Below are 56665 nucleotides of genomic sequence, written 5' to 3' on the forward strand. Positions count from 1 at the left end.
GGGGCGGGCGACTTCATCAAACGCAACATGCGGAAGATATTCCCCGACCACTGGTCGTTCCTGCTCGGCGAGATCGCGCTCTACTCGTTCGTCATCCTGCTGCTCACCGGAACGTTCCTGACGTTCTTCTTCAAACCGAGCATGAGCCATGTGATCTACGACGGTGTCTACGCCCCGCTGCGGGGTGTGGGGATGTCCGAGGCCTACGCCTCGGCACTGGAGATCAGCTTCGAGGTACGCGGCGGCCTGCTCATCAGGCAGGTCCACCACTGGGCGGCCCTGCTGTTCATAGCCGGCATGATGATCCACGCGTTGCGCGTGTTCTTCACCGGCGCCTACCGCAAGCCGCGCGAGCTCAACTGGATCATCGGAGTGCTGCTGCTCACGGTGGCGCTCTTCGAAGGGCTGACCGGCTACTCGCTCCCCGACGACCTGCTGTCCGGCGCGGGCATGCGGGTCACCGAGGGGGCGATCATCTCGCTGCCGGTGATCGGGACGTATCTGAGGTTCTTCCTGTTCGGCGGGGAGTATCCGGGCGATGATGTCATCTCGCGCTTCTACTCCATCCACATCCTGCTGCTTCCGGGCATCATCCTGGCGCTGGTCTCGGCGCACATGGTGCTGATGTGGGTGCAGAAGCACACCCAGATGCCGGGAAGGGGGCGCACCAACCAGAACGTGATGGGTGCGCCGTTCTACCCGGCCTTCATGCTCAAGGCCGGGTCGTACTTCCTGTTCACCTTCGCGGTGCTGGCCGGGCTGGGGACCTTCGCCCAGATCAACCCGATCTGGCTCTTCGGCCCGTACAGCCCGGCGGACATCTCCGCCGGCTCTCAGCCCGACTTCTACATGGCCTTCCTGGAAGGCGCGCTGCGGCTGATGCCCGCGTGGGAGGTCAACCTCTTCGGCACCGACCAGGCGGGCACGCTGCCGCTGAGTGTGATCATCCCGGCGCTGGTGCCGCTGGGCCTCATCATCACCGGGATGATCCTCTACCCGTTCGCCGAACGGTGGATCACCGGCGACAACCGCGAGCACCACATCGTGGACCGCCCTCGTAACAATCCCCACCGCACCTCGATCGGCATGTCGGTCGTGGTGTTCTACGGCGTGCTGTGGCTGCTGGCGTCCAACGACGAGATCGCCTCCACCTTCCATATCAGCCTGAACACCACCACCTACGCCGGCCGCGTCCTGGTGGTCGTCGGGCCGGTACTCGCGTACATCATCACCTACCGTGTCTGTCTGGGACTGCAGCGTTCCGACGCGGCCATCATCGGGCACGGCGTGGCGTCCGGTGTGATCAAGCGTCTGCCGGACGGCAGGTTCATCGAGGTCCACGCGCCGCCGTCGGAGGAGGCCGAGGCGCACCTGCGTGGCAAGGAGGCGGTGCCGACGCTGTCGGCCCACGACGGTGCGGGCATCCCGCCCAAGGGCATGCGCGGCCCCCTGGGCAGGCTGCGAGTCCGCATGTCCACGACGTACGGAGGAGAGAAGGTGCCTCTCGACGAGGGACACAATGGCCACGCCGCCGTCGAGTCCGGGGACGACAGTCCGCTGAGGCACTAGTCCACGGGCTCGGACGGTGCCCGTCCGAGCCCGATCGCGCGGGTGTGCAACTGAAGAAAGCGCTCAGTTGCGCGCCGGGCGGTCGAGGGTGCCCGACGCCGTCCGGCTGTCAGCGGCCGTGTTCGGTCAGCCCGTAGAGGTTGCCGTCGTGACCGGCGATCTGTGCCCATCGGCCGCCCTCCCGCCAGGAGGCGGCCTGCGGCTCCACGACGATCTCGACACCCCGGGTACGCAGGTCCGCGCAGGTGGCGTCGAGATCATCGCAGTCGAACCAGCCGTGCGTCATCCGTCCGGCCTGCGCGCGGAGCGTCTCCAGGACGGCCGGTTCGACGGCGGCGAGCGCCACGCAGGTCTGCGCGCCCGGTGGGCGGACCTCGACCCAGCGCCGATCGTCACCGTAGGGAACGTCGGCCGCCAGTTCGAAGCCGAGCGTCTCGGTGAGGAACTCCAGGGTCCTGCTCTGGTCGCTGACGTACAGCACGGTGAGCCGGGGATTGATGATCATTGGTCTCCCTCTCAGCGGTCGTCGAAGCCGCAGGGAGGATAGTGCGTGAACCGGTGGCGGGAATTCAATCGTGTGCGAGAAGAACGGAGGTGGGTTCGGCGACGGCGAGGTGGAGGCGGCGCAGCCGGGCCGGGTCGCCGACGACGTTGATCGCGGTGATCTGGCCGCCGTCGATCACCACTTCGAGGACGAGCGTCAGCTGCCCGCGTGGTGCGACGACGGCTCCGATGACGCCGTTGACGAGAGCGGGCCGGGCGAAGCGCGCCAGGCCGGAGTTGGTGAGCGTCTCCGTGGCGACGGCGCGGGCGCCGCGCACCTCGGTCTGCCCGTCTCCACGTAGCGCGGTGAGGTCCGCTCGCCTGATGACGTCGGGAGCCAGCACGCCGAGGAGGGCGTCCAGGTCGCCGGCGCGTGATGCGGCGAGGAAGGCGTCCACGACCTTCCACTGCAGGCCGAGGTCGGCGGCCGGAACGGAGGCGGCGCCGTGCACCCGGTGGCGGGCTCGGCTCGCCAGCTTCTTCGTGGTCGACGGCGACCGCTCGACGATCTCGGCGATCTCGTCGAACGGCACGGCGAACAGGTCGTGCAGCACGAAGGCGATGCGCTCGGCCGGCCCGAGCCTGTCGAGGACCACGAGCAGGGCGAGCCCGACGGAGTCGGCCAGCACCGCCTCCCTCTCCGGATCGGTGGCCTCATTGTGGCCGCCCAGCAGCTCCAGCTCGGTTGTTTCGGTGAACTCCTCGTTCCGGCGCCGGCGTGAGCGCAACATGTCGAGACAGACGCGGCCGACGATCGTGGTCAGCCATCCGGTCACGTTGACGACGGCGTCCGCCCCGACGCGATGTGCTCGCAGCCAGGCCTCCTGTACGGCGTCCTCCGCCTCGTCCACCGATCCGAGCATGCGGTACGCCACGGATCGCAGATGGTCGCGAGACCGGCTGAAGTGCTCCACCAAAACGGCCTGATCGTTCATCGGTCACCTTTCGTCGTCGCATTTCGTCATATGAAAGTGACGAGACGGACGGCGCGAGATCGATTGGATCGCTCACCCTCGCACCGCTCACTTTACCGGTCCTGGATGAACATCCGTCGGCCGTCAGGGGGTCTCGTTGTCCGGACCGAGAGGCTTCGAGGTGATGGTCGTGAGCCCTGCGACGGGGTGTTCGTGGGAAGAGGCCGAGTGGTTGTGCGGCGACATGAGGTCGGACACGCCGCTGGGACGGCGTCGCGACGAGCGGATCGCCACCGGCGCCGTCGCCATCGAGGTCCGGTGGGTTCACGACCGCGTCAAGCTGTTCGAGGCCGCGGTGGAGGGGCGTCCCGCAGAGCTCCCGCCGGCAGGACCCGGTCGCTCGACCGCCACCGGCCGGCCAAGACGTGACACCGGCCACCAACTCGTATAGCACCTTGCCCGACCCGTCCCGATGTTCATCGTCAACTTCATAGATCCGCGAAAGCGCTGGTCGCCACACCTGTCACCGATCCGCTGAGCCTCAATGGAGAGGCCTGCCGTCCGGCCGGGTGCGCCGTTGCGTGGGCCCGCTTTCGTTCGTTTGTTCCTGTCCCAAAAGGACCGCTTTTCTCTGAAATTAAGGTGTTGACAACCAGGTTGGTGCCTAGGTGTGCTTCTTGCGAAGAATTCACCTTACCGTCACTCCTTCATGAAGGAAGGTATCACCGTGACACTTCACGTCGCAGCCGACACCGATCGGAATGACAAGAAGCATCTTCCCGAGGTATCGGATCTGCTCCGGGATCTGCCGAAAGGGGTCGTCTCCATAGGCGATCTCATGCCCTCGCTTTTGCCCCGCAAACAAGCGGAAGACCCTGCGCATATTCGCCGTCTCGCGGAGACCGAAAACAGTACGGACCCGATCTTTGTGCACCGCCCGACCATGCGCGTGATCGATGGCGCGCACCGGTTGCGCGTCGCCGCAATGAGAGGTGTGACGGAAATCACAGTTCATTTCTTTGACGGAAGCGAGGCGGATGCGTTCGTTCTTTCCGTACAGCTCAATGTCAGGCACGGCCTGCCGCTGACGTTGGATGAGCGCAAGGCCGCCGCCCAGCGCATCATCGGCTCCCACCCGCGCTGGTCGGATCGTGCCATCGCGGAACGTACGGGACTGAGCCCCAAGACCGTGGGCAAGGTCCGCAGCCGGGCGGGTGAGGCGGCTTCGCATCTGGACAGCCGCCTCGGGCAGGACGGAAGGGCCCGGCCGGTCAGCAGCGTCGAGGGACGCTACAACGCCGCGGCCCTGATGGCGACCAATCCCGAGATCTCGCTGCGCGAGCTGTCGAGGAAGACCGGCCTTTCGGTGGGAACGGTTCGGGACGTTCGCCAACGCCTCCACCACGGCCAGAACCCGATCCCGGAGCGGCTGCGCGGTCCGGAGGAGGGCGCGGCCGCCGTCGCCCCACCCCGGAACGGGACGAGGTCGCCGAGGGGGGAGATGAAAGCCACCGCGGTCGAGACCGTGTCGGTGGTGCAGAAGCTCGTCCGGGACCCGTCCCTGCGGTCGACGGAGTCCGGGCGGACGCTGCTGCGGATGCTCCTGCTCACCGAGATGGAGCAATCCCAGTGGGAGGAGATCGCCGAGGCGGTCCCCATCCATTGCGTGCCGCTCATCCACGCCGTGGTGCTCAAGCGCTGTGAGGATTGGAAAAAGCTGGCCAGCGTGGTGTCGCGGAAGTCCGAGAAAGCCGGCTGACCGCTAATTGTTCAGGCGATGACAGTACACCCCTTCCGTTTGCCGGAGGGCTGGAATACCGTCTGCGAAGACGGCAATCATCGGAGGGTTTGTCATGTCGGACAGTTCTCATTTCCCGGGAAACAGCGCGGAAGCAGAGCTTCGGAAGATCAACCGAGCAACGGTTGAAATTTATATGAACACCAGGGGTCAGGACCGTCTTCGGCGGCACCTGCTTTTTACCGAGGACGGCGTCGGCGGCCTGTGGACCAATGACACCGGACAGCCGATCGCCATTCACGGCCGCGACCGGCTCGGGGAGCACGCGGTATGGTCACTGAAGTGTTTTCCCGACTGGGTCTGGTTCAACGTCGAGATCTTCGAAACTCAGGACCCGAACTTCTTCTGGGTCGAGTGCGACGGTGCCGGGGCAATTCGTTTCCCCGGTTATCCCGAGGGCCGATACGAGAACCACTTCCTGCACTCGTTTCTGCTGGAGAACGGAAAGATCAGGCAGCAGCGGGAGTTCATGAACCCGTTCGAGCAGTTGCGCGCGCTGGGCATCCCCGTCCCCGAGGTCAAGCGTGAGGGAATCCCCACCTAGCGGCGACCGCTCCCTTCACCGGCTTCGATGACTCACGGTCGTCGGCGGTTGCCGTGTCAGGGCGGCGGCCGGAAAGCCGATCAGGATCCATGGTCAGCCCACCAGCCAGGCGACCATCTCTGGACATCCCCCACCGAGTCAAGGACGATCCCGGCGCGCAGGGCGCCTTCAACCGATGGAGATTGGTGACCTCGTCATGCCCGATATCAGGCTGAGCACGGCGTTACAACAGCCCGAGTGGAGCGATGTCTCGCAGGTACAGCGCGTCGGTGAGGCGCTGGCGTCCCGCCCCTCGCTCGTCAGGGCGGAGGACGTGCGCGGCCTGCGCGCTCTTCTCGCCGATGTCGCGGCGGGCGGGGCCCTGGTCCTGCAGGCGGGGGACTGCGCCGAGGATCCGGAGGAGTGCACGCGAGAGCACGTCACCCGCAAGTGCGCCACGCTGGACGTGCTGGCCGGCGCGCTCAAGATGGTCACGCACAAGCCGGTGCTCCGGGTCGGGCGTATCGGCGGCCAGTTCGCCAAGCCGCGGTCCAACCCCACGGAACAGGTCGGCGATGTCACCCTCCCGGTGTTCCGGGGGCACCTGGTGAACGGCCCGGAGCCGACGCCCGAGAGCAGACGCCCCGATCCGCTCCGCATCCTCACGGGGTACATGGCGGCGAGCGACATCATGGAACACCTGGGCTGGCGTGGTTCGTATCGCCGTCCCGAGATCGACCCGCCCGTGTGGACCAGCCACGAGGTGCTGCTCCTGGACTATGAGGTCCCGATGCTCCGCCGGGACGCGGCGGGGACGCTGATCCTCGGTTCCACGCACTGGCCGTGGATCGGGGAGCGGACCCGGCAGGTGGACGGCTCGCACGTCGCCATGCTCGCGGAGGTGGCCAACCCGGTGTCCTGCAAGGTGGGCCCGAAGATGACGCAGGACGAGCTGCTCGCCCTGTGCGAGCGGCTCGATCCAGAACGCGAGCCCGGCCGGTTGACCCTGATCGCCAGGATGGGCGCGGAGCTGGTCGCCCACCGGCTGCCATCGCTCGTCGAGGCCGTTCGCGCCGCGGGGCATCCGGTCATCTGGCTGTGCGACCCCATGCACGCCAACACGGTCGTCACCCCGGACGGGCGCAAGACCCGCGTGGTGGGGACGCTCATGCGGGAGGTCCGCGACTTCGTGGGCGCGGTCGAGGCCGCCGGCGCCGTCGCAGGCGGCCTGCACCTGGAGACCACCCCCGACGACGTCACCGAGTGCGTCACCGACGAGGCCGACTTCGGCCGGGTGGGGGAGCGGTACACGAGCTTCTGCGATCCAAGGCTCACCCTCTGGCAGGCGGTCTCGGTGATCTCGGCCTGGGGCGACTGACGTGAACGATCCGATGAGAAAGGACGATCATGCCTGGTATACCCCCTATTGAGCCCTATCTGATTCCCACGGCAGGCGATCTGCCTCCCAGCACCGCCCAGTGGGTTCCCGACCCCGCCCGCGCGGTCCTTCTCATCCACGACATGCAGCGCTACTTCGTCAAACCCTTCCCCGGCTCGGTGCGGGACGGACTCATTCGCAACATCGCGCTGCTGCGCGATCGCAGCGTCGCGCTCGGCGTTCCGGTGGGCTACACGGCCCAGCCCGGTGACATGAGCGAGGAGCAACGAGGGCTGCTCAAGGACTTCTGGGGGCCGGGCATGCGCAGAGCCCCCGCCGACCAGCTGGTGGTCGACGAACTGGCCCCCTCACCCGGCGACTGGATGTTCAACAAGCTGCGATACAGCGCGTTCTTCCGGTCCGACCTACTGGACCGCATCCGGGAGGGCGGTCGCGACCAGTTGATCGTTTGCGGGGTGTACGCGCACGTCGGAGTGCTGATGACGGCGATCGACGCGTTCACCAACGATCTCCAGACCTTCCTGGTCGCCGATGCCGTCGCCGATTTCACCGCCGACCATCACCGGATGACCCTCGAGTACGCGGCCGAACGCTGCGCGGTCGTCATCACCGCGAAGGAGGTGTTCTCGTGACCGGACCGGGCGTGATCGGCGACGACCTGCTCGACCTGGTGCTGGCGCCCCGGCCGCCGGCCTTCGCGCTGCTCCACCGCCCCGAGGCGCACGGTCCGGCACTGCTGGACGTCCTGGTCGGAGAGGTCGCCCAGGTCGCCAAGCTGGCCGACATCCTCCTGCCCGGCGCGGGGCAGGCCGGAGGCGCCGCCGGCCACGATGTGCTGGCGATCATCCCGTACCGGCAGATCCGCGAACGCGGCTTCGTGTGCGTCGACGACGACGCCCCGTTGTTCACGATGACCGTGACCGGGCAGCGGACGGTGCCCGTCGCCAAGGCGCTGGCCCAGATCCCCGACGTCCCCGTCACCGTTTCCGGCGGGCACTTCGACGTGGCCGACGACGACTACGCCGAGACCGTCCGCAGGGTGGTCAAGGAGGCGATCGGCGAGGGCGAGGGCGCGAACTTCGTCATCAAGCGGTCCTTTGTCGCCGACATCGGCGACTACACGCCGCACAGTGCCCTGGCCTTCTTCCGGAGACTGCTCGAAGTCGAGTCGGGCGCGTACTGGACCTTCATCGTCCACACCGGGGAGCGGACGTTCGTGGGCGCCACCCCGGAACGGCACGTCACCCTGTACGGCGGTGTCGCCACGATGAACCCCATCAGCGGCACCTACTGCTACCCGAGGTCCGGCCCCACGCTGCCCGAGGTCATGAACTTCCTCGCCGACCGGAAGGAGTCCGACGAGCTCTACATGGTCGTGGACGAGGAGCTCAAGATGATGACGCGGATCTGCCGGCCCGGTGTACGGGTGGTGGGCCCACGGCTCAAGGAGATGGCGCGGCTCGCGCACACCGAGTACTTCATCGAGGGCGACAGCGACTGGGACGTCCGCGACATCCTCCGCGAGACGATGTTCGCCCCGACCGTCACCGGAAGCCCGCTGGAGAACGCCTGCCGGGTCATCGACAGGCACGAGCCGCAGGGCCGCGGCTACTACAGCGGGATCGTCGCCCTCATCGGACGTGACGCGTCCGGCGGCCGGACCCTCGACTCCTCCATTCTCATCCGCACCGCCGACATCGACGGCGCGGGCAGGGTGCACATCGGTGTCGGCGCCACGCTCGTCCGCCACTCCGATCCGGTGTCGGAGGTCGCGGAGACCCGAGCCAAGGCGGCCGGGCTGCTCGCGGCGCTGGAGACCCCCGACCCCGCCAGGCTCGGGACGCACCCCGACGTGCGTGACGCGCTGGAACGGCGCAACGCGACCATCGCCGGCTTCTGGCTGGGCACCGGCGCCGAACGGGCGGCGTCGTTCCCGGAGCTGGCAGGGTGCCGGACACTGATCGTCGACGCCGAGGACACCTTCACCTCGATGCTCGATCACCAGCTACGCGCCATGGACATGTCGGTGACGGTACGCCGCCACGACGAGATCCCTCCCTTCGACGGGTACGACCTCGTCGTGCTGGGACCGGGCCCCGGCGACCCCCGCCAGTCCCAGCATCCCAAGATCGCCTACCTGCGGTCGGCCGTGGACGCCCTGCTGGCCGAACGCCGCCCGTTCCTGGCCGTCTGCCTGAGCCACCAGATCCTCAGCACCCGGCTCGGGTTCGACCTACGCCGCCGGAACGCTCCCAACCAGGGCGTACAGCGGGAGATCGACCTTTTCGGCGATCGGCAGCGGGTGGGGTTCTACAACACCTTCGCGGCCCGGTCGGACCGGGACAGGAGTGAGATCGACGGCGTCGGCGCGGTGGACGTCTGCCGGGATCCGGAGACGGGCGAGGTGCACGCGCTGCGCGGCCCGCGTTTCTCCTCGCTCCAGTTCCACGCCGAGTCCGTGCTCACCCAGAACGGCCCGCGCATCCTCGGCTCCTTCATCGGAAGGGTGCTGAGCGGATGACGGCACACCAGGTAGCACCAGACGAGACGCACTCGTACGTGGTCATCGACTCGTTCACCGACACGCCGCTCCGGGGTAATCCCGTCGCCGTCTTCTTCGACGCAGAAGACCTCCACGCCGACCGCATGCAGAGCATCGCCAGGGAGATGAACCTCTCGGAGGTCACGTTCGTCCTCCCGCCGAAACAGGGCGGCGACGCGCACATCCGCATCTTCACTCCGGTCAACGAACTCCCCTTCGCCGGTCATCCGCTCCTCGGAACGGCCATCGCGCTCGGCGAGTCGTTCACGGAGGACAGGCTCCTGCTGGAGACGGCGATGGGAGTCATCACATTCGACCTGGAGCGCGTCGGCGGGAGGACCGTCGCCGCTCAGATGGAGCAGCCGATCCCGACCTGGGAGGAGTTCGACCGCGCCGACGAACTGCTGGCCGCGCTCGGCGTGCCCACCCCGGAGCTTCCCGTGGAGATCTACTCCAACGGTCCCCGGCACGTTTTCGTGGAGCTGGAGAGCGTGGCGGCACTGTCCCGCGTCAATCCCGACCACCGCGCACTGGCCGTGTTCCCGGACATGGCGACCAACTGTTACGCCGGTTCCGAGACGAGCTGGCGGAGCCGCATGTTCTCCCCCGCCTACGGGGTGACCGAGGACGCGGCGACGGGCTCGGCGGCGGGTCCGCTCGCCGTCCATCTCGCCCGCCACGGGCGTATCGGGTTCGGCCAGTGGATCGACATCCACCAAGGGGTCGAGATGGGCCGGCCCTCCCTGATGCGGGCCTGGGCGGACCGCGCCGCGGACCGCGTCACCTCGGTGCGGGTCGGAGGATCGGGCGTCACCATCGCCCGCGGAGTGATCTACGTCTGATGAGAGGGCGTACGGGGAGCCGGCGGCCACCCGTCAGTGACAGAGTCCCGGAGGCAGAGATGAGCAGCAGGTTCGAGAGCCTGACCGGCGTGATGGACAGGGCGTTCCCCGAGTACGACAGGCCCCCGGCCGAACCGATGGGGCTGGTGCAGCGGTGGATCTCGTCGGCGGTCGAGGCGGGCGTGCGCGAGCCGTTGGCCCTCGCGCTCGCCACCGCGGACGGTCGAGGCCGCGCCTCCAACCGGACGGTCAGCATCGTCGACGTCTCCGAGCAGGGGGTGGTCTTCACCAGCCACAGCACCAGCCAGAAGGGGCGGGAACTCGCCGAGACCGGCTGGGCCTCGGGGGTGCTGTACTGGCGGGAGACCGCGCAACAGGTGATCGTCTCGGGCACCGCGGTCCTGCTGAGCGAGCCTGAGGCGGATCGGCTGTGGGCCGCCCGCCCGGTGCCGCTGCACGCCATGTCAACGGCCTCCAGGCAGAGCGAACCCATCGACGACGTCTCCCGGCTGCGGCTGGAGGCGGACCGCCTGTCGGCGTGCGGCTCACCCCTGCCCAGACCGGCGAGGTTCGCCGGCTACCGCCTGGCGCCGGTCACCGTCGAATTCTGGTCCGCCGCCGCCAGCAGGCTGCATCGGAGACTGCGCTACGACCGGACGCCGGCGGGCTGGAGCGCCGTCAGGCTCCAGCCGTGAGGGCTCGCCACGGCTAGACACCGAGATTCGTGCGACCGGCATCGCGGCCGATCCGGTCGCCCACATGAACCCGGGACACAGACACGAAGGAGTTCACCCGTGATCGACAGGAAGACCGACCTCGACGCGATCGTCATCGGGGCCGGGTTCGGCGGCATCTACATGCTGCACAAGCTTCGCAACGAGCTCGGCCTCGCCGCCCGGGCCTTCGACCGGGCAGGTGGTGTCGGCGGCACCTGGTACTGGAATCGTTACCCGGGCGCCAAGTCGGACAGCGAGGGCCTGGTCTACCGGTACGCGTTCGACAAGGAGGCGCTCCAGGAGCCGATCGGGAACAACCGCTACATCGATCAGGCCGACATGCGGGCCTACCTCGAGTCGGTGGTCGAGAAGTACGACCTGGGCAGGGACATTCAGCTCAACACGAGCATCGAATCCGCGGTGTTCGACGATTCGCGCAGCGTCTGGACCGTGACCACGGACAGCGGTGAGAGCCTCACCGCACGCTATCTCGTCACCGCGCTGGGCGTCCTGTCGGCGGCCAACCTTCCCGACATCAAGGGACGTGACAGCTTCCGGGGCCGCCTGGTCCACACCGGCGCCTGGCCCGAGGATCTCTCGGTCGAGGGCAAGCGGGTCGGCGTCATCGGCACCGGCTCGACCGGCACCCAGTTCATCTGCGCGGCCTCGAAGACGGCCGGGCACCTGACGGTGTTCCAGAGGTCGGCGCAGTACGTCGTCCCGTCCGGCAACGGCCCGCTCAGCGACGAGTTCAAGGCGAAGTACCGGGCCAACTACGAGGAGGTCTGGGAGCAGGTCTGGAACTCCTACGTAGGATGCGGGTTCCAGGAGAGCGACGTTCCCGCGATGAGCGTCTCCGAGGAGGAACGCCGGCGGGTGTTCCAGGATGCCTGGGACAGGGGGAACGCCTTCCGTTTCATGTTGGGCACGTTCTCCGACATCGCCAGCGACCCGGCCGCCAACGAGGCCGCCGCCGAGTTCATCAGGTCGAAGATCAGAGAGATCGTGAAGGACCAGGAGACCGCGCGCAAGCTCACCCCGAACGACTACTACGCCAGGCGCCCGATCAGCAACGAGGACTACTACGAGACCTTCAACCGCGACAACGTCTCCCTGGTCAGCCTCAAGGAGAATCCGATCAGGGAGATCACCCCGAACGGCCTGCTCACCGAGGACGGTGTCGAGCACGAGCTCGACGTCCTGGTCTTCGCGACCGGGTTCGACGCGGTCGACGGCAGCTACCGGCGGATGGACATCCGCGGCCGCGGCGGCGAGACCATCCGGCAGCACTGGCAGGACGGGGTCAGCAGTTACCTGGGCATCGCCACCCCCGGATTCCCGAACCTGTTCATGATCTACGGTCCGAACACCGTCTTCAGCAACCTGCCGCCGGCGATCGAGACCCAGGTCGAGTGGATCACCGACCTGATCGCGGCGTCGCGGAAGTACGACCGGCCCTCGGTCGAGGCCACCAAGAGCGCGGAGGACGCCTGGACCGCGGTCTGCGAGGAGCTCGCCGGCCACACCCTCTTCCCGAAGGTCGACTCCTTCATCAACGGCGGCAACATCCCGGGTAAGAGGAGAGGGGTCATGTTCTACTTCGCGGGGCTGGCGGCGTACCGCCAGAAGCTGCGCGAGGTGGCCGGAGCCGGCTACGAGGGCTTCGTCCTGCACGACGACTCGTCACTGACCCGGTCCTGAGAACGGTGCCGTAGCACCGGCGTGGGCCCCGGCCACCGGGGCCCACGGCCGTATCGAGGCGACAGAGCTCGCGCGGCGAGCACCGACGCCGGCATCCGCCTGGGGCGGATGCCGGCGTCGGTGAATCCGGCGGGGGAACGGGACTACTTACCTGATTCCAGCAGCGAGTTCACATCGCCGTCGGCGGAGTAGTGGCGTTCGACGGTGCTGCGGTAGGCGCTGGTGAGCGCTGCCAGGGCGGTGCTCTTGTCCTGGTCGGTGCGGGGGGCCATGGCACGTTCGGTGCGGTCCATGTTCCGGTTGGCGTGGATGATCGCGGTGGTGGCGGGACGCCGGGCGGTTTCGTAGCGCCGCAGCGCGGTGGCCGCATCGCCGTGGTGGGCGAGTTCGGCGGCGAGGCAGGCCGCGTCGAGGATGGCCTGCGAGGCACCGTTGGCGCCGATCGGGTACATCAGGTGGGCGGCATCGCCGAGCAGGGTGACCCGGCCGTTCCCCCAATCGGCCAGCGGATCGCGGTCGACCATGGGGTAGTGCAGGATCCGACCGCTCCGGGCGAGCATGTCCGGGACGTCGAGCCAGTCGAAGTCCCAGTGCAGGTAGTGGGGCAGCACGTCCTCGAGTCGTCCGGGACGGTCCCAGTCGGGGTCGCCGGACACCTCCGCTCCGGGGGCGGTGACCAGGCACACCCAGTTGACCAGGGCCTTGCCGCGTTCGCGGTGGCGTGCCGAGATCGGGTAGGCGACCAGCCGGGTGGCCTGCTCGTCGCCGGCCACGATCATGGTGCGTCCGTCGAGGAAGTCGTCCAGCTCGGTCAGGCCACGCCACATGTGCACCCCGCCCGGGGACAGCGGGGCCTGGTCGGGATGGAGCTGGGAGCGGACCGCGGAGTGCAGCCCGTCGGCGCCGACCAGTGCGGCGCCCTCGAATACGGTCGTGCCGCCGGTGGCCCGGTCGTGGGTGTGGGCACGGACGCCGTCACGGGTGTGTTCGAAGGTGTGCAGGCGGGTTCCGGTGCGGACCGCGCCGGGGCCGAGCCGGTCGCGGACCGCGGCCAGCAACATCATCTGCAGTTCCCCTCGATGGATCGAGTACTGCGGGAACCGGTGCCCGGCCGCGACACCCCGGGGTTCGGCCCACAGCGTGGTGCCCGTGTGGTCGAGGTAGCGGTGCTCGCGGGTGGGAATGCCGGTCGCCGCCAGCTCGTCGCCGAGTCCGAGGCCGACCAGCTCGGCGATGGCGGCGGGCTGGATGTTGATCCCGACCCCGAGCGGATGGATCTCGCCGGCGGCCTCCAGCACGATCGCGTCGATCCCCCGGGCGTGCAGGGCCAGGGCTGTGCTCAGCCCCCCGATCCCCGCGCCGGTGATCACGATGTCAGCGGTATTGGCGGTGGTCATGGTGACTGTTGTGCTCCTCGCGCGTCGATGATCTGCGGCGGGCTCGGGCCATGGAATCCGGCGATCGGCCCCGCCGGCCGGACCGGTCGGCGGGGCGATCCGCGGTCGTCTCGGGACTCCCGGTCGGAGAGTCCTCAGAGATCAGGCATGGTGGATGGAGACCACCGAGTACACGTGCGGTGCCGGCTTCGCCAGCTCGGCCGTCCTCTTCCCGAGGGACTGGACCTCCGGGTCGGCCATGGTGGCCTTGACGTCGTCCTGGCTGCGCCACTGGGCGAAGTTGACGACCCGGGTGCCGTCGACGCTGGCGAGTATGTTCACCGAGACGAAGCCCGGCCGGTTCTTTATCACCTTCTCGGTTCCCTCGTTCAGGAGGTCGATGAGCTCCTGCTGCTTCGACGCGTCGACATCAAAGACGTTGATGAGGGTCACCGGCGCACCGCCGACACGGATGACGGTTTCACTCATGAGGCGTATCTCCTTGTCAATCTCTCGTACGGTCCATCTCTTCACTCCTATGACGAACCGCGACGGCCAGAGGTGACCGACCGGCCGGCCGGAGGCCGGGCGGCCAGCTCGGTCACCGCGGCCCGGGCCGCCGTCAGCGAGCTCGCCGCCAGCGCCCGGAAACGGGCCAGCCCCGGCACGTCCCCGGCTCGGGTCATCTCGGCGTGGACGAAGTGCAGGTCCTCTTCGGCCACCCCGAGGTCACCGAAGTACGCCCGCAGGTAGGGCGTCTGGAAGTCGAAGCCGTCCCGGGGCGTGCCCGGTCGGTAGCAGCCGCCTCGCGCGGTGACCACCACCACCGTCGTGCCGCGCAGCAGGCTGTCCCCGGTACCCGGGTCGGTGAACGCCCCCGGGAATGTCACCCGGTCGATCCATGCCTTCAGCGCGGCGGGGACCGAGAAGTTGTACATCGGAACACCGATCAGCACCGTGTCCGTGGCCAGCAGTTCTGTGATCAGCGGCCGGGTCAGTGTCCACTCCCGTTCCTCGGCCGGGCCCTCGACCAGTACGGACACCTCGGCCGGCGGGACGCCGCCGTGCCGCTGCACCCGCTGGCCGAGGGTGACGAAGGCGGAGGTCACCAGTGGCACCGGGTCGGCGGCCAGGTCCCGGTAGCGGTATCCGGCGCCGTCGTGCAGCCCTCGCCAGGTGTCGGCGAACAACGCGGTCAGCTGTTTGCTGACCGAGTCATGGAAACGGGCGGCACTGGAATCCAGGTGCAGCAAGGATGTGGCCGGTTCCTCGACGGCCGGGGTGGTGATCATAAGGCCCCCTCTCTGTCACTGTGAGTGTCATGTCAATGACGAACGGTGACGGGGAAAGGTGACCGGAAGGCCGCGCCGGAGTCGTCTGGCCGGGCGATCCGGGAGGAATCATTCGGCACGGGGCCCGGAACGCTTGGCGGCGGACCAATGATGCGGCAGAGTGAAACATTGTTTCCCTTTTGGAGGTCGCGCTGTGCGTTACGTCATCATCGGTTGTGGCAACGTGGGCATGGAACTCGCCCGCCGCTGGACCTCCGCGGGTCATCAGGTGACCGGCACCACCACCTCGGCCGAGCGTGTCGACGAGCTCAAGGCCGTCTGCGCCGACGTGGCGATCCTGCGGGGCAGCGACAGCGCGGCGGTGCGGGACGCGACGCGCGGCGCCGACGCCGTCGTGCTGACGGTGAGCCCGCGGGTCGCCCGCTCCTTTGACGCGAACGGCCGGATCGCCGAGTACGCGGACACCCTCACCGCCACCGCGCGGACCGCCGCCGCCGTGCACCCGCGAGTCGTCTTCACCAGTTCGACGTCCGTCTACGGTTCCGGTGACGGACGACCGCTGGACGAGTCGAGCCCGACGACCGACGATCCGGACGCGTCGCCGCGCAACTTCGTCGCCGCCGAGGACGCCGTCCTGGCCACGCCGCGCGGGGCGGTGGTGCGCATTCCGGATGTGTACGGGCACCCGCGCGACATCGACTACGTGACCCGGGTGAAGCTCGCCCACGAGATGCTCGGCGGCAGCGTGCCGTTCGCGGCGGACGCCCTGCTGTACCGCGTCGACTACCGTGACGCGGCCGCCGCGCTCGACTTCGTGGTGAGCCATGACCTCGTCGGGGTCTTCAACGCGGTCCCGGACGGAGTCGTGCCGCCGGCCAACGAGGAGGTGTTCGGCCGGATCTGCGCCGAGCAGGGCTGGCCGGAGCTGAGCTACCGCGCCGAGATCAAGACCCCGTCGGTACCGGTGAGCTCCGCCAGGCTGCGGGCGGCGGGTTTCCGCTTCGCACACTGACTCACCCGAGCCGGGTCGCTCTTTTCCGGTACTGCTCGGTCGCCCCTGGCCGTACGGTCGGTCACCTCCCGGCCATGGCGAGCCGGCGGCCCACCAGCCGGCCGAATGCCATGGCCGGGGTGAGGCACATGCCGGAACAGAACGCGTTGCCGTTGACGGCGGCGGAGCCGATCACCTCACCGACCGCGTACAGGCCGGGAATGACCTGCCCGTCGCCGCGACGCACCCGCAGCCGCGCGTCCACGTCGAGTCCCACGAAGGTGATCAGGGTGACCGGGTGGTTCTCGATCGCGTAGTACGGCGGCTCGGCGATCGGCGCGGGCAGGTGGGCGCGGGCGAAGTCGGGGTCCCGCCCAGCCGCCACGAAGAGGTTGTACCGGGTCACCTCGTCGATGAGCCCGGCCGCGTCGATGCCCGCCTGCTTGGCGAGTCCGGCCAGGTCGGAGGCCTGGTGCACGCCGCGGCGCTGCCCGCACTGCGCGACCAGCTCGGCTGGACTCCACCCGTGGACCATCGGCTGTGACTCGCGGAGCGCCCGCGCGTCGAACACCATCCAGAAGGTCATCTGCTCGACGGTGGTGAGCACCCGTTCCTTGCGGTCGATGCTCGGCTCGTCCTCGGCGATCCAGCGGCGGCCACGCCGGTCGACGTAGATCTCCCAGGGGGGCCGCTCGACGGCCACCAGCTGGGGCCGGTGCGACCAGTCCACCCGCAGGTCCCCGTCGTTCGGGGGCAGCCCGCCGAAGGTCGGGATGTACATGCCGGAACCCTGCAGGCCCGCCCCGGCCCGCCGGCCCATCAGCAGCCCGTCGCCGGTGGAGGTGGGGGCCGCCGAGGTGGTCAGCGGCGCGCCCTCCAGCTCGGCGAACAGCTCCGGCTCGTACCCGAATCCACCGGTGGCGAGTACCACCGCGGGTGCCCGCCACCGGGTGCCGTCCTCGGTGATCACCCCGGTCGCCGCGCCGTCCTCGACCAGCAGCTCGGTGACCCGTACCCCGCAGCGCAGGTCGATCCGGCCGGCGGCGCGGTGCGCGTCCAGCAGCGGGCGCAGCGCGGCCAGGATCGCCGGGCCGCCGGGCAGGGCGGTGGCGTGGACGGTGCGTGGCGTGCGGTACGGCTCGTGACCGTGGACGATGCGGGGGGTCTGCGGGTCGGGGACGAATCCGGACGCGATCAGCCATTCCAGCACGGCCGGCTGCTCGCGCAGTGACAGCCTGGTCAGATCCTCGCGGGCGGTGCCCCGGCTGATGCGCCGGATGTCCTCGAAGTGACGTTCCGGATCGTCGTCGATGCCGCGCTCACGCTGTGCGGAGAACCCTCCGGCGGACAGGTGGCCGCCGGAGTAGGGCAGCGCGCCTCCCACGTCGGGCGCCTTCTCCAGCAGCAGCACCCTGGCCCCCGCGTCCGCGGCGGTGATGGCGCAGGCGAGGCCGCCGGGCCCGGCCCCCACGATGATCATCGCTGGTCGCGCGCCCTCGGCGTCGACGCCGGTGGCGGGCGACCGGGCGGGGCGCGTTCCCGGGGCGGACGCCACGCGTGTCTCTCGCTCGGCCGCGAAGTGTGTTTCCATAATAGGAACAGTGTTTCCATCGACCGGGTGGGGCGTCAAGGCGTGATCACCAGCCGGTCGACGGCGGTTTCAGAGGGCCGTCTCGCCGCGGAGGACGGACTTGGCCACCAGCGTGCGCAGGACGTCGTTCGTGCCCTCGCCGATGCTCATCAGGATCGAGTCGCGGTAGAGGCGCTCCACCTCGTACTCGGTGGAGTAGCCGTAGCCACCATGGATCTTCATCGCGTCGATCGACGCCGCCAGGGCGACCTCGGAGCAGAAGATCTTCGCCATGCCCGTCTCCCCGTCGGCGCGCCCCTTGCGGACCGCGTCCGCGGCCCAGTAGGCCATCAGACGAGCGGCCTGGACCTGGGTGGACAGGTTCCCCAGCTGCAACTGGATCGCCTGGAAGTCGGCGATGGCCTGATTGAACGCCCTGCGTTGCCTGGCGTAGGCGAACGCCTCGTCATGGGCGCGCTGGGCGATGCCGACCGAACGCGCGGCGATGTTCACCCGGCCCCACTCCAGAGCGGAGAGCGCGTGCTGCATCCCCTTGCCCTCGACGCCGCCGAGCAGGTTCTCCCTGGGGACGCGCACATTGTCGAGCACCACCTCGCAGGACTCGGTGCCCTTGTAGCCGAGCTTGGGGATGTCCTTGGTGACCCGGTAGCCCTCCAGGGAGGAGTCCACCAGGAGCACGCTCATGCCCTTGTGCGCGGGGGAGGTGCTCGGGTCGGTCTTGACCAGGACCGGGAGCGGATCCGCGTACCGCGCGTTGGTGATCCACATCTTGGTGCCGTTGACGACGTAGTGGTCACCGTCGAGCGTCGCGGTGGTGCGGATGCCCTGCAGGTCGGTGCCGGCGTCGGGCTCGGTGAGGCCGATGCCGGTACGGCGGACGCCGGCGGCGAGGTCGGGAAGGTACTTCCGCTTCTGCTCCTCCGTGCCGCGCATCGCGATCATCCGGCAGGCCAGGGAGTGGCTGCCCAGGATGCCGGCGATGCCCATCCAGCCACGGGCTATCTCCTCGAAGACCAGCGCGAACGAGACGGGGTCGAGATCGAGGCCGCCGTACTCCTCGGGAATCGTCATCCCGAACAGGCCCATCTCCCGCATCCCGTCGACGATCTCCGTCGGATAGCGGCCGGACTGCTCCCACTCACGGGCGACCGGGATGATCTCCCGATCGACGAAGTCGCGCAGGACGGCGCGGAACTCGCGCTGGTCCTCGTCAAGCTGGAAATCCACTGCGACTGCCTTTCTTGACCGGAGCCTCCGTAGACTCCGGTGTTCGGAAGCTGTTCAGGAGACGTCGGCGGGAACGAAGACGGGAAGGGCACGCCCGTCACCGAGGCCCACCCAGGTGAGCCGGACCGGGTCGTCGATGCGCCACTCCTCCTCCGGCCGGCCCTCCAGCCGGGTGAGCAGGATGACTCCCTCGGCCAGCCGGACGCGGGCGATGACATAGGGAACGTCGAGTTCCGGGCGCGGCGCCCGGTGCACGACGGTGAACGAGTCCACCACGCCGGTCCCGGCCGACGTGCCCCAGTCCAGACGGTCAGAGCCGCAGTGCACGCACAGCGCGCGCGGCGGGTGCTGCCTTCCCGCGCAGCCGGCGCAGGTCTGCACCAGCAGCCGGCGGTCCCTGGTCGCCTCCCACCAGGGCAGGGTGATCTCGTCGGGCGGCGGAACCTCGGGGGCGATCACGTGTCCACCCCCAGCACCACGGTGGCGTGCGTCGACAGGATTCCTCCCGTACCGTGGGCCAGCGCGAGACGCGCGCCGGGAACCTGCCGGTCACCGGCCTCGCCGCGCAGCTGCGCCACCGCCTCGATCAGCAACATGACCCCGAACTGGCCGGGATGGCAGTAGGACAGGCCACCGCCCGAGGTGTTGAGCGGGAAGTCGCCACCCGGGCGGATCCTGCCGTCCGCGATCCAGTCCAGCGCCTCGCCCCGGCCGCAGAAGCCCAGCGCCTCCAGGGTGAGCGCCACGGTGATCGTGAACGAGTCGTAGACCTGCGCCACGTCGATGTCGGCCGGGGTGACGCCGGCCCGCGCGAACGCGTCGGCGCCGGAGCCGACCGCGCCGGTCACGGTCAGGTCGGCGACGGCGGTCATCGAGGTGTTGGTGGTGCGCTCGCCGTACCCGAGCACCTCCACCGGCTTCCTGCGCAGGTCCCTCGCGCGCTCGGAGGAGGTCAGCACGATGGCGCCGCCGCCGTCGGTGACCAGGCAGCAGTCCAGAGCGGTCAGCGGGCTGGAGATCATCGTGGAGCCGACCACCTCCTCGGCGGTCAGCGACCGGGTGCCGTGGCGGAACGCGGCGGGGTTCAGCAGCGCCCACTCCCGCGCCGCCACGGCGACCTCGGCGAGCTGCTCCCGCGTCCCGCCGCACATGTGAAGGTAGCGTCGCGCGGCCATCGCGTAGTACGAGAGCGGAAAGAGCGGGCCGTACGGCGTCTCGAACTGGGCCTCCGGTGTGTGGTCCTCCACCACGCCCCCGAGAGAGCGGGAACGGGCCGACCGCTGGTTGGAGGCGAAGCTGATCACGACGGTCTCGGCCTGACCCGCCTGGATGGCCTGGGTCGCCCGCGCGACGAACATCTCGAAGGCGGAGCCGCCCGCGTACGTCGAGTCGGTCCAGCGCGGCTGGAGCCCGAAGTGGTCGGCGAGCTGGGTCGCGGAGAACCGGGAGACCCCGGTCGTCGCCAGCCCGTCGACGTCACGCAGGGTCAGCCCCGCGTCGGCGAGCGCCCGGCCGATCGCCTGGGCCTGCAGGCCGAGAACCGACCGGTTGGTGACCCCGAGATCCGACTCGGCGGCCCCGACGATCGCGACACCGGTCCTCATCTCACCTCCGGTCCGCCGGCGACGCCGGGTCTCGCCCCCGGTCCGTCGGCGACGCCGAGCAGGACCCGGGCGCGCGCGGGACCCGCGGCGACCCGGTCGACCCCGCCGTCGGCACCGATCACGACCACCCGCTGGCTGAGCACCAGGAAGTCGTCACCGACCTCCGAGACCGTGCCCTCGCAGCGGACCGTCTCCTCGGCGAAGACCAGTGACCTGAAAGCGAAGTCCAGTTCACGCACGAAACACCGCGGACCGAGCCAGTCCTGGATCTGTTCGACCAGCAGGGCCCCGAACACCTGGCCGTCGACGACCGGCGCGGGAACCCGCTGCCTGGCGACGAACTCGGAGTCGTAGTGCAGCCGGTACCAGTCCCAGGTGGCTCCCGCGTAGGCGACCATGTCCGCGAGCCCGATCCTGCGTTCGAGCGGGGGGACGACCTCCCCGGGTTCGTGGGTCATGCCCCGGCCTCCAGCGATACGAAAATGATGGTCTCCTCGTTCTCCGCGAGCAGCTCGCCCCGCTGGTCGGTGTAGGCCGCCCGCGAGGTGACGATCAGCATCTCCGCGCCGGACCTGGTGGTCTTCTCCGTCGCGTCCTTGATCTCCCAGGTGGCGGTGACGACATCGTCGGGGCGGATCCTGCGGTGGAAGACGTAGGAGTTGCCGCCGCGGACCTTGCGGGTGCCCGGGATCTCGATCCCCCAGTTGTGCCCGGCGTCGCCGTCGGGGCCTATCGGCAGGCCGGCGTACTGGTTCGTCTCGCAGATCAGGGTGGGCGGAGCGGTCACCCCGGCCAGCCCCTGGGCGCGCGCGTACTCGGGATCGGAGTACAGCGGGTTGTCGTCCCCGACGGCCAGGCCGAAGTACCTGCACGCGGCGGCGCCGAGCTCCTCCGGCGCGGTGTAGACCCGCCTGCGCCCGACGAGCGCGCGGATCTCCTCGGTGAGCAGCGTCACGACGGGTCCTTCGGATAGAGGGCGGTCGGGAACACCTCGAGCAGGAACTCGGGACGGAGCAACTCCTTGCAGATCGCTCCGGTCGAGGCCGGCCACGGGGGGGAGAGCAGGCGCTCACGGACCGGCGCGACCACGCGGTAGTCCGGCAGGGCCGACTCGACGCAGAACTCGACGGTCGAGAGCAGGTTCTCGGGACCGAGACCGGCGTGGGAGAGCAGCTGCCGGATCGCCCCGTAGGTCTCCTCGGCCTGCGCCCTGAGATCGCCGGGGTGGAGCGCCTCCTGGGTCTCCATGTCCAGCGCCGCGAAACCGGACATGAACAGCGTGCGGCCCGCCCGGACGCCCGGCGAGTAGGTCAGGGTGTCGTACCGGGACCAGCCCGGGTTCACCGGTTCCAGCGGATGCCTGGAGGCGGTGACGTCGATCGCGACCATGGACTCCGGGTGGTGCAGGCGGCTCATCAGGATGCCCCCGGCCCCCGGATACACCCCCGCTCCGCCGAGTCGTTCCTTGCGCACCCGGTGGCTCTTGCGGTAGACGCCGCGGGACGCGGGAGTCGAGTAGTCGTAGGTGGTGACGGCGTTGTCCAGGGACAGTCCCGCCTGGCGCAGCAGCGCGTCCGCCCGGTCGAGGCAGTACGCGTACTGGCCCACGAAGTCGCCGGGGGAGACGATGTCGCCGGACTCGTCGACGGGCACGACGGTCGGCAGGTACACCGCGCCGTCATGCCCCTCGCGCACCGGGGAGGCGGCCCACCCGCCGGCGGCCGGCAGCTCGGTGCCGCCGCCCCTGACGGCGTGCATCTCGATCTCCAGCAACGCGGCCGAGCGGACCAGTCGCTCCACCACCACCGTGGAGAGCGTGGGCCGGTGCGCCCCGAAGACCTCCTCGCGCACGGCGGCCGCGGCCTCGTAGTCGGGCAGGCCCGCGAGGGTGACGTTCTCCGTCACGTGCACCACGTCGTCCGGGCCGAGGCCGGCGGCCTCGATGATCGTCAGCACCTTCCGGTAGGCGATCCGCGCCTGCTCCTCCATGGTGCCGGAGACGACCATCTTGCCGAGCGCCTCGTCCCGTGCGGCCGCGGTGTGCCCGGACGACCAGGCGCTGTCGCCTTCGGACAGGGCGAGGCAGAAGGTGAAGCCCTCGTAGGGGAACCAGGGGAACTCGGCGGGTCTGACAGCTCGCAACGTCATCTCTGCTCCTGACTGCGCTGGGCGAACTCGGCTGCGGCGGCGGCCGCGGCGCTCAGTACGGCGGTGAGGTCCGGTTGCCGGTCGAGCGCCTCGACGACGTCGACGAGCCCGGTCGCCCGGCCTCCCACGTTGCCCTCGAACTTGGCTATCAGCGCGTCCCGGCTGAGCGGGTTGGCCCCGCCCCCCTCGCTGCGCCGCACGGAACCGTCGACGACCCGGCCGTCGCGGAGCCTGACGGAGACGCGTCCCGGCGCGTCGGCGGCGACGAGCCCCGAGGGCTCGGCGACCTCCCAGCGGACCCGGGCGGCGAGCTCGCTCACCTCGGCACGGGCGATCGAGCGCGGCTCGAAGGTGTCCAGGCTCACCCCCCGGTCGACGACCAGTGCCGCGACGGTCCAGGGGAGCGAGAACTTCGCGGCGTAGGCGCTCGCCGGTCGCAGCAGGTCGCGGGAGGTGTCGCAGACCACCGAGGCGGAGTCGGGGTGGACCTGGGCATGTATCTCGCAGACGTCCTCGGGGCCGAACGGCTCGCGCGCCATCGCGTCGAGGGTCGCCCCCATGGTGGCGTGCGAGAGCTGGCAGGCCGCGTATGGCTTTATGCCGATCCGGGTGGTCTCCCACCGGTCGCCGAGGTCGGCGGTGATCGACCGCGGGTCCACGCCACCCTGAGCGAGCGCGTCGAAGACGCCGTGCGGCCCTTCGAAGACCGTCTCCGGCCCGGTGGCACCCGCCGCCGCCAGGCGGGCGGCGATGACGCCCGACTGCGAGGCGAACCCGGGATGGAGCTGTTTGGTGGAGGCCCCGGTGCCGAGGAAGGCCAGCAGGCCCCCCGCCTGGCTGCCCGCGATGCCCAGCGCGTCGGTGGTCCGGGCGACGTCCAGGCCGAGCAGCCGCGCGGCGACCAGAGCCGAGGAGAAGACGCCCGCGACCATCGTCGCGTGCAGGCCGCGCGCGTGGAATCCGTGCGGGGCGGCGGCGGCCACCCGGCAGGCGGTCTCGTACCCCGCCACGGCGGCGGTGAGCACCTCCCGGCCTGGCGCGCCGACCTGCTCGCCGACGGCGAACGCCGCGGGCAGGACGACGGCGGTGGCGTGCACGAGGCCGCCGGCGTGGGTGTCGTCGAAGTCGAGGGCGTGCACGAGCGTGCCGTTGGCGAGGGCCGCGGCGGGCGCCGAGAGCCGGTGGCCGGTGCCGAGGACCGTCGCCTCGGCGGGGCCGCCGAGGTCTCGCGCCACGGTCAGCGCGGGGGCCGCGGCTCCGGTCCGGTACGCGCCGAGCGCGGTGCCGACCCCGTCGAGCAGGTGCCGGGTGGCGGCCCGGCGGACCGATGCGGGAACGTCGGTCAGACCGAGCGCCCAGGCGGCCAGTTCCCGAGCGATCATCGGGTGGCCGCCCCGGTCACCTCGCCGAACGCGCCCTGGGCCGTCAGCTCGTCGATCGTCGCGTCGTCGTATCCCACGATGTCACGGACCACCAGGTCGAAGTCCTCGTTGCGGAGCGGGGCACGGCGGTAGGTCGGCGGCTCGCTGCCGACCCGCACCGGTGAGGCGACCTGTTCGACCGTGCCGAACCGGGGGTGCTCGGTGGTGACGCGCAACCCGCGCGCCCTGGTGTGCTCCTCCGCCAGCGCGGCCGCGACGTCGTTGATGGGCGCACAGGGGATCGAGGCCGGATACAGGACCTTCAGCCACTCGGCCACGGTGCGCTTCCGGAAGATCTCTTCCAGGAGTCCGAGCAGTTCCACACTGTTTCGCTGCCGGCCCGCGAACGAGCCGTAGGGGGAGTCCGGCTCGGCCCATTCGGGATGGCCGACGACGTCGGCGAGGCGGGCCCAGAACTTCTCCTTGGCGCAGCCGACGACCAGCCAGCCGTCACTGGCCTCGAACGCCTGGAACGGCACCAGCGAGGGGTGGGCCGAGTGGCGGGTACGGGCCGGGGTGAAGCCCGCGTTCAGGTGCCAGGCGGCCGGATAGGTCAGCATCCCGATCGCGGTGTCGTACAGGCTGACGTCGCAGTCCATGCCCGTCCCGTCGCGCCGTGCCGCGTGCACGCCGGCCAGCAGCGAGAGGGCGGCGACCAGCCCGCCCGAGTAGTCGACCAGGGAGAGCCCGGACTTGGTGGGCGGCCCGTCGGGCTCGCCGGTGAGATCCATCCAACCGGCCAGACCCTGGAGCACGTAGTCGTAGCCAGGCTCCTTCCGGCGCGGGCCGGTCATCCCGAAACCGGTGAGCGAGCAGCAGACGATGGCCGGGTTCAGATGCCTGAGGTCGTCGTAGACGATACCGATCTTCGCCGGGACGTCGCCGCGGAGGTTGGAGTAGACCACGTCGGAGACCTTCACCAGGTCCTCGAAGACCCTGCGCCCGGCCGCCGAGGACAGGTCCAGGGACAGGCTGCGCTTGTTGCGGTTGAAGGTCTCGAAGAACAGCGAGTCCTCACCCTCGCCGTACGGCGGCACGTAGCGGCCGACGTCACCGCCCACCCTCGGGTCCTCGATCTTGATCACTTGGGCACCGAGGTCGGCGAGGTGCACGCTGCCGAACGGACCGGCCCCGTACTGCTCGACGGCGATGATCCGGATGTCTTCCAGAGGCTTCAAGAGGTGCTCCCTGCGATGTCTGCCATGAGCGACAGGATCTCGTTCTGAGCCGCGCGGATCTCGGCGGCGGTGAGCCCGTGGGTCGGCGGGCTGAGCTTCACCGAATCGGCCTTCCCCGCGTAACCGGCGATGCGTTCGGCCACCTGGTCGCGGGTGCCGGTCATGGTGAGCACGTCGACCATCTCCGGGGAGACGGAGCCGGCGAGGTAGTCCGCGCCCCGGCCCTGCCGGAACGCGTCGACGACCGCCCGCTGCTGGTCGGCCAGGCCGTGGAAACCGAAGAAGTCGGCGTAGGTGCGGACGCTGGCGTAGAAGCCGACGACCCCCGACACGCGGCGGACGGCTGTCCGCCGGTCGCCGGCGACGGAGCAGCAGGCGGACACCACGACGTCGAAGTCCGCGCGCCTCTTACCCTCGACCCGGGCGATCCCCGCCTCCAGCTCCGGCAGGACCAGCTCGTCCAGGTAGCGCGGGGAGCAGAGCTCGTGGCTGATCCAGCCGTCGCCGATCGTCCCGGCCAGCCGGGTCATCACCGGTCCCATCGCCGCCAGGTAGATCGGGATGTCCGTCCGCCGCACCCCGAAGGGCCGCTCGTAGCCCCGCATCCGCATCGGCTCGTACTCGCCGGTGAGGGCGATCTCGGCGCCGGTGGTGCAGGTCTCCCAGAAGTGGCGGATGTTCCGGACGGTCTCCCTCATGTGCCCGGCGGGCTTGCCGAAGCGGGCGTTGTGCCAGTCCTCGTTGAGCCGCCGCACACCGGTTCCCAGCCCCAGGACGAAGCGCCCGTCCGACAGCTCGTCGATGTCGAGCGCCTCCAGGGCGGTGATCATCGGGCTGCGGGTGAAGGCGAGCGCGATGGCGGTGCCGATCCTGGCCCGCCTGGTGGCCGTCGCGAGAGCCGCCGCGGTGACGGTGGCGCTGCGATGCAGCTCGGGAACCCAGATGACCTCGGCGCCCGCGGCCTCCGCCCTGCGGGCCACCTCCGTCAGCTCCCCGAGGGACTCACCCCAGGGGGCGAAAGTGATCCTCATGGGTGGGACGGCCCCTGGTCGCCGGTGAGCGGCTTCTTGCCGGTCGGGAAGAGGCCCTCCAGCTGGGGCGCGCCCCTTCTGTAGACGTAGAAGGTGCGCTTGAACGAGCAGACCTCGTCCCCGTCCTGGTTGAGCGTCCGGGTGCGCACGGTGACGATGCCCGCGTGGGGGCGGCTGCCGGACTCCCGCTTCTCCAGCACGAGCGACTCGCTGTACAACGTGTCACCCGCGAAGACCGGGTGGGTCATCCTGATCTCGTCCCAGCCCAGGTTGGCGAACGCGTTCTGGGTGATGTCGGTGACGCTCTGCCCGACCGCGATCGCCACGGTCAGGGTGGAGACGACGAGCGGCCTGGTGAACTCGGACCGCGCGGCGTACTCGGTGTTGAAGTGCGTCTGGTTGGTGTTCATCGTCAGCAAGGTGAACCACGTGTTGTCGGACTCGGTGACCGTCCGGCCCAGGGGATGCTGGTAGACGTCACCCACCTCGAAGTCCTCGAAGAAGCGGCCCTTCCAGCCCTCTTTGATCGCCATTGCCTTCCCCGGATGCTCGCGTCGGTAGATAATGTCAGACGTATGAAGCGTAGGGCAATGAGGTGGCCCTGTCCAAGGTGTCCGATGCCCCGGTGCCGCCGGTGTGAGGTGCCGTTCACATCGTTCAACAGGCAGAACAGGGGCGCTCATCGAGTCAGGCCGCCGTGCTGCCCGACGGCAGAAGTGCCGGGAAAAGCGCCTGTGGCGAATACATCAGATATTTCAAGCGAGCCTTCCTCTCCGGGCATGTGGAAACCGGAGGGAACTCGGGCCCGAACTCTCGGAGGCGTCCGGTCTCGCGGGTCCTCGGCGCGGTGGAGTCCGTCCCCGGGACCTTCGCTCAGTCGTGGTAGGCGTCACGGATTCTGCTCAGGTGGACCTGCATGGCCTCGCCGGCGCCCTCGGCGTCGCCGGCGTCGATGCGATCCACGATCGTTTCGTGCTCCCGGTCGACCTGCGCCCAGAACTCGCGCGGCACGTCCGGGCTGAGGAACCGTGACTGCAGGACCCGGAAGACCGGCTCGGTCATCACGGTCAGCAGGCCGTTGCCGGTCGCCTCGATGATGATCCCGTGGAAGTGCCGGTGCTCGTTGAACCTCACGCTCCGGCCGCGACTGTGCTTCTCGCGCTCCATGGCGGCCCGCAGCGCGTCGACGTGTCGTGGCTCGCGGCGCCTCGCCGCGAGCCCGGCGGCGCGGACCTCCAGCATCTCGCGCGCCTCAAGGATGTCCGCCAGGGTCAGGGTGTCCGAGCCCGACATCAGGCCGATGCTGGTCTCGAGGTAGTCGCTGACCTGGTCCGGCTCGACATGGGCGATGAAGGTTCCGCCGGTGGTGCCTCGAACCGTCCTGACGAGCCCCTGCGAGGCGAGAACGCGCAGCGCCTCGCGGACGGTGCTCCGGCTCACCCCGAAGTTGCCGCCGAGATCGGCCTCGGGAGGCAGGCGATGTCCCGAGACGAGCGAGCCGTTGAGGATCAGCTCGCGCAGCTGGTCGGCGACCTGCTGGTACGCCGGGCGCAGCCGGCTGACCGGCAACGGGGGCGGTACCGCCGGAGGGGCCGTGCGCGTGGCGTCGTTCTGTCCCGCCGTGGACGGCGTGCTGCCCTGCCCCATGGTTTCGCCTTCTCAACCGATCGTTTGGCGGTCCGTGCCGTCCTGCGGAGGGAGCCGTCGGCGAACGAGCCGGGACAGCAGGTCCTGCCCGTGATCACGCCTCTGGTCAGGAATACATCAGACATCGACTATACCTGGATCAGAGCCGATCGGAGCACGCGATCACGCACCTGGCCAGGGAGCATGGGCCGGTACCCGGGCCGCACTCCCGGAGAGATGCGGTTGCGGATGGAATGATAATGCTTGTTCCTCGAACAGTCTGACCTTTAGTCGCGGCGCACCGGGGCCGGATGACACCGCCTCGGCCGCCGCCTTCCGCGATCGGTGGCGGCTGAGGCGTCCACGCCTAGGCGTGCGTGATCAGCGCCGCGTCGAGCAGGCCCGCGACGCTGCGGCGCGTCGCGAGGCCGCGCACCTCCAGGGCCAGTGCCTCGGCCGCCTCGGCCGGCAGCACACGAGAGGCGTTGAGGGTGTACTTCGTCTGCAGCTCGTCCATCGTCAGCGGATGTTCGGGCCCGCCGCGCGAGGAGTGAACCCGGTGCTCCAGACGGCGTCCATCCCTGGTGCGGACCCGCAACACGGCGGAGAAGGCCCGGGGGAACTCCTCGGTGCACTCCGGGTCGGCCACGACGCGCACCTTGGCGGCCAGTGACAGCCGCCGCTCGTCACGGAAGGCGGACTCGGCGAAGTCGTCGAGGTGCAGTCCGAGGCCGCCCCCTCCGATCAGGGCGCTGGCCACGGTGTACGGGCCGGAGAACTTGGCGTGGTACGGCGTCCGGGGCCGGACCTTCTCCTCGTGCGGCTCCCCGATCGTCCGCAGCGGGGCGGCCGCCACGCCGAGCTCGATCTCCGCCACGTCCTCGGGCCGCAGACCTCCGGCGCGCAGGGCGAGGGCGGCGTCGATGCCCGGATGGGTGAAGTGGTTGGAGGGGTAGGGCTTGTACACCGTACGCAGCAGCTCCCAGCGCTCGCCCAGCCCGTCGGTGATCGCGGCCTCGTCGTAGCGCCCATCGAGGAACGCCTGGAAGAAGCCGAAACGTCCCTCGAAAACGGTCGGCGGCCCGGTCACCCCCTCGGCGGCCATGGTGGCGGCGACCACGCCCGAGTGGGCGGCCCAGCCGCAGTGCACCCGTTTCACGGTGCCGCCGGTGCGGTTGGCCTCGATGACCCCCGCTCCCATACTGGCGGCGATTCCCATGGCATGGGCGATGCCGTCGGCGGAAAGGCCCATCAGCAGGGCCGCCCCTGCGGCGGCGCCGACGGTCCCGCAGATCGACGTGGCGTGCCAGCCCTTCTCGAAGAAGAGGGAGTTGCGCAACTCGGGGATGTAGGACGCCATGCCCAGCCGGTTGGTGATCTCGTCGCCGACCGCCACCGCCTGGCAGAGCTCGGTGCCCGAGGCCCCGACGGACTCCGCGACGGCCAGGGTCGCGGGCACGACGGAGGCGGACGGGTGAAGCACCGAGGGCAGGTGGGTGTCGTCGAAGTCGAGCGCGTGCGCGAGGGTGCCGTTGACCAGCGCCGCGGAGGGCGCGGGAAGCGACAGCCGGTGGCCGAGTACGGAGGACTCTCCGACGCCGCCCCACCGGCTCGCCATCCGCAGGGTCGCCTCGTGCGGCTCGGCCGGATCGGTGAGCTCCTGGGCGGCGAGGCAGTTGCCGAAGGTGTCGAGCACCCGGCCGGTCACGTCCGCGACGACCGCGGGAGGCAGGCCCGTACGGCCGGCGGCGGCGAATTCGGCCAGAGCCGAGACGACGCTCATGCGGTGAGCACCGCGAGCGGCCGCACGGGCGCGCCGGTGGCGCCCACGATGGGGAGAGGATTGAGGACCAGCAGGAACTCGGGCGTCCCGAGGCCGAGCAGTTCGGTCAGGCGCATCGTCTCGACGATGTGCACGCCCGCCTCCACGAGCAGGATCCGGTGTACGGGGAGCGTGGAGTGTCCGCGGCCCGCCGCGATGTGCTCGAAGGCGATCGTCTCGCCCCCGGCCACCGCGACGCCCTGCTCGACCAGCCAGCGAGCCGCGTCCGGCCCTGGACCGGGCACACCGCCCTCCTCACCGGTGAAACGGGCCGGCCGGTCCCACTCGCGTGACCAGCCGGTGCCGATCAGCACGGCGTCACCGGCGCGCGGCCGCACGCCCGCCCTGTGCGCCGCGGCTTCGAGATCCTCCGGGGTCACCTCGTATCCGGGCGGCAGAACGTCGACCCCGTGCACGGCGGTCACGTCGAGCAGCACGCCACGCCCGACGTACGGGGTGAAGGTCTCGATCCCGAGCCGGGACAGGCCCTGGTGTGACTGGATGCCCGCCGCCTCGACCTCGCCGTGGACGTACCCGTCCTGTGAGACGTGTCCGAGGGCGTCGACATGGGTGCCCACGTGCCCGCCGGTGAGGATGACCTCGTTCGCGGCCGAGCCGCCGTCCTCGCGGACCATGTCGCCGTGCCGCCGCTCGATGACCATCCTGAAACGCGGGTGGTTCGGCGACTGGGGCATGCCCGTGCGCATCGGCTGAGCGAGATCGACGATCCTGGAGCCGTCGAGGTGCCGCCACAACGACATCACGCCACCTTCCTCTCTCGCGGGGCGTCGAGCTCGTCGGCGCTCACGCCGAGGTCACCCCGGACGCCCGCGTTGTCGGTGCCGCGCACGCGGCCTGTCCACCGGATCGGGCCCGGTGTGTCCGAGAGCCCGAAGAGCACGTGCTGTTCGGGGTCTGCCACCTTGACGACGTCGGCGCCGTGGTCACCGGGGGTCGTCGCCGCCGGCGGCCCGGCGAACAGGGTGGCCGCGCCGACGACCACGATGCCGGCCAGTGGCCCCGCAGGGCTCCCGGAGGGCCCGGGCATCTGCTCCGCCTCCACGAGATCGGCCTCCTCGAAGTGTGTTGCGTTTACGGCCCGTCCGAAGCGCATCCCCGGGGGCTTCACAATCTATTGAAACAGCGTTACCGTCTGCGGAACAAGTCTGGTGAAGACTTCGAGCTCCGAAGGGGGAGCGCCCCTTTTCCCTGGAGGAACACATGCCGAAGGAAGACCGGAGCCCCGTGGTCGCCGACCCGCCGGTCCAGGAGAGCGGCAGGCAGGCCGTCGCCGCGGTCGAGCGGGCCGCTGGAGCGGTTCCGCACCGAGGTCGACACGTGCGTCGAGGCGCTTCTGGAATCCACCGCACGACTGTCCGCCCAGATGGGGTGGACCACACCGGAAAGGGGGTGACGGCCGCCCCACGGGCCGGCTGTCGCGCGTATGTCCCGATATGACCTGTTGATCAAGGGGGGCACCGTCGTCCTTCCCTACCACGGAGAGATCCGCGCCGATCTGGCGGTCTCCGAGGGGAAGGTAGCGGCCATCGCCCACGACATCGCCGCCGCGGAGGCCGGCGAGGTGGTCGACGCCCGGGGGAAGGTGGTCCTTCCCGGGGCCGTGGACGCCCACTTCCACCTTGGCATCTACCGCGACCTGGCCACCGACGCCTTCGAGGAGACCCGATCGTCTCTCGTCGGCGGCGCCACGACCGTGCTGTCGTACTTCCGTACCGGTTCCCACTACCTGGACCGCACGGGCTCCTACGAGGAGATCTTCCCGGAGGTCCTCGCAGCGGTCTCCGGGCGGTCCTGGACCGACTACGGCTTCCACCTCGCGCCGATGACCGTGGACCAGATCGCCGAGATTCCCTACCTGGTGGCGGAGCACGGCGTCACGTCGTTCAAGTACTACATGTTCTACAAGGGCTTCGACCTGGCCGCGAACAGCCGGGACGCCCGCGCCTTCACCATGGGGGACGAGTACGACCTCGGTCATCTCTACCTCATTCTGGAGCAGGTGGCCCGGGTCCAGGACGCGCATCCCGGCCTGCGGCTGTCGCTGTCGCTGCACTGCGAGCAGTCCGAGCTGATGAGGGTGTTCATCGACCGGGTCCGCTCGCAGGGCGACCCGCAGACGCTCCGCGCCTATCACGAGGGACGTCCGCCGCTGACCGAGCGGGTCGCCATCGGCGAGGCGACCACGCTGGCGAACCACACCGGCACCAGCGTCAACCTGCTGCACCTGTCCAGCAGGGAGGCGATCGAGGCCGTCGTGCTCGCTCGCGAGGTGAACGGCGCGGCCGACATGCGGGCCGAGACCACGCTGCACCATCTCTGCCTCGACCACGACGGCCTCGACGCGGTGGGCGGCCTCGGCGGGAAGGTCAACCCCCCGATTCGCACCAGGGCCGACGGCGAGGCACTGTGGCAGCGCGCCGCCGACGGCACGATCGACTGGGTGGCCTCCGACCATGCCTGCTGCATGGAGGCGGAGAAGGGCGAGCGGCTCTGGCCGGCGCGCCCGGGATTCGGCGGAACCGCTCTGCTCTATCCGGTCCTGTTCTCCGAAGGGCATCTCAAGCGCGGGCTCTCCCTCGCCCGTATCGCCGAGCTGGCCTCGGCCAACCCCGCCAAGGCCTACAACCTGTGGGGCCGCAAGGGCAGCCTCGCCGTCGGCTTCGACGCCGATCTGACCGTCGTCGACCCCGAACTGGCGCAGACGGTGACCCCCGAGCTGTGCCTGTCGGGCCAGGACCACTCCCCGTTCGAGGGAGTCGGCCTGACCGGCTGGCCGGTCACCACGGTCGTCGGAGGTCAGGTGCGCTTCCGTGACGGTGCGGTCGTGGGCGAGCCCAGCGGGCGGTACGCGCGCCGCGCGTGACCGGGCCCGCCGGCGAGTGGGTTCGATCGAGGTCGGCGCACGAGGACCGGTCATCCGGCACCACCGGATGCACGGCGCGGTTCCCGATGAGACGATCCATCGGTGGGTGACATGTTCGAGGACTCCTGTGGCCCCTCCCGCGGGGACGGGCCGACAATGATCACCGTCATCGGCGAGTCGGTCGTCGACATGGTCGCGGAGGGCGGCGGCCGGGCCTACACCGGGCATCCGGGCGGCAGCCCGCTCAACGTCGCGGTCGGCCTGGCCCGCCTGGGCGATCCCACCGCGTTCGTCGCCCGCCTCTCCACCGGGGTGCTGGGCCGGACGCTGCGCGCGCACGCCGCGGCGAACGGGGTGGACCTGCGCTGGGCGGTCCCGGCGAGCGAGCCGGCCACCCTCGCCATCGTCTCCGTCGACGAGGCGGGTCAGGCCGCCTACGACTTCTACGTCGAGGGCACCGCCGACTGGCAGTGGGGGGACGGCGAGCCGCACCTGCCGGCGGAGACCCGGGTGGTCCACACCGGGTCCGTGGCCGCCTGGCGGCCGCCAGGCGGTGACCGGATCGCCGGCGCCGTCGCGCGGGCGAGGGCCGAAGGCCGGGTACTGATCAGCTACGACCCGAACATCCGGCCCGCCCTGCTCGATGACCCGGCGTCCGCACGCCCGCTCATCGAGCGGTACGTGACCCTCGCCCACGTGGTCAAGGTGAGCGAGGAGGACCTGAGCTGGCTCTACCCGAACCGGCCGGCCGGCGAGGTGGCCCGGGAATGGCTGGGGTTGGGCCCCGACCTGGTGGTGGTCACCTACGGAGGCGAGGGCTGCCTGGGGCTGACCCGAGGCGGCCACGCGCTCCGGAGACCGGCGATCCCGGTCCAGGTGGTGGACACCGTCGGTGCCGGAGACGCCTTCACCGCCGGCCTGCTCGACGGGCTGCTGCGAGGCGGTCACGCCACCCCGGCCCTGATCGGCGAGTTGTCCGAGGCGGAACTGACCGGCATCCTCGACCAGGCGGCCACGGTGGCGGGCCTCACCTGCCGGCGCGCGGGAGCGAACCCGCCCACCCGCGCCGAACTACGGGCCGCCCAGGGGCCGGACCATCGGTACCGACGCCCGGCAGGGCCGCCAGATCGGGACGGCGGCGCCGGAGGTAGGTAACGCGGGCGGTAGGGCCGATCAGTGGCCGGAGACGGACCCGGCCGGACGCGACCCCGCCGCCCCCGGTCGCCATGAGGCTCCGAGTGCGGGGCGCGCCCGCCGGATCCTCAGCGGAGGGCCTTCTCCAACTGTGCCTTGCTCATGGTCGAGCGGCCCTTGATGTTGCGGCGCTTGGCCTCCGCGTAGAGCTGCTCCTTGGTACGGCCACCGGCTCCGGAGTGCGAGCGCAGCCCGCCGCGCCGAGACGAGGAGATGTCCTGGGTCGAGGTGCGGCTTGCGGTGCGGGACTCCCCGGCGCGGGCACGTTCCTTGTTGACGGTACGGGCCGCGATCTCCTCGGCCCGGCTCTCCTTCTCCCCGCGCCGTCGCGCGCTCTCCTTGATGTGCCTGTACTGCCGCTCGCGCTTGGAATTGGAACCACGCGGCATGGCGATCACCTCTTCGCATCGTTCACTTCTGCCTTACCACTCCGCTACCCGCGCCGTCCCGCCTGACACCGGTACCACCGCCGTCCCGGACCGACTCTTGACGATGCCCATGCCGGGACCATCCCCGCGCACGTGTGGACGGTCCCGCGGAGAGCGACGCGGTGTCTCCGGCCCGCGGCGGGACGACCGCCGGTTGGGAGTGTCGGCGGGGCGTCGTAAGGTGAGGCGGTTCGCTGGGTTTTCCTACGGAGGGAGCGGTGTCGGTGAGTGACGGGCTGACGTTGATGGCGGTTCATGCTCATCCCGATGACGAGGTGATCGGGACCGGCGGGATCCTGGCCAGATACGCGGACGAGGGCATCCGCACCGTCCTGGTCACCTGTACGAACGGCGAGCAGGGTGACGCGCCCGGCGGGGCGAAGCCGGGGGAGCCCGGTCACGACGAGGCGGCGGTGAGCGCGCTGCGGCTGGAGGAGCTCCGCGCCTCGGCGGCCCACCTTGGCATCTCCCACCTGGAGTTGCTCGGCTACCGGGACTCGGGCATGGTCGGCTGGGCCGGAAACGAGGCCGAGGACGCCTTCGCCAACGTGCCGTTCGAGCAGGCCGTGGGCCGGCTGGTCGCGCTGATGGAGCGCTACCGCCCGCAGGTCGTCGTCACCTACGACGAGAACGGCGGCTACGGTCACCCCGACCACATCCAGGCACACCGGATCGCGGTCGCCGCGACCGAGGCCAGCGGGATTCCCGGCAAGCTCTACTACACGGCGGTGCCCCGCGAGCGGATCGCCGAGATGTTCGCCTATCTCCGCTCGACCGGCGCCGCCCCCGAGGACCTGGAGCTCCCCGAGGACTTCGGCGTCCCCGAGGAGCAGATCACCGCCGTGATCGACGTGGCCGACCAGGTGGAGCGCAAACGCAAGGCGCTGGAGGCGCACGCGAGCCAGGGCGAGAACATCTTCCTGCTGCGGATGCCCGCCGAGGCCCAGCACCGGGCGTTCGCGCAGGAGTCCTTCATCCGCCACCTCAACCGGGTCCCGGCCGCCGCCGATCGCGAGGACGACCTCTTCGACGGTCTCCGCCAGGGGACTTCCGGCCGGTCATGAGCGGGGTGACCCGGTCCGGCCCGCGGACCGGGTCACAGTGATCTGCGGGATACCCGGGCGAGGTGGTGTGCCTCTTCCTCCAGCCGGATGGCGGGATGTTCGCCGGGCCGCCCGGCCCGAGGGCGCGTCTTGACGGCGGGATCGCGGCCGCCAGGGTGAGCAGCGACTGCCTGGCCGTCGGCGGGTCGGCGGTCAGGTCCTGGGCGGCGCGAGCCGAGGAGCACACCCGCTTAACGACCGGGACCTCGGTACCGGCCATGGCCTACCCCCTGGTTCTCGACGTGACCGGTACGCCGGAGGGGCTCGCCGTCGCGGTCGCCGCCACAAAGGAGGGCGGGCGCGTGGTCGTGCTCGGAGCGCCGCTGCCCGTCGGGGCGGTCTACGGCCGTGGGCTTCCGTCGCCGGGGCGCACGTCGCCACCTTCGCCGATGACGCCGAGGAGGAGTTCACCTGGGAGTTCTTCCACCACCGAGCGGGTCACGTTCGTCCTGCTGTTCCCGGAATTCGGCGAGATGTGGAACGAATACGCCGACCGAGGCGTGCTTCCGATTCCGAAGGCGCTGCGCGGTCCCTAGGCGGGCCGCGACTACTCCGACGAGGAACGCGAGCTGTTTCTCACCTACTCCCGGCGCGCCGCGGAATCCAACGCGGGGTGGTTCTCCCGAAGAGGTGAGCCACCGTCGATCAACCCGTTCATGGACGGCCCGCTCTTCCTGCGCGACCGCCCTGCCTATCGGGGCGACCTGTGCGAGGCGGGTAACCGTTTCGTCCGGATCATGCCCGACGGCGCGATCTACCGCTGCGGTCCCGCCGAGCTCATCGGCAACGTCGCGGAAGGGTGGTTCGAGCGCCGGCAGGGCACCTCCCGCTGCGCGGAGAAGAAGTGCCCGTACTTCTGCGAGAAATACCGCGTGCCATGAGGTTCAGCCGGGTTCGTCGAGGATCCGCCGCGCCTCCCCGGCCACGAGTTCGCCCAGCTCAGGGTGTTCCACCAGGCGAGCGTGGTGTCGATCCAGCCCGCGAGCGCGTTCTTCGGGCGGGAGAAGATCGAGCCGGTGAACCTCGCGGGGCCTTTCGGCACGTCGATGTCAAGCCTGACCGGGAGCGGATCGTCGGCGTCGATCTCTCCGGAGACGCCGTACGGCTCCGTGCCCGCCTGCAGCCAGGAGCCGCCGAGCCGGCGCTCCCGCACCTGGTCGAGGACGAGCGTCGCGGGGCCGCCAGCGCCGCCCGCCACGACTGGCTCGCCCCGCCGACCGGCCGTGGCCTGATGCTGGGCCTGCCGTGCGCCGACCGCCACGTCGCCGATCTCGTCTCGACGCTCGCCTTCGCCCAGGGCCTGCTCGTCGAGACCTGCGGCAGGCGTGGCGAGGTGGTCAAACTCCTCCCGCCCCTCACCGTGACCAAGGCCGAGGTCGAGGTCGCCCTGCAGATCCTGGAGCACGTCACGGACCAGGTGGCGGGCTCACGCCCCGTCGGGTCCACTCTCCCGGCCGCGACATGACACTGCGGTACCGAAGTCCGGAAAGCCTGGTTCGCCGACGCCCATCACCTTTACGATCTTTTTGCTGGTTGGCAACCGTGGAAACCCAGGGGAGCAAACGGTTATGCGGGATCGACGGCTCCTCGTGCTGGCCGCCCTGGCGGTCGCGATCGTCGCCTTCGGCGTGTACGGGGTGATGGCGGCACCTGGGGCCGTGGTGGCCTCGCCGCGGTCCACCCCCACCGGGGAGCCGCGGCCCGGCCAGAAGCTGACCCTGTCCGATCCGGCAGCGGCCACCCCGACACCGACTCCGACTCCGACTCCGCAGGACGGTCCCGCGCAGGCCGGGGCGAGATACCTCACCGCCTGGCAGGCCGGTGATCTCGCCGCCATGGCGGACCTGGTCGCCGACCCCCCAGCCGACTTCGCCGACCGGCACCGCAGGTTCGACGCCGATCTGCGGGCCTCGTTGTCCTCCCTCACCCCCGGCGAGCTGCACCGCGAGAGCGAGGCGGCCGAGCTGTCCTTCACCGGGGTGAGGGAGGTCGCGGGTCTGGGCCGCTGGCCGTTCACCTCGGTCCTGCGCCTGGTGATGCGGGCGGACACCTGGAAGGTGCTCTGGAGCCCGGAGACGATGCACCCGGCGCTCAAGGACGGCGGGCGCCTGGTGCTGAAGGAGACCGAGGTCCGGCGCCCGGCCACGCTGACCCGCGAGGGGTTGCCGTTCCCCCGCGACAGCAGGGCGGGCGACTACTTCACCGGGCTGGGCGACACGGTCCTCGATGTGAAGCTGGAGGAGGAGGGCTCCGGCCGGGTGCTGATGGCCTCCTCGCCCCGGCCGCCCTCGGGGAGGAAGACCACGATCTCCCAGCCGGTCCAGGCCGCCGCCGCCCGTGCCCTGGACGGTGTCGGGCAGCCCGCCGCGATCGTGGCGATGGACATCAGGACGGGCCAGGTGCGCGCGGTGGCGGACGGGCTGGGCGGCAGGGAGGCGTTCAACGGCCTCTACCCGCCGGGTTCGACGTTCAAGGTGGTGACCGCGGCCGCGCTGCTGCACAACGGCCTGACTCCGGAGTCGCAGGTGGCCTGCCCGGCGGGCTACACGATTCCGAACGGCCGGAGTTTCACCGACTCCGACGGTGTCGACCACGGCACCGTGAGCCTCACCACGGCCTTCGCGCTCTCCTGCAACACCACCTTCGCACAGCAGGCGTACGAGCGGCTGCGCGACGACCGGCTGCGTGCCGAGGCGGCGGACCGGTTCGGGTTCCGGGAGAAGCAGGGGCTGAGCTACTGCCGGATCCGCTCCTACGAGGGCCCGGACCAGCTGGGTTCCGACGCCATCGGCCAGAACTCGGTACAGGCCAGCCCGCTCTGCATGGCCGAGGTCGCCGCCGCGGTCGCGAGCGGCGTGTGGAGACCCGCGATCACGACCGCCGAGCCTCCCGCGGACTCGCCGTCGCCGGTGCCGCTGGGCGATGAGGTGGCCTCGGGCCTGCGGACGATGATGGGCGCCGTGGTCGGCCGGGGTACGGCCGCCGGGGCGGGCCTCCCGCCGGACACCGCCGGCAAGACCGGTACCGCCGAGGTCGAGGGCGGAGAGGACCACGCCTGGTTCATCGGCTACCGGGGCTCCCTGGCCTTCGCGGTGTTCGTCCGGCACGGCGGCGCCGGGGGTACGGTCGCGGCGCCGATCGCCGCGAGATTCCTGAACGCCCTCTGACGGCGGAGGCGGCAACCGGTCTGGAGAACGGGCTAACGTACGAGGGTGTATGTGAAGATCTGCGGGCTGCGCGAGCCCGGACATGTGGCGACCGCCGTCGAGGCGGGCGCCGACGCCATCGGATTCGTCCTCACCAGGAGTTCACGGCGGGTCACCCCGGCGCGGGCGCGCGAGCTGGCCTCGGCGGTCCCCCCGCACGTGCTGACCGTGGCGGTGTTCGCCGGCGAGCCCACCGAGGAGGTCAGGGCGGCCACCCTGGAGTCAGGGGTACGCGCCGTCCAACTGCACGGCGAGCACCCGCACGCGGACTTCACCGCGCTGAAGGACCTCGGCGTCACGCTGGTCCGCGCCGGGGCCGCGAGCACCGATCTGCGCTGCGGCGCCCTCGACGAGGACCTGCTCATCGTGGACGCGCCCAGGCCGGGCTCGGGGGAGCCGTGGGACTGGGCGGCCGTGCGCGGGCGCCCGGAGGGCCGCTGGATGCTGGCCGGGGGCCTGACCCCGTCGAACGTGGCCGAGGCGATCACCGCGGCCCGGCCCTGGGGGGTCGACGTGTCGAGCGGCGTGGAGGTCGCGCCCGGGGAGAAGGACTCCGGGCTCATCAGGGATTTCGTCACCGCGGCCCGCGCGGGGTGAGAATCGTTCAGGCTGATCGTTGTGACGACCCCGCGGACTTGGTCAACCTGGCACTTGAGGAGGTCCGTCCGATGGGGAGGCCCGCCTCATCCTGCGGATCTTCGCAGGGCGGTGATGTCCTTGACGCGGTGCCGGTGGGTGGTGGCGAGTGGGGTGGCGTTGAGGGTGGTCACGCCGGACTCGGCGAATGCGGCCAGGCGTTCGGATACCCAGCCGGGAGGGCCGACGAGGGCGACGCCGTCGATGAGTCGCCGGGGGATCGCGGCCGCTGCCTCCTTCCTGCGGCCGGACAGGAAGAGATCCTGGACTCTAGAGGCGGTCTCGGGGAAGCCGAAGCGTACGGCGAGGTCGTTGTAGAAGTTCTTTCCCTTTGCGCCCATGCCGCCGATGTAGAGGGCCAGGTGCTCGCGCACCTGCTGCCGGGCCGCGGCCAGTTCGGCCTCGTCCTCGCTGATGAGCACCTTGGTGTCGACGATGACGTCCAGCGGCGGCAATTTCGTGGATCGCTTCGATCGCCCTGCTCGCAGCGCGTCGGCGAACGTGTCCTTCGCCCGCTCCGGGAGGTAGAAGAGCGGTTCCCAGCCGTCGAACAGTTCGGCGGCCAACTCGACGTTCTTCGGGCCGAGGGCGGCCAGCACGAGGGGGATCCGGTCACGCAGCGGGTGGTTGATGAGCTTCAGCGGCTTTCCGAGACCCGAGCCGCCCTTTTCGGGGGAGAGGGGGATGTCGTGGTGCCTGCCGTGGAATTCGACCGGCTCGCGCCGCCACACCCGGTGGCAGATCTCCACGACCTCGCGGGTTCGTGCCAGCGGGGCGTCGTGTCGTAGCCCGTGGAAGCCCTCGATCACTTGGGGGCCGGACGCGCCGACGCCCATCGTGAAGCGCCCGCCTGAGACGTAGTCGATTCCGGCGGCGGTCATGGCCAGCAGCGTGGGGGTGCGGGAGTAGATGTTGAGGATCGAGGAGCAGAGTTGCAGGGTCGAGGTTTTCGCAGCGATGTAACCCAGTTGGCTCACCGCGTCGAAGGTGTACGCCTCGGGTAGGAAGACGACGTCCAGGCCGGCCGCCTCGTACTCCCGTAGGGCCTCGACCGTCTCGTGGAAGTCGCGTGCGTAGTTGATGGGCATGCCGATTCTCACGGGTGTCCTCCTGCGCGCGCGGCGGGAGGGACCCGGTGGAAATCCATCGGGATCCGGTTCGGATCGAGTTTGACGTCGACCAGAAGCGGCCAGGATCCGGCGGCGATCGCGTCCGCGACATGCTGGAAGTCGGCGGGCCGGCGGACCTCCACCCCGTGTCCGCCGAGGCTGCGCGCGACCGGGGCGAAGTCCGGCCAGTCGAAGTAGGTCGTGGCGGGGTCGTGACCTCGCTTGACGAAATGGTGGTGCTCGGCGCCGTAACAGCCGTCGTTCAACACGACGACGAGCAGCTTGAGTCGCCGGCGGACAGCCGTCGTGAACTCCGACAGACCTCCGAGCATGAAGCCCCCGTCACCGCTGACCGCGACCGAGAGCCGGGTCGGGGCGGCGACGGCTGCCCCCATCGCCAGGCTGAGACCGAGCCCGATGGATCCCATGCTCATCGTGTGCACGTAGTCCCTCGGCGACGCGACCGAGATGCGCCGCACCGATTCGAAGAAGATCCGGCCGCCGTCGACGGTCAGCAGGCGATCCGGGGGCAACAGCGACTCCAGGAGTTCCAGGCTCTCGATGTACTCGACTGTGCCGGGACGCCGATCACCGGACGGTTCGGCGGAGACCTCCGCGCGTGCCGGTTCCGGCTCGGCGGAGCCGGCGACATCCCAGAGCGGCCGGTCGGAATCGACGCCTTGCGCCGCCAGCTCCTCCAGCAGGGCGCGCGCGGTCGCCGCCGCACTGCCGTGAACGAAGGGAGTGGAGCGGGCCCTCGCCGCGTCGACGTCGATGTGGACGACATGCCTGCCGTGCGTCGCGGTCCCCTGGTGGGTGGTGTAGGAGTTCAGACCTGCCCCGACGGCCACGATCACGTCGGCCGCGTCGAAGTACACGGCCGACCGGCCGGACCGGAGACCCCCGAAGATTCCGAGGTCGGCGGGTTCGCCGCGGAACAGCTCCTTCGCCCGGAGGGTCGTCGCCACCCGGGCGCCCAGACGGCGGGCGAGGGCGAGCGTCGCGGTACGGTCCGCCTCGGCGATCGCTCCGCGCCCGGCCAGGATGAGCGGGCGACGCGTCCGCAGGAGCACCTCCACCGCGGCCCGGACCGCGTCTCGGGTGGGCACCACCTCCTGCGCGAGCCCGGACAGTGACCCGGACAGTGACCCGGACAGGGACCCGGAGAGTGCCCCGGACAGGGAGCAGGGCTCGTGCGTGTGGTCCGTGGGGATGCCCACGACGACGGGCCGCGCGGAGCGGCGGGCGCGGCGGAAGGCGAGAGAGAGGACGTCGTCGGCGTCCGCCAGGTGTTCGAGCCGCAGATACTCCGCCCCGGACGAGCGCACGATCGCGTCCGTGGGGACGCGCTGCACGTTGTCGTCGTCCCAGGACGGCGTCTCCCCGGCGAACAGCACGAGCGGCAGGCGGGACCGCGTCGCGTCGGCGAGCGCCGTGGCGGCGTTGGTGATGGCCCCCTGCGTGACGGTGGCCAGGCCCACCCGGTCCGAGACGCTGGCATACCCCGCCGCCATCAGCACCGCGGCGCCCTCGTGGGTCACGGCGACATACCGTCCCCCTCGACGCACGAACGAGTCGACAAAGAACAGGTTGCTGTCACCCGCCACTCCGAAGAGCGGCGTCCCCAGCTCGGCGCACACCCGAGCGAGTTCCGCATGGAACGAATTCACCGTTGTCGACCTTTCCTCAGTGAACCACAACGAACTGAGCTGAGATCCCGGGCGGCAGGAGAACCCCGCGCAGGAGCCTGCGAGGACACGCCACCCGGGTGCGGACCGGCTCAGCGCGCGGTCTGCTCTTCCGCCGGGGAGAAAGGCCCGGCGAATCCGAATTCCTCGATCGCGGTACGCAACAGCGCGATCGTCGCCCCGCGGTCGGTGGGGAGCCGCAGCCCGGGCTGGGCGTGGCGTACCAGAACCGAGATGTCGTACTCGTCGGCGAAACCGGACGCGCCGTGAAACTGCTGCGCCGTGCGGAGCGTGTGCTTGACGACCCGCTGCGCCTCCAGGCGCACGCTCAGGGCGTCCACCAGCGACGGGGAGGTGTCCGTGAACGTGCTCCACAGGCTGAAGCGGCACAGCAGGTCCAGCCCCTCCAGCCCGACGGACAGATCGGCCAGGCTGTGCCGGATCACCTGGAAGTCGCTGAGCGGCTGACCGAACTGTTTGCGGACCTTGGTGTGCTCGATCGCCACCCTGAGCGCCCGTTGCCCGATCCCGAGCAGATGGTAGGCCCCGAGCACCAGGCCGAGTCGCCGGTCGAGCACGGAGGCCGCGCCGCCCGCCACGGGCCGCAGCCGGACCGTCATCGCGAACGGCGCGACCTTCGACTCCACGGCGGCGACGGGCTCCGCGTCGAACAGGTCCCCCTCGATGGTGGCGGCCGTCCAGGTCTCGGCGGCCCGGGCGTGGTCGATGATGGGATGGCGGGCGTCGACGAGCGAGAAAGGCGTCTCGGCGGACGTCCGGAGCAGGACCCCGGCCAGGGGGAACGGTACGGCGTGGCTCCCACCCACCCGGCAGAGCTCGGCGGCGGCCACGGCGTCGTCGAGGCCGCCGCGTGGGTCGATGTCGTACAGCCCGATGCTCGCCAGGCACTCCCGCGCCCTGGTCGCGGCGCCCCGGTCCGACTCCGCGCTCCGCGCCAGATCCACGCCTCCCAGGTCGCGCAGCGCGCCGTCGGCGACACGGCCGAAGTCCAGCGCGGCTTCCGGAAGTTCGATCCGCATCAACCCACCGCCTGGCGGCCGAGCAGCTCACGCGACACGATCTCGCGCTGGATCTCAGTGGTTCCCGAGGCGACCGTCGCGGCCTGGGCGTACCGCCAGTGGTCTTCGAACGCCCCGTACGACGGTGCGCCGGCCGCCGGGCCGAGGAGCGAACGCGGCCCGAGCAGCTGTGACATCACCTCGGCCACCAGCTGGTCGCAGGCGGTGGACGCGATCCGTGCCTGACTGGCCTCCAGGTCGACCACGTTGTTCCCTTCCTGGCGCTCGACGACGCGGTAGGCCAGCAGGCGCGCCACCCGGACCTGGACGAGGGCACCGGCCCAGTCGTTCCTGACCCCTTCGTCGAGCTCTCCCCACTCGTGGCGGAGTACGTCCCGCAACGACCAGAGCAGCCGTTCGCAACGCGCGTACCTGGCGATACCGACGCGCTCATGGGCGAGAGCCGTCTTCATGACGCTCCAGCCCGCGCCGGGCTCGCCCAGCAGCTCGCCGTCGGTCGCGACGACGGAGTCGAAGAAGCACTCGTTGAGGTGGTGCGGGCCGAGCATGGCGTGCAGCGGCCGGACCGTGATGCCCTCGCGGTCCATCGGGATCAGGAAGAGCGAGATGCCCCGCCGGCCGCTGTCCTTGGCCCCCGTACGGGCGGCGAGCACGCACCAGCCGGCCATGCCGGCGTAGGAGGTCCAGATCTTCTGCCCGGTGATCTCCCAGTGGTCGCCGACCCGCACCGCGCGCGTCTGGAGGGAGGCGAGGTCCGATCCGGCTTCGGGTTCGCTGAAACCCTGGCACCAGATCGTCTCACCGGTCGCGATGGGGGGCAGGTGCCGGGCCTTCTGCTCCGCCGTTCCGTACGCCATGATCGCGGGCCCGACCCAGTTCAGGCCCATGTACTGGGCCCCCCGCGGCTCGTGGTGTGCCCACATCTCCTCGCGGACCACCGTCTGTTCCCAGACCGATCCGTCGGAGCCGCCGAACTCGCGGGGCCAGGCCACCGTCAGCAGTCCCTCGTCGGCGAGCAGACGCGAGAAGCGCTGTGTCATCGCCAGGTCGGCCGGATCGTCGGTGAAGGCCCCCAGGAAGTCCGGCGGGAAGAACTCGGCCACCATCCGCCGCAACCTGCCGCGAAGCCCGGCGGCGGACTCTCCCGTGGTGAAGTCGAGCACGGCAGTCATCTCCTCTCACCATGCGATGGGATGTTCAGGAGCAGACCGTCGGCCACGGCGCGCCGCAGCGACCGGGTGCTTCCGCCGAGGGCCTGGTTGAGCTTGGCCCGCCGTACGAGCAGGTGGCAGGGGTGCTCCCAGGTGTAACCGATGCCGCCGTGGGTCTGCAGGGCCAGCCGCGTGACCTCGGCCGCCGCGTCACAGCTCGCCGCCTTGGCCATGGCGACCGACGCGGCGCCGGACGGGCCGAGCGGCTCGCCGGAGGCCACCGCCGTCACCGCCGCCTCCACCAGGACGTCGGCGGTCTCGACCAGGACGAACATGTCCACGCAGCGGTGCTTGACCGCCTGGAAGGAACCGATGGGCGCCCCGAACTGCTCCCTGAGCTTCGCGTACGCCACGGTGAGCGCGAGTGCGCTCCTGGCGATCCCGAGGCTGTCGAGCGCGAGGCCCACCGAGATACGCCGCTCGACCGCGCGCATCAGCACGGTCGCCTCGTCGCCTCGGGCGAGGATCTCCGGCTCGCCGGGCCGAACGCCGTCCATGACGAGGCGCCAGAACCCGCGCGTCGGGTCGGAGCCGGTCATCGGCTCCAGCCGGGCGCCTTCTCCGCGCGGCCTGACCAGGGCGGCCACGGGCTCGCCCGCCTGTTCCGCGAAGACGAGCACGTGCTCCACGTCGTCCCCCGCGGCCAGGCACCAGGAGACCTCACCCGCCAAACCGCCTCGCAGCGGACCGGAGTTGCTCCACGAGCACGCCACCCGCCGGGGATCCGCCAACCCCGCGATCACCGGATTGACGCACAGGCCCTGCAGCAGCTCGCCCGGGCCGAGGGCGCCGCCCAGTGCCTGGACGGCGATCGAGGCGAACTCGAACCCGCCGTCCTCGTCCTCCAGCTCCCACCAGCCCAGCTCGTCCGACACCTTACGCAGCCGCTCCGCGTTCGGCGGGAGCGCACCGGAGGCGTACTCGGCCAGCGGGGGCCACGAGTCGGCCAGCACCCGCTGCACGACCTGCCGGAAACTCGAACGCTCGTCGGTCATCGGGATCCTCCTCGCGGCAGGCCCAGGATGCGCTCGCCGACGACGTTGCGGAGGATGTCGTTGGTGCCGCCGCCGATGGTCCACTCCCAGGACCGCAGGTAGTCGTCGAACCAGTCCCCGGTCTGCCACGTGCCCGACCAGCCGTGCCGTCCTTCGTGCCCGGCGAGTCCCGCCACGGCCAGTCCCTCCCTGCTCATGTCCTGCAGCAGCTCGCTGTAGACGAGCTTGAGGATGGAGGCCGCGGCGGTGTCCGTGCCGTCGACCGAGGCGTCCAGGACGCGGGCGACCAGCAGCCGGAAGGACTCCACCCGCTCGGCATAGGCCCCAAGCGCCTCAAGGGCGGCACCCCGCTCCCCGGGGGGCAGCGCGGCCACCGCCAGCGTCAGGTACCGCAGGCCGGCGACCATCTCCTCGGAACGCTCCAGCATGGTGAGCCCGCGCTCCTCGCCGAGGGTGGCGTTCGCGATCCGCCAGCCCTCGTTCTCCGCGCCGACCAGGGCCGTCACGGGAACTTCGACGTCGGTGAGGAAGAGGTCGCAGAACTCGTCCTGCCCGCTCGCGTTCCGGATCGGCCGGACGGACACGCCGGGCGAGGACAGGTCGAGCAGGAAGTAGGAGATTCCGGACCGCCCCGGACCGCCCGTGCGGGCGAGCAGCAGGCACATCTCCGCGAACTCCGCGCTGCTGGACCACGTCTTGTGGCCGTTGACGACGTAGTGGTCGCCGCGCCGCTCGGCGCGGGTGCGCAGGCTCGCCAGGTCGGAGCCCGCGCCGGGCTCCGAGAACCCCTGGCACCACCGCTGCCCGTCGCGGATCGCCGGCAGGTACGCCTCCCGCTGCTCGTCCGAGCCGGCGATGACGAGGGTGGCCGCGGCGTGGTGGAGCGCGACGAAGTGCATGTCCAGCCGGGGGGCGCCGGCCCGGATGAGCTCGCGGGCGATGGTGAGCTGATCGGCTCGCGACCGGCCGCCACCCCAGGCCGCGGGCCAGTGCGGGACGGCGTACCCCTGTGCGGCCAGCAGGAGCAACCACGCCCGCTGCAACCGGGCCCGCTCCGCCGGATCCGCCGCGCTCATGCGGTCGCGCCAGTCGGCGGCGTCCCGGGACCGGCACCAGTCCCGCACCTCGCCGGCCAGATCCGTACCCTGCTCAGGGAGTGACACGAATCGTCCCCCCGTCCACCTGGAGCGACGCGCCCGCGATCCACGACGCCCGTTCCGAGCAGAGGAAGGCGATGGCGTCCGCGATCTCGCGGGCCTCGCCGACCCGTCCCGCCGGGATGGGCTGGAGTTCGAGCATGCGGCGCTCGACCTCCTCGGGGGTCGAGCCGAGGCGTTCCGCCTGTGCCTGGTAGCCCGCCACGATGCCCTCGGTCCTGGTCAGGCCTGGATGCACGCAATTGGTGAGGACCCCGTCCTTGGCGTAGGCGAGGGCCAGCGACTTCGCCGTGTGCAGGAGCGCGGCCTTCGCCGCGCCGTACGCCGCCCAGCGCGGGTCGGCCTCCCGCGCGGCGGTCGACCCCACGAAGAGGACGCGGCCCCATTTCCGTTCACGCATGGCCGGTACGCACTTCATCGCCAGAGCCACCGCGCTGAGCACGTTGAGCTCGTACAGCCGGATCCACTCCTCCCAGCTGAAGGTGCGCAGCGGGCCGTGCCCGCCGCCGGCCACGCACACCGCGATGTCCACCTGGCCGTACGCGGCGACCGCGGCCTCGTACACGCCGTCGACGGCACCGGGCCGGGCGGCGTCGGCGACGTGCGCGACGGCGTCGATCCCGGCGTTCCGCAGCCGGTCCACCGCGGCCGTCAGTTCGGATTCCCCCCGAGCCGACAGAAGCAGCCTGACGCCGGCCCGGCCGAGCTCCTCGGCGGCGGCCAGGCCGATGCCCTTGCTACCGCCGGTGACGATCGCCACCCGGCCCTTGATGTCCAAGTCCACTTGGTTCACTCACCTGTCCGTTGAATCGTTGCTTGTCAGGCGGTCCACCACGCCGGAGGTCAGTCCCTCCGCCCGCAGGCGCGCCTTCTCCACCTTGTGGGTCGGCGTCCGGGGGAGCGTGGGCAGCACCCGCCAGTACCGGGGGAGCGCGTAGCGGGGCATGTCCTCGGCGGCACGCGCGATCACCTCGTCCAGGTCGGCACCGGACGCCAGCACCAGGGCCACCATGACCTCCTCCTCGGCGACGTCGTTTTCGCCGGACTCGCCGGAGGCGTCCGGGCGGGTGGCGTACACGGTGCAGTCCATGACGCCGGGCTGCGCGAGCAGCACGGTCTCGACCTCCCAGGCCGAGATGTTCTCCCCCTTGCGCCGGATCGCGTCCTTGATGCGGTCGCTGAAGAACAGATCCCCGTCCGGATTGAGCCAGCCCGAGTCGCCCGACCAGAACCACAGGTCCCGGGTGGCCGTCACGGTGTCCCCGTCCCTGCCCAGGTACCCCCGCATGAAGATGTCGGGCCGCTTGGGGCGGAGGCAGATCTCGCCGACCTCGCCCGGGTCCGCCTGCCGGCCGTCCGGCCGCATCACCCGCACCTCGAAGAGGTCCCCCTCGCGGCCGACGGACCCGACGGGGGAGGGGTCGGAGGAGCGGTTGATCGTCGCCATCGGCGCTTCGCTCAGCCCGTACACCTCGGTGATGGCCACGCCGAAGCGGGCCTCGAACCGGGCCCAGACCTCGCGCTGCGCGCCCGCGCCCCAGGCGAGCCGGACCGGGTGGTCACGCGCCTGCGCGTCACCGAGCTCCTGCGACGACTTGAGGATCATCCCCAGCACCGAGCCCAGGTAGTTGAACGCGGTGATCTCGCCCGCGCGGCAGATCTCCCAGAACCGCGAGCTGCTGAACGTGCGGTCGAGCTGGAAGCCGCACCCGGCGACGAGCGCGGCGGCGACGCCCGTGTACCGGGCGTTCTGGTGGTACAGCGGGAAGAAGTTGAGCAGGGTGTCGCCGGGACCGTAGCCGTTGAGCCGCGCGACGGCGCGGGCCAGCTCGACGCACGACTCCTGCGAGTGATGTACGCCCTTGGACGGCCCGGTGGTGCCGGAGGTGTAGAGGACCACACCCGACGCCGTGGCCGAAACGAGCCTCCCGAAGTCCATCGCACCTGACGGGGGAGCCAGCGCGTGGACCGTCGCCCTCCCCGGGACGTCTTCGGCCGCGCCGCCGGACACCAGGACGTGGCGGACATCGGTGCCCGCCACGCACGCCAGCACGGTGGCCAGGTGCTGGGCGTCGCAGCAGACGACCTCCGCTTTCGAGTCGCGCAGCAGGTAGGTGAGGAGTTCGCCGCGGTAGTTGGTGTTGAGCGGTATCTCCAGGCACCCGAGCAACGCCGAGGCGAACCAGACGGCGATCGCCTCCTCGCTGTTGTCCATGAGGGTCGCGACCCGGGACGAGCTGTCGATCCCGAGCGAACGCAACTGCTCGCCGACCGCGCACACCCTGTGCAGCAGCGACGCCTCCGGCACGTCGGCGCCGTCCACCCGGAGTGCGGCACCACCGCCCAGCCAGGTGTCCAGAAGCCGCGGAATGGGATTCACTCGCTGCCCGCCTGTTCTTCCGAGCGGCTGTCGCCACGTCCGATATAGGCCGCGACGACCTCCGGCGAGTTCAGGACGGTCTCCGGCGGCCCGGCCGCGAGCACGGCCCCCGCGGCCAGCACCACCACGTCCGAACAGAGCTGGTTGATCACCCGCATGTCGTGCTCCACGACGACCAGGGTCGGCCCGCCGTCCACCCGGAGACCGGCGAGCACCTCCACCACCTCCTCCTTCTCCGCGCGCGAGAGCCCGGCCATCGGCTCGTCCAGCAGGATGCACCGCGGGTCGCTGACCAGCGCCCTGGCCAGGTCCACCCGCTTCTGGACGCCGTACGGAAGCTCCTTGACCGGCCGCTGGGCGTACTGCGACAGACCGACCCGTTCGAGCGCGTGCAGCGCGCGGTCTCGGGCGGCGCGTTCGGCTCTGCGGGCACCGGGCAGGCCGAGAGCGGCCGAGACCAGGCCGGTGCGCAGGCCCACATGGTCGCCCACCATCACGTTGTCCACCGCCGGGAGCTCGGCGACGAGCTGGGCGCCCTGGTAGGACCGGCCGATCCGCAGGATCGCGAGCTGGTGTGGTTTGATCCCGGTCGTCCTGTCTCCGTACAGGTAGACCTCGCCCGAGCCGGCCGGGACCAGGCCGCTGATGCAGTTGAGCAGGGTGCTCTTGCCCGCGCCGTTGGGGCCGACCAGGCCCGAGGTCGCGCCTGCCGCGAACGCCACGGTGACGTCGCGCACGGCGTGCGTGCCGCCCAGCCAGACGTTCAGGGCCTCGGTCCGCACCGCCGAGGAGCCGGACATGTTCTTCGATTCCGCCGACATCGTTCTCACATCTCCAGGCCGAGGTAGGTCTGCCGTACCCGCTCGCTGCCGAGCACCTCGTGAGCGGGACCGCTGAGCACCACCGACCCGGTCTCCATCACGTACGCGTTGTCCGAGATGCCCTGCGCGGCGCGGACGTTCTGCTCGACCACCAGCAGGGTCGTCCCCCAGGACGCCACCACCGAGCGCAGCATGTCGAAGACCATCTCGACGGCGATCGGCGACAGGCCCAGCGAGGCCTCGTCGACCATCAGCAGCCGGGGCTTCAGCAGCAGCGACCGTGCGATGCCCAGTAGCTGTCGCTCCCCGCCGCTGAGCTGACCGGCGATCAGTCCCATGCGCTCGGCGATGAACGGGAACATCGAGGTGACCTCGTGCACCAGCGCCTTGCGCGCCGCCCTGCCACCGGCCATGGGAACGGCCCGGAGGTTCTCGTCCACCGTGAGGCTCGCGAAGACCTTGGCCTCCTCAGGGACGAGCACCAGCCCGCGCTTGGCCATGGCGCGCGGCGACAGGCCGGTGACGTCGGCGCCGCCGAACCTCACCCGTCCGCCGCGCACCCGTCCCGACTCACTGGAGGCGAATCCGCCGATGCCCCGGAGCAGCGAGGTCTTGCCCGCTCCGTTGGCGCCCAGCACGAGACAGACCTCGCCCTCGCGTACGACCAGGTTGACCCCGTCCACCGCGACGCTGTCGCCGCCGTAGGAGACGGTGAGGGACTGGACCTCCAGCAACGGGCTGCTCATCGCGCCCCCTTTCCAGACCGCACCCGCAGGGCCGCCAGCCTCTGGCCGAGACCGGCCAGCCCGTCCGGGCGCCAGATCAGGAAGACGACGACCAGGGTGCCGTAGATGATCAGCTGGAAGTCGCCCAGGTTCTGCTGGAGGAACCCCGCCACCACGGCGTCGGAGGGCAGCAGCGCGATGGCCCGGGACAACATGGGCGGCAGCAGGACGACGAAGCACGCGCCCGCGATGGCCCCGCCACTCGATCCCATCCCGCCGATGATGATCATCGCGATGTACTGGATCGCCAGCTCCAGCGTGAAGTTCTCGATGTAGACCGCCTGCTGGAAGTAGGCCAGGAACGTTCCCGACATCGAGATGATCGCGGAGGAGACCACGAAGGCCGCCAGCTTGTAGGCCGGCAGCGAGATCCCCTGGCTGGCCGCCGCCAGCGGCGTGTCCCTGATCAGCATCCAGGCCCGGCCGAACCTGCTCTTCTTCAGGTTCTCGACCAGCCGCCAGGTGGCGAGCACCACCACGACGAGCACGACGTACCACTCGATGGCCGTGTCGATGGTCAGCCCGCCGATCGAGGCCGCCGGGAGGAAGAATCCCGCCGACCCCACCGCCCGGGTCTGGTACTCGTTGAACACGAAGATGAGGATGAAGTGCAGGGCGAGGGTGGCGATGGCCAGGTAGATCCCCGACACCCGGAGCGCCGGCAGGCCCGCGAGGAGCCCGACCGCGGCGCCGACCAGCACCGAGCCGACGAGCACGACCAGGAAGGGCAGTTCCAGTTGCACCGCTCCGATCGCCGCCCCGTACGCGCCGAGCGCCAGTAGCGCGCTGTTGCCCGCGGTCACCAGGCCGACGAACCCGGTGACCAGCGTCAGGGCGAGCGCGCCGAGTGCCGCGATCAGGGCGGTGGTCACCAGGGAGAGCTGGTAGTCGCGCAGGGCGACCGGCAGGACGCAGACCAGGGCCAGGATCGCGACGCGCCGCAGCGCGAGGCCCCGTCCTTCGCTCGTGGTCGCGGCGGCGTCGAAGAGGGTCCGTACCGTCGTCATACCCGCTGCACCTGCTTGTCTCCGAACAGTCCCTGGGGCCGGATCAGCAGCACCACGAGGATGACGATCCAGGCGGCCACGTCCTGCACCGGTCCGCCGAAGAACTTGGTGCCGAACGTCTCGGCCAGGCCCACGATCAGGGCGCCGGGAATCACTCCCCTGATGCTGGTGAGGCCGCCGATCAGCGCCGGGGCGAGACCGCGCATGCCGAGCGCCTCCACGCCGTGGAAACTCAGCGCGGTCTGGTAGGCGTACATGATCCCCGCGACGGCCGCCGCGGTGAGCGCCATCGCCCAGCCCAGGACGTAGACCCAGTCGACGGCGATGCCGCCCTGTGCGGACAGCACGGGGTTCTCGGCCGCGGCCCGCATGCGGATCCCGACGGAGGAGAACTTGAAGAAGGTGTGCGCCGCGGCGAACACCAGGACGGCGGCCCCGAGCCCGCACAGGCCGTAGAGCGTGGTCGACATGTCATCGCCGAAGGCGATGACCTGGCTCGGCACCGGTTCCCGCATGACGCGCGCCTCGGTGCCCCAGATGAGCGAGCTGACGCCCTTGAGCGCGCTCGCCAGGCCCAGTGTGGCCACCACCAGCGCGAACTCGGGCTGTCCGGACAGCTTCCTGAACACCACCCAGTGCGTCACGGCGCCGAGGGCGGCGACGGTGGCCAGGGTGCCGAGCACCACCACCGGCCACGGCAACTCCCAGCTGGTGGCGTACTGGTTGAAGATGAACGCGCCGAGCGCCAGCTGGGCGCCGGTGGCCAGGTTGAGAATCCCGTTGGTGCGCCGGAGCAGCACCCAGGCGAAGCCCACCAGGGCGTAGACGGCGGAGAGCGTCAGCGCGCCGAGCAGGAGGGTCAGCATCGGCGGACCCTCCGCGGCGGGAGGAGAGCGATCACGAGACGGCCTTGACCCAGTCCGTCAGCGGCTTGGCCTGGTCGGTGCTCTGGTCCCAGCTGAAGAAGCGCACGGTCTTCACCAGCTCGTGGCTCTCGGCGCTCACCTGGAGCGGCCCGGAAAGGCCGTTCGTGTCGATCTCGCCGAGCTTCTCCAGGGCGTCCCGGAAGCTCTGCCCGGTCGAACACTCCGCGCCACAGGCCTGGAGGGTCTTCTCCAGCAGGGAACCGGCGACCCAGCCCTGGGTGAAGTAGGGGTTGGTCATGTTCTTCGCCTCGCCGGCCTTGGTCGCCGCCGCCTTCATCGCGTCGACGGCGGCGTTGCCGGTCTCGGTCGGGCTCGCGTAGGTGCGGAACGCCGCGTACCTGTCGCCGAGCTGCTTGAGGGTGGCGTCGGAGGAGCCCGCCCACTGGTTCACCACGGGCACGTCCACGCCCTGGGCGCGCAGGCCGCGCACCGCCACGAGCGACCCGGCGTCGTTGTGGCTCATCAGGACGTAGTCGGGCTTGCTTCCCTTGATCTCGGAGGCCTGCGCGGTCACGTCGGTGGGGGCGACGGGCATGTACTGGACCGTCGAGACCGTCCAGCCCCGGTCGGTGACGTCCTGGGTGGCGAGCTTCACCATGTCGCGGTTGGAAGGTGTGTCGACGGAGAAGACGGCGATACGCGGCTTCTCGATCCCGTCCTCCTGCGCGCGCGTGGCGAGGTAGTTCAGAATGGCCGACTCCAGGCGCTCCGCCCTGAGTTCGTAGGAGAAGTAGTAGGACTGGACCGGGTCGAAGAGGCTGGCCGGCCCGCCCAGCCCGACGATCGGCATCTTGCCCTGGGTGGCCACGGGCAGGGTGGCCAGGCTTAGGTTGGAGAGGATGAAGCCGAACGTGGCCAGCCGCTTCTCGGACACGAACTGCTGGACGTTGGCCCGGCCCTTGGCGACGTCGGAGCCGTCGTCGAGGACCTTGAGGTCGATCTTCTTACCGTTCACCCCGCCCCGGCTGTTGAGGTCGGCGACGTAGGCCTGGAATCCGGCCGCCGCCGGCTTACCGTTGAAGGAGATCGCGCCGGACAGGTCCATGGACATCCCGATGGGGTAGTCACCGGACGAGGATTCGGCCGCGCCGCCGCCGCAGCCCGCCAGAACCATCGTCGCCACGAGGCCGCCCACCACCGCGGCGGCGGTCCTCGTCTTCTTGTGAATCACTGGTCGATCCCTTCATCACCTTGTGGAACTTCTGGGACATCCGGCTTCACTCTCGCCCCGAACCTTTGGAGATGAAGTCGTGCTTCCTCGCTCAGGAGCGAGTCGTAGGCATCACTCATGGACGGCAGGGGCATCGCCTCGTTGAAGATCGACTTCAGCTTCGCGACGGCCGTCCCCGAGGACTCCTTGAGCTGGCCGAGGAGGGTGCGCACCCTGCCCTCCAGGTCGCCGGCGTCCGTGGCGACCTCGGAGAGCAGTCCGGCGCGCATGGCCTCCTCGGCCGTGAACGGCGCGCCCGTGTACATCCAGCGCCGCAGCACGGCGTCCGGAACCCGCCCCCGGAGCAGGCGCGGCAGGTGTCCGTCCACGATCCCCACCCGGGCCTCCGGGATGGCGAAGGTGGACGTCGCGGTCGCCAGGCGCAGGTCGCACATCATGGCCAGGGTGAGACCGCCGCCCATGCACAGGCCGTCGATGACCGCGACGGTCGGCTTGGGCACCTGCCGCAGCGCCTCGAACGGCAGATCGTCCTCGTACGACAGGATCGCCGCCGGGTCCGCGGACGAGAGCAGCGCCAGCATCTCCTTGAGGTCGCCGCCCACGGCGAAGGCCCCCGCGGAGCCCTGGACGACGAGGGCGTCGATCGAGGTGTCGGTGCGTACGGCACGCGCCACGTCGCGCACCGCCGCGTACATCTCGCGGTTGAGGGCGTTCTTCGCCCGCGGGCGGTCGAGCGTCAGCCACGCGACACGATCCGCCACCTCGACGTGGACGAAGGTCGACGAGGGCCTGGATATCACGATGTGGCTCCTCTGGCTTGTGAGGTTGGTGACGGTTATCTAAGCTATCTTTTAGAAGATAGTCAACGGTTGGCGGCGAAGCACCCGGGCCCGCAGACCGGGTGCGCGGAACCGAGCAGGTCGCGCTCCACCTTGCCGGTCACGCCTCTGGGGAACTCCTCCGCCGTCAGCACGTGCACCGCCTGAGGGCGCTCGAAACGGGCCAGCGTCGCCGTCGCGGCCTCCACCACCTCGCGTGCGTCGGCCGGATACGCCAATGCCAGGTAAGCCGCGGGCACCTGCCCGAACCGCGGGTGGGAGGCCGGCACCACGGTCGCCTCGACAACGGCGGCATGGCCCAGCAGGGCCCGCTCGATCGTGGCGGGGTACACGTTCTCGCCGCCGCACTTGAACATGCGCCCGCGCCGTTCCACGAAGGCGAGCGTGCCGCCGTCCCCGCTCCGGACCAGGTCGCCGGTCCTGAACCAGCTGTCGGTGAACTCCGCCCTGGACAGGCCGCCGGCCGACCAGTAACCGCTGAACAGCGTCGGGCCGCGCAGCCACAGCTCACCGGCCGAGCCGGGGTCGACGTCCCTGCCGCCGGCGTCCACCACCCGGTGCTGGCAGAACGGCGTCGGGCGCTTGTCGAGCAGTGGCCGGTCCCCGGCCCAGGTGACCGCCGAAGCGCCGGGGACCAGGCCCGCCTCGGTGCTTCCGAAGGTGTTCAGGTAGGGCGCGCCCAACCGGCGCTCGGCTTCGCGGAGCTGTTCGGCGGGGACCAGGTCCGCCATCGCGCCCGCGCATCTGAGCGAGCGGGGACGCCGGTCCCCCAGCGCGCCGAGCACCTCGTCGATCACGCCGGGAATCAGGAAGAGCCAGCCCACCTCGCGGTCGACCAGCTCATTCGCGATGACTTGCGCGTCGAAGCGTTCCAGGAGTACGAAAGTGCCGCCCAGGACGAGGGTGGCGTACAGGTAGTCGGACGAGGAGATGTGGAAGAGCGGTGCCCAGCCGATGAAGGCGTCGGAGGGCTGGACGCCCAGTTCGGCGTGGAGCACCAGCGCGCGGGACACCATCGCGTGCTGGGAGATCGCCACGCCCTTGGGCCGCCCGGTCGATCCGCTGGTGGACATGATGGCGATCAGATCGGCGCCGCGGACCGCGTGGGGGGCGATCCCTCCGGTGGGCCCGAGCCCCAGCCACCGGGGATCCCCGTCGTCCAGGTCCACCACCGGCACGTCCGTGGCGGCCCGCGCCACCTCGGCGAACGCGCCGGTCGCGAAGACCGCCTTCGGTGCGAGATCCGCCACCACCGCCGTGGCCGCCTCGGCGGAGAGCCGCCAGTTCACCGGCGCGACGGCGACGCCGGCCGTGCCGGCGGCCACCATGAGCAGCGCCACCTCGAGCCGGTTCGGCGCGAGCACCGCCACCCGATCGCCGCGTTCGACCCCGAGTTCGCGAAACGCCCGGCCCACCACCTCGGCGCGGTGGTAGAGCTCTCGGTAGGAGAGCTCTATCTCGGAGGTGGCGAGTGCCGGCTGGTCGGGGCGCTCGCGGGAGCGTTGCCAGAACGCGTGCGCGAAGGTCATCGGAGTGCAACCTTCAGTCGTCATCATCGTCTCCTAACCGATCAGCCCCGAACAGCAATCTGTGTTATCTTTGTACAGTAAGTTTCCGTGACGGTGGAAGACTGAGGAAAGCCGAAGGAGGCTGCGTGAGCAGCGACTCCGATCTAGTCCGGCAGACTGCCGGAACCCTTCCGCAGATGGCACAGCCCGCCATCGCGGAGATGGTGGCGGACGCGATCCGGAACAGGATCATCAGCGGGGAACTGCCGGAGGGCTCGCTCCTGCCGAGGCAGGAGGAGATGATGCGCGAGCTCAACGTGAGCCGGCCGTCCTATCGGGAGGCGCTGCGCATCCTGGAGGCCGAAGGGCTCGTGTCGGTGCGCCGCGGGAACCAGGGCGGGGCGGTGGTCCACGCGCCCTCCCAGATCGGCACCACCTACAGCCTGGGACTCCTGCTCCGCTTCAACCAGGTCACCGTCGGCGACCTGGCCGACGCCATCAGTGAGATCGAGCCACTCTGTGCCGGGGTCGCGGCGTCCCGCCCCGACCGGCATCACGAGGTCGTCCCGCAGCTCAACGACCTGGTGGACAAGCAGGAACGCGCGCTCGGCGTCGCCCACCAGTTCACCCTCGTGGGCCGGGAGTTCCACGAGACGCTCGTCCAGCTGTGCGGCAACGCGACGCTCACGTTGACGGCCGGAGCCCTGGCGGGCCTCTGGTCGA

56 protein-coding genes (2 of these 56 only partly in view) are annotated in these 56665 nt (G+C 70.4%); 19 read left to right on the forward strand and 37 right to left on the reverse strand.

Annotated elements, in window-relative coordinates:
• Positions 1-1569, forward strand: the 3' portion of a protein-coding gene (locus AB0K21_RS27385) for a ubiquinol-cytochrome c reductase cytochrome b subunit (protein ID WP_343963698.1). The gene continues 69 nt to the left of window position 1, outside the view; 1569 of the gene's 1638 nt are visible here — the last part of the coding sequence; the start codon falls outside the window, past its left edge; the stop codon is at positions 1567-1569.
• Between the two features lie 109 nt (positions 1570-1678).
• Here AB0K21_RS27385 and AB0K21_RS27390 read toward each other — a convergent pair whose 3' ends face one another.
• Both AB0K21_RS27390 and AB0K21_RS27395 read right to left on the reverse strand, forming a co-directional pair.
• On the reverse strand, positions 1679-2074 hold the full coding sequence (locus AB0K21_RS27390) for a VOC family protein (RefSeq protein ID WP_343963696.1): 396 nt from the start codon (positions 2072-2074) through the stop codon (positions 1679-1681).
• A gap of 64 nt (positions 2075-2138) precedes the next feature.
• The gene (locus tag AB0K21_RS27395) at positions 2139-3047 is read right to left on the reverse strand and encodes a sigma-70 family RNA polymerase sigma factor (protein ID WP_343963694.1); all 909 of its coding nucleotides are present in this window, start codon (positions 3045-3047) and stop codon (positions 2139-2141) included.
• A 169-nt stretch (positions 3048-3216) separates the two neighbouring features.
• Between AB0K21_RS27395 and AB0K21_RS27400 the strand changes: the two genes are divergently transcribed.
• The 9 genes from AB0K21_RS27400 (at position 3217) to AB0K21_RS27440 (ending at position 12547) form a co-directional block, all read left to right on the forward strand.
• Positions 3217-3477 (forward strand): hypothetical protein, encoded by a 261-nt coding sequence (locus AB0K21_RS27400; protein WP_364154402.1) that lies wholly within the window; start codon positions 3217-3219, stop codon positions 3475-3477.
• A gap of 219 nt (positions 3478-3696) precedes the next feature.
• Complete coding sequence (locus AB0K21_RS27405) at positions 3697-4785, forward strand: chromosome partitioning protein ParB (RefSeq protein ID WP_343963690.1); 1089 nt, start codon at positions 3697-3699, stop codon at positions 4783-4785.
• Between the two features lie 94 nt (positions 4786-4879).
• Complete coding sequence (locus AB0K21_RS27410; protein ID WP_343963688.1) at positions 4880-5368, forward strand: PhzA/PhzB family protein; 489 nt, start codon at positions 4880-4882, stop codon at positions 5366-5368.
• 175 nt (positions 5369-5543) lie between these two features.
• Entirely contained in the window at positions 5544-6725 is a 1182-nt protein-coding gene (locus AB0K21_RS27415) for a 3-deoxy-7-phosphoheptulonate synthase (protein ID WP_343963686.1), read from the forward strand.
• A 29-nt stretch (positions 6726-6754) separates the two neighbouring features.
• Positions 6755-7378 carry an isochorismatase family protein gene (locus tag AB0K21_RS27420; RefSeq protein ID WP_343963684.1) on the forward strand — a complete coding sequence of 208 codons (624 nt, stop codon included), beginning with the start codon at positions 6755-6757 and terminating at the stop codon, positions 7376-7378.
• Complete coding sequence (locus AB0K21_RS27425; RefSeq protein ID WP_343963682.1) at positions 7375-9267, forward strand: anthranilate synthase family protein; 1893 nt, start codon at positions 7375-7377, stop codon at positions 9265-9267. The genes AB0K21_RS27420 and AB0K21_RS27425 overlap by 4 nt, the downstream gene beginning before the upstream one ends.
• Positions 9264-10130 (forward strand): PhzF family phenazine biosynthesis protein, encoded by an 867-nt coding sequence (locus AB0K21_RS27430; RefSeq protein WP_343963680.1) that lies wholly within the window; start codon positions 9264-9266, stop codon positions 10128-10130. The genes AB0K21_RS27425 and AB0K21_RS27430 overlap by 4 nt, the downstream gene beginning before the upstream one ends.
• Before the next feature lie 59 nt (positions 10131-10189).
• The gene (phzG, locus tag AB0K21_RS27435) at positions 10190-10825 is read left to right on the forward strand and encodes a phenazine biosynthesis FMN-dependent oxidase PhzG (RefSeq protein ID WP_364154409.1); all 636 of its coding nucleotides are present in this window, start codon (positions 10190-10192) and stop codon (positions 10823-10825) included.
• A 99-nt stretch (positions 10826-10924) separates the two neighbouring features.
• The gene (locus AB0K21_RS27440; protein ID WP_364154412.1) at positions 10925-12547 is read left to right on the forward strand and encodes an NAD(P)/FAD-dependent oxidoreductase; all 1623 of its coding nucleotides are present in this window, start codon (positions 10925-10927) and stop codon (positions 12545-12547) included.
• Between the two features lie 143 nt (positions 12548-12690).
• On the opposite strand, the gene AB0K21_RS27445 is transcribed toward AB0K21_RS27440, so the two are convergent.
• The 3 genes from AB0K21_RS27445 to AB0K21_RS27455 all read right to left on the reverse strand — a co-directional run bounded on the left by AB0K21_RS27445 (position 12691) and on the right by AB0K21_RS27455 (position 15215).
• On the reverse strand, positions 12691-13944 hold the full coding sequence (locus tag AB0K21_RS27445) for a flavin-dependent oxidoreductase (protein WP_364154415.1): 1254 nt from the start codon (positions 13942-13944) through the stop codon (positions 12691-12693).
• A gap of 141 nt (positions 13945-14085) precedes the next feature.
• The gene (locus AB0K21_RS27450) at positions 14086-14412 is read right to left on the reverse strand and encodes an antibiotic biosynthesis monooxygenase family protein (protein WP_343963672.1); all 327 of its coding nucleotides are present in this window, start codon (positions 14410-14412) and stop codon (positions 14086-14088) included.
• A gap of 47 nt (positions 14413-14459) precedes the next feature.
• Positions 14460-15215 (reverse strand): NAD(P)H-dependent oxidoreductase, encoded by a 756-nt coding sequence (locus tag AB0K21_RS27455; RefSeq protein ID WP_343963670.1) that lies wholly within the window; start codon positions 15213-15215, stop codon positions 14460-14462.
• Between the two features lie 193 nt (positions 15216-15408).
• On the opposite strand from AB0K21_RS27455, the gene AB0K21_RS27460 reads away from it, so the two are divergent.
• Positions 15409-16227, forward strand: a complete 819-nt coding sequence (locus tag AB0K21_RS27460; protein WP_364154419.1) for an NAD(P)-binding domain-containing protein — start codon at positions 15409-15411, stop codon at positions 16225-16227.
• A gap of 61 nt (positions 16228-16288) precedes the next feature.
• On the opposite strand, the gene AB0K21_RS27465 is transcribed toward AB0K21_RS27460, so the two are convergent.
• The 15 genes from AB0K21_RS27465 to AB0K21_RS27535 all read right to left on the reverse strand — a co-directional run bounded on the left by AB0K21_RS27465 (position 16289) and on the right by AB0K21_RS27535 (position 30917).
• Entirely contained in the window at positions 16289-17797 is a 1509-nt protein-coding gene (locus tag AB0K21_RS27465) for an FAD-dependent oxidoreductase (RefSeq protein ID WP_364154422.1), read from the reverse strand.
• A 69-nt stretch (positions 17798-17866) separates the two neighbouring features.
• Positions 17867-19024, reverse strand: coding sequence for an acyl-CoA dehydrogenase family protein (locus tag AB0K21_RS27470; protein WP_343963664.1), 1158 nt, complete (start codon positions 19022-19024; stop codon positions 17867-17869).
• Positions 19025-19078: 54 nt separating this feature from the next.
• Entirely contained in the window at positions 19079-19483 is a 405-nt protein-coding gene (locus AB0K21_RS27475; RefSeq protein WP_343963661.1) for an OB-fold domain-containing protein, read from the reverse strand.
• The gene (locus AB0K21_RS27480) at positions 19480-20628 is read right to left on the reverse strand and encodes an acetyl-CoA acetyltransferase (RefSeq protein WP_343963658.1); all 1149 of its coding nucleotides are present in this window, start codon (positions 20626-20628) and stop codon (positions 19480-19482) included. Before AB0K21_RS27480 ends, AB0K21_RS27475 begins: the two co-directional genes overlap by 4 nt.
• Positions 20625-21086: a MaoC/PaaZ C-terminal domain-containing protein gene (locus AB0K21_RS27485; RefSeq protein WP_343963655.1), complete on the reverse strand. Its 462-nt coding sequence runs from the start codon at positions 21084-21086 to the stop codon at positions 20625-20627. The genes AB0K21_RS27480 and AB0K21_RS27485 overlap by 4 nt, the downstream gene beginning before the upstream one ends.
• Entirely contained in the window at positions 21083-21583 is a 501-nt protein-coding gene (locus tag AB0K21_RS27490) for a MaoC family dehydratase N-terminal domain-containing protein (protein WP_343963652.1), read from the reverse strand. The genes AB0K21_RS27485 and AB0K21_RS27490 overlap by 4 nt, the downstream gene beginning before the upstream one ends.
• Positions 21580-22776 carry a RidA family protein gene (locus tag AB0K21_RS27495; RefSeq protein WP_364154428.1) on the reverse strand — a complete coding sequence of 399 codons (1197 nt, stop codon included), beginning with the start codon at positions 22774-22776 and terminating at the stop codon, positions 21580-21582. Before AB0K21_RS27495 ends, AB0K21_RS27490 begins: the two co-directional genes overlap by 4 nt.
• Positions 22773-24158 (reverse strand): MmgE/PrpD family protein, encoded by a 1386-nt coding sequence (locus tag AB0K21_RS27500; protein ID WP_364154431.1) that lies wholly within the window; start codon positions 24156-24158, stop codon positions 22773-22775. The genes AB0K21_RS27495 and AB0K21_RS27500 overlap by 4 nt, the downstream gene beginning before the upstream one ends.
• Positions 24155-25375: a CoA transferase gene (locus tag AB0K21_RS27505; RefSeq protein ID WP_364154434.1), complete on the reverse strand. Its 1221-nt coding sequence runs from the start codon at positions 25373-25375 to the stop codon at positions 24155-24157. Before AB0K21_RS27505 ends, AB0K21_RS27500 begins: the two co-directional genes overlap by 4 nt.
• Complete coding sequence (locus AB0K21_RS27510; protein WP_343963640.1) at positions 25372-26406, reverse strand: LLM class flavin-dependent oxidoreductase; 1035 nt, start codon at positions 26404-26406, stop codon at positions 25372-25374. Before AB0K21_RS27510 ends, AB0K21_RS27505 begins: the two co-directional genes overlap by 4 nt.
• On the reverse strand, positions 26403-26939 hold the full coding sequence (locus AB0K21_RS27515; RefSeq protein WP_343963638.1) for a MaoC family dehydratase: 537 nt from the start codon (positions 26937-26939) through the stop codon (positions 26403-26405). The genes AB0K21_RS27510 and AB0K21_RS27515 overlap by 4 nt, the downstream gene beginning before the upstream one ends.
• A gap of 340 nt (positions 26940-27279) precedes the next feature.
• Positions 27280-28053 (reverse strand): FadR/GntR family transcriptional regulator, encoded by a 774-nt coding sequence (locus AB0K21_RS27520; protein WP_343963636.1) that lies wholly within the window; start codon positions 28051-28053, stop codon positions 27280-27282.
• 346 nt (positions 28054-28399) lie between these two features.
• Positions 28400-29815, reverse strand: coding sequence for an MmgE/PrpD family protein (locus tag AB0K21_RS27525; RefSeq protein ID WP_364154439.1), 1416 nt, complete (start codon positions 29813-29815; stop codon positions 28400-28402).
• Entirely contained in the window at positions 29812-30615 is an 804-nt protein-coding gene (locus AB0K21_RS27530) for a cyclase family protein (RefSeq protein WP_343963632.1), read from the reverse strand. Before AB0K21_RS27530 ends, AB0K21_RS27525 begins: the two co-directional genes overlap by 4 nt.
• On the reverse strand, positions 30615-30917 hold the full coding sequence (locus AB0K21_RS27535) for a CoA transferase (protein ID WP_343963630.1): 303 nt from the start codon (positions 30915-30917) through the stop codon (positions 30615-30617). The genes AB0K21_RS27530 and AB0K21_RS27535 overlap by 1 nt, the downstream gene beginning before the upstream one ends.
• Before the next feature lie 381 nt (positions 30918-31298).
• On the opposite strand from AB0K21_RS27535, the gene AB0K21_RS27540 reads away from it, so the two are divergent.
• Together AB0K21_RS27540 and AB0K21_RS27545 are read left to right on the forward strand one after the other, a co-directional pair.
• Complete coding sequence (locus AB0K21_RS27540) at positions 31299-32738, forward strand: dihydroorotase family protein (RefSeq protein WP_343963628.1); 1440 nt, start codon at positions 31299-31301, stop codon at positions 32736-32738.
• Positions 32739-32849: 111 nt separating this feature from the next.
• Positions 32850-33893, forward strand: a complete 1044-nt coding sequence (locus tag AB0K21_RS27545) for a carbohydrate kinase (protein WP_364154588.1) — start codon at positions 32850-32852, stop codon at positions 33891-33893.
• Positions 33894-34000: 107 nt separating this feature from the next.
• Here AB0K21_RS27545 and AB0K21_RS27550 read toward each other — a convergent pair whose 3' ends face one another.
• Positions 34001-34321: a plasmid stabilization protein gene (locus AB0K21_RS27550; RefSeq protein ID WP_343963622.1), complete on the reverse strand. Its 321-nt coding sequence runs from the start codon at positions 34319-34321 to the stop codon at positions 34001-34003.
• Between the two features lie 263 nt (positions 34322-34584).
• On the opposite strand from AB0K21_RS27550, the gene AB0K21_RS27555 reads away from it, so the two are divergent.
• Both AB0K21_RS27555 and AB0K21_RS27560 read left to right on the forward strand, forming a co-directional pair.
• Positions 34585-35424, forward strand: a complete 840-nt coding sequence (locus tag AB0K21_RS27555) for a PIG-L family deacetylase (RefSeq protein ID WP_343963620.1) — start codon at positions 34585-34587, stop codon at positions 35422-35424.
• Positions 35425-35486: 62 nt separating this feature from the next.
• Positions 35487-35999 (forward strand): hypothetical protein, encoded by a 513-nt coding sequence (locus tag AB0K21_RS27560; protein WP_364154447.1) that lies wholly within the window; start codon positions 35487-35489, stop codon positions 35997-35999.
• A 218-nt stretch (positions 36000-36217) separates the two neighbouring features.
• On the opposite strand, the gene AB0K21_RS27565 is transcribed toward AB0K21_RS27560, so the two are convergent.
• Positions 36218-36661: a hypothetical protein gene (locus tag AB0K21_RS27565; protein WP_364154450.1), complete on the reverse strand. Its 444-nt coding sequence runs from the start codon at positions 36659-36661 to the stop codon at positions 36218-36220.
• Positions 36662-36694: 33 nt separating this feature from the next.
• Between AB0K21_RS27565 and AB0K21_RS27570 the strand changes: the two genes are divergently transcribed.
• From AB0K21_RS27570 to AB0K21_RS27580, 3 genes are all read left to right on the forward strand, one after another.
• Positions 36695-36928 (forward strand): hypothetical protein, encoded by a 234-nt coding sequence (locus tag AB0K21_RS27570; protein ID WP_364154453.1) that lies wholly within the window; start codon positions 36695-36697, stop codon positions 36926-36928.
• Between the two features lie 103 nt (positions 36929-37031).
• Positions 37032-38630, forward strand: a complete 1599-nt coding sequence (locus AB0K21_RS27575; RefSeq protein ID WP_364154456.1) for a penicillin-binding transpeptidase domain-containing protein — start codon at positions 37032-37034, stop codon at positions 38628-38630.
• A 45-nt stretch (positions 38631-38675) separates the two neighbouring features.
• A complete protein-coding gene (locus tag AB0K21_RS27580; protein WP_343963609.1) occupies positions 38676-39266 on the forward strand; it encodes a phosphoribosylanthranilate isomerase in 591 nt (196 codons plus the stop codon).
• Between the two features lie 86 nt (positions 39267-39352).
• On the opposite strand, the gene AB0K21_RS27585 is transcribed toward AB0K21_RS27580, so the two are convergent.
• From AB0K21_RS27585 to AB0K21_RS27655, 15 genes are all read right to left on the reverse strand, one after another.
• A complete protein-coding gene (locus AB0K21_RS27585; RefSeq protein ID WP_343963607.1) occupies positions 39353-40405 on the reverse strand; it encodes an LLM class F420-dependent oxidoreductase in 1053 nt (350 codons plus the stop codon).
• A complete protein-coding gene (locus AB0K21_RS27590; protein WP_364154461.1) occupies positions 40402-42084 on the reverse strand; it encodes a thiamine pyrophosphate-dependent enzyme in 1683 nt (560 codons plus the stop codon). The genes AB0K21_RS27585 and AB0K21_RS27590 overlap by 4 nt, the downstream gene beginning before the upstream one ends.
• Positions 42085-42194: 110 nt before the next feature.
• Positions 42195-43142 (reverse strand): acyl-CoA dehydrogenase family protein, encoded by a 948-nt coding sequence (locus tag AB0K21_RS27595; protein ID WP_364154464.1) that lies wholly within the window; start codon positions 43140-43142, stop codon positions 42195-42197.
• Complete coding sequence (locus AB0K21_RS27600) at positions 43142-44314, reverse strand: acyl-CoA dehydrogenase family protein (protein WP_364154467.1); 1173 nt, start codon at positions 44312-44314, stop codon at positions 43142-43144. The genes AB0K21_RS27595 and AB0K21_RS27600 overlap by 1 nt, the downstream gene beginning before the upstream one ends.
• Positions 44311-45348, reverse strand: a complete 1038-nt coding sequence (locus AB0K21_RS27605) for an acyl-CoA dehydrogenase family protein (RefSeq protein WP_343963599.1) — start codon at positions 45346-45348, stop codon at positions 44311-44313. The genes AB0K21_RS27600 and AB0K21_RS27605 overlap by 4 nt, the downstream gene beginning before the upstream one ends.
• Positions 45345-46511 carry an acyl-CoA dehydrogenase family protein gene (locus tag AB0K21_RS27610; protein ID WP_364154471.1) on the reverse strand — a complete coding sequence of 389 codons (1167 nt, stop codon included), beginning with the start codon at positions 46509-46511 and terminating at the stop codon, positions 45345-45347. Before AB0K21_RS27610 ends, AB0K21_RS27605 begins: the two co-directional genes overlap by 4 nt.
• Complete coding sequence (locus AB0K21_RS27615) at positions 46498-47298, reverse strand: SDR family oxidoreductase (RefSeq protein WP_343963594.1); 801 nt, start codon at positions 47296-47298, stop codon at positions 46498-46500. The genes AB0K21_RS27610 and AB0K21_RS27615 overlap by 14 nt, the downstream gene beginning before the upstream one ends.
• A complete protein-coding gene (locus tag AB0K21_RS27620) occupies positions 47299-48885 on the reverse strand; it encodes an AMP-binding protein (protein ID WP_343963592.1) in 1587 nt (528 codons plus the stop codon). It lies immediately after the preceding gene.
• On the reverse strand, positions 48882-49706 hold the full coding sequence (locus AB0K21_RS27625) for an ATP-binding cassette domain-containing protein (RefSeq protein ID WP_343963590.1): 825 nt from the start codon (positions 49704-49706) through the stop codon (positions 48882-48884). The genes AB0K21_RS27620 and AB0K21_RS27625 overlap by 4 nt, the downstream gene beginning before the upstream one ends.
• 5 nt (positions 49707-49711) lie before the next feature.
• Positions 49712-50452 carry an ABC transporter ATP-binding protein gene (locus tag AB0K21_RS27630; protein WP_343963588.1) on the reverse strand — a complete coding sequence of 247 codons (741 nt, stop codon included), beginning with the start codon at positions 50450-50452 and terminating at the stop codon, positions 49712-49714.
• The gene (locus tag AB0K21_RS27635) at positions 50449-51498 is read right to left on the reverse strand and encodes a branched-chain amino acid ABC transporter permease (RefSeq protein WP_343963586.1); all 1050 of its coding nucleotides are present in this window, start codon (positions 51496-51498) and stop codon (positions 50449-50451) included. The genes AB0K21_RS27630 and AB0K21_RS27635 overlap by 4 nt, the downstream gene beginning before the upstream one ends.
• Positions 51495-52364 (reverse strand): branched-chain amino acid ABC transporter permease, encoded by an 870-nt coding sequence (locus AB0K21_RS27640; protein ID WP_343963584.1) that lies wholly within the window; start codon positions 52362-52364, stop codon positions 51495-51497. Before AB0K21_RS27640 ends, AB0K21_RS27635 begins: the two co-directional genes overlap by 4 nt.
• Before the next feature lie 31 nt (positions 52365-52395).
• On the reverse strand, positions 52396-53595 hold the full coding sequence (locus tag AB0K21_RS27645; RefSeq protein ID WP_343963582.1) for an ABC transporter substrate-binding protein: 1200 nt from the start codon (positions 53593-53595) through the stop codon (positions 52396-52398).
• The gene (locus tag AB0K21_RS27650; protein WP_343963580.1) at positions 53592-54395 is read right to left on the reverse strand and encodes an enoyl-CoA hydratase/isomerase family protein; all 804 of its coding nucleotides are present in this window, start codon (positions 54393-54395) and stop codon (positions 53592-53594) included. The genes AB0K21_RS27645 and AB0K21_RS27650 overlap by 4 nt, the downstream gene beginning before the upstream one ends.
• 62 nt (positions 54396-54457) lie before the next feature.
• Entirely contained in the window at positions 54458-55963 is a 1506-nt protein-coding gene (locus AB0K21_RS27655; RefSeq protein ID WP_364154480.1) for a class I adenylate-forming enzyme family protein, read from the reverse strand.
• Positions 55964-56088: 125 nt separating this feature from the next.
• On the opposite strand from AB0K21_RS27655, the gene AB0K21_RS27660 reads away from it, so the two are divergent.
• Positions 56089-56665: the 5' portion of a GntR family transcriptional regulator gene (locus AB0K21_RS27660; protein ID WP_343963576.1), read on the forward strand. It continues 242 nt past the right edge of the window; only the first 577 of its 819 coding nucleotides appear in the window; the start codon lies at positions 56089-56091; its stop codon lies off the right edge, out of view.

It is taken from the genome of Streptosporangium sp. NPDC049248 (genome assembly GCF_040678965.1).
Lineage (GTDB): Bacteria > Actinomycetota > Actinomycetes > Streptosporangiales > Streptosporangiaceae > Streptosporangium > Streptosporangium fukuiense.

Bases quoted from the DNA above. Each gene is read 5' to 3' on its own strand.
- AB0K21_RS27495 (WP_364154428.1), bottom strand. From the start codon at position 22,776: ATGACGTTGCGAGCTGTCAGACCCGCCGAGTTCCCCTGGTTCCCCTAC.
- AB0K21_RS27415 (WP_343963686.1), top strand. From the start codon at position 5,544: ATGGAGATTGGTGACCTCGTCATGCCCGATATCAGGCTGAGCACGGCG.
- AB0K21_RS27575 (WP_364154456.1), top strand. From the start codon at position 37,032: ATGCGGGATCGACGGCTCCTCGTGCTGGCCGCCCTGGCGGTCGCGATC.
- AB0K21_RS27530 (WP_343963632.1), bottom strand. From the start codon at position 30,615: ATGTCGTTGTGGCGGCACCTCGACGGCTCCAGGATCGTCGATCTCGCT.
- AB0K21_RS27455 (WP_343963670.1), bottom strand. From the start codon at position 15,215: ATGATCACCACCCCGGCCGTCGAGGAACCGGCCACATCCTTGCTGCAC.
- AB0K21_RS27600 (WP_364154467.1), bottom strand. From the start codon at position 44,314: ATGACTGCCGTGCTCGACTTCACCACGGGAGAGTCCGCCGCCGGGCTT.
- AB0K21_RS27635 (WP_343963586.1), bottom strand. From the start codon at position 51,498: ATGACGACGGTACGGACCCTCTTCGACGCCGCCGCGACCACGAGCGAA.
- AB0K21_RS27640 (WP_343963584.1), bottom strand. From the start codon at position 52,364: ATGCTGACCCTCCTGCTCGGCGCGCTGACGCTCTCCGCCGTCTACGCC.
- AB0K21_RS27420 (WP_343963684.1), top strand. From the start codon at position 6,755: ATGCCTGGTATACCCCCTATTGAGCCCTATCTGATTCCCACGGCAGGC.
- AB0K21_RS27390 (WP_343963696.1), bottom strand. From the start codon at position 2,074: ATGATCATCAATCCCCGGCTCACCGTGCTGTACGTCAGCGACCAGAGC.
- AB0K21_RS27595 (WP_364154464.1), bottom strand. From the start codon at position 43,142: ATGCGGATCGAACTTCCGGAAGCCGCGCTGGACTTCGGCCGTGTCGCC.
- AB0K21_RS27525 (WP_364154439.1), bottom strand. From the start codon at position 29,815: ATGAGCGTCGTCTCGGCTCTGGCCGAATTCGCCGCCGCCGGCCGTACG.
- AB0K21_RS27465 (WP_364154422.1), bottom strand. From the start codon at position 17,797: ATGGAAACACACTTCGCGGCCGAGCGAGAGACACGCGTGGCGTCCGCC.
- AB0K21_RS27510 (WP_343963640.1), bottom strand. From the start codon at position 26,406: ATGAGGATCACTTTCGCCCCCTGGGGTGAGTCCCTCGGGGAGCTGACG.
- AB0K21_RS27410 (WP_343963688.1), top strand. From the start codon at position 4,880: ATGTCGGACAGTTCTCATTTCCCGGGAAACAGCGCGGAAGCAGAGCTT.
- AB0K21_RS27445 (WP_364154415.1), bottom strand. From the start codon at position 13,944: ATGACCACCGCCAATACCGCTGACATCGTGATCACCGGCGCGGGGATC.
- AB0K21_RS27545 (WP_364154588.1), top strand. From the start codon at position 32,850: ATGTTCGAGGACTCCTGTGGCCCCTCCCGCGGGGACGGGCCGACAATG.
- AB0K21_RS27395 (WP_343963694.1), bottom strand. From the start codon at position 3,047: ATGAACGATCAGGCCGTTTTGGTGGAGCACTTCAGCCGGTCTCGCGAC.
- AB0K21_RS27550 (WP_343963622.1), bottom strand. From the start codon at position 34,321: ATGCCGCGTGGTTCCAATTCCAAGCGCGAGCGGCAGTACAGGCACATC.
- AB0K21_RS27485 (WP_343963655.1), bottom strand. From the start codon at position 21,086: ATGACCCACGAACCCGGGGAGGTCGTCCCCCCGCTCGAACGCAGGATC.
- AB0K21_RS27540 (WP_343963628.1), top strand. From the start codon at position 31,299: ATGTCCCGATATGACCTGTTGATCAAGGGGGGCACCGTCGTCCTTCCC.
- AB0K21_RS27430 (WP_343963680.1), top strand. From the start codon at position 9,264: ATGACGGCACACCAGGTAGCACCAGACGAGACGCACTCGTACGTGGTC.
- AB0K21_RS27520 (WP_343963636.1), bottom strand. From the start codon at position 28,053: ATGGGGCAGGGCAGCACGCCGTCCACGGCGGGACAGAACGACGCCACG.
- AB0K21_RS27605 (WP_343963599.1), bottom strand. From the start codon at position 45,348: ATGACCGACGAGCGTTCGAGTTTCCGGCAGGTCGTGCAGCGGGTGCTG.
- AB0K21_RS27570 (WP_364154453.1), top strand. From the start codon at position 36,695: ATGCTGGGCCTGCCGTGCGCCGACCGCCACGTCGCCGATCTCGTCTCG.
- AB0K21_RS27630 (WP_343963588.1), bottom strand. From the start codon at position 50,452: ATGAGCAGCCCGTTGCTGGAGGTCCAGTCCCTCACCGTCTCCTACGGC.
- phzG (WP_364154409.1), top strand. From the start codon at position 10,190: ATGAGCAGCAGGTTCGAGAGCCTGACCGGCGTGATGGACAGGGCGTTC.
- AB0K21_RS27625 (WP_343963590.1), bottom strand. From the start codon at position 49,706: ATGTCGGCGGAATCGAAGAACATGTCCGGCTCCTCGGCGGTGCGGACC.
- AB0K21_RS27450 (WP_343963672.1), bottom strand. From the start codon at position 14,412: ATGAGTGAAACCGTCATCCGTGTCGGCGGTGCGCCGGTGACCCTCATC.
- AB0K21_RS27655 (WP_364154480.1), bottom strand. From the start codon at position 55,963: ATGACCTTCGCGCACGCGTTCTGGCAACGCTCCCGCGAGCGCCCCGAC.
- AB0K21_RS27500 (WP_364154431.1), bottom strand. From the start codon at position 24,158: ATGATCGCTCGGGAACTGGCCGCCTGGGCGCTCGGTCTGACCGACGTT.
- AB0K21_RS27515 (WP_343963638.1), bottom strand. From the start codon at position 26,939: ATGGCGATCAAAGAGGGCTGGAAGGGCCGCTTCTTCGAGGACTTCGAG.
- AB0K21_RS27480 (WP_343963658.1), bottom strand. From the start codon at position 20,628: ATGAGGACCGGTGTCGCGATCGTCGGGGCCGCCGAGTCGGATCTCGGG.